Consider the following 51,369-nt stretch of genomic DNA (forward strand, 5'->3'; position numbering starts at 1 on the left):
GCTCAAGCTGCCTAGGAAGGCACTATTCAAGCTGGGAGTTCAGTTTGCCCTTCTGCTCGCACTCAGCTTTGTGGCAAAAACCGTAATGAAACATATTACAGAGGTTCCGCGCCCATACACCCATCAACTGCAATCCATGCATATCGTGGATAGCCCACAGGCCTTTTATGCTCTGAGCGATACAGAGAAAGATTCGGCGGTAAAGCAGGCAAGCAAAAGTGTCAGCCAGTGGCGTATTGCTCATTGGCAAGGTGAAACTAACTATTCGCTACCTTCCGGGCACACTATCTTTACCGCTGTATGTGTGGCTTTTTGGGGAGGTTTCTTTTTAAGACGCCGCCAAATTATTCCGGCCGGTATCATCATTATCTGGGCCGTAGGCGTTGGTATCAGCCGCATTTGGCTTGGTATGCACTGGCCGTCAGACCTACTGGCATCCATTTTTGGGGCCGCATGCTTGTACATGTGTATCCCTGAATGGGGGGTATCCCCGGCAGTCCAGCCTAATTCGAAAAAAATCCTGCAACGAAGATAGCGCTTCCCCCACCACCCGACTGACCTGTCCTCTCCCCAACAAAAACACCTCTGCGACTGGTTTTACTTGAAAACCAACCGCAGAGGTGTCAATAAACAGCCTAGTTAATATCAGCCGCTTTTAATGCACTTCAACACTGTGTACATATTCAACAACCAGTTGATTGCCACTGTATCGAACATTCTTAATATCGCCGTCAACAATAAAAGTGTTGGTTAGAGTGACGGAACTTGGCAGCTCGGCACCAACCTGATTACGAAGCGAAGGCAGTGTCAGCACAGGGTCGACGCCAATATAGCTACAGAACTGAGTGACAAACCGGTGCTCTAGCGGAACACTGCCACGAAGGATGTCAGAAAAAACCAACTGGCTGACCCCAAGACGCTTTGCCATCTCAATTTGAGTCACTCGCATTTTCGCCTTATAGCTCATCCAAGTATCATGAAGAACCTGACGGTCTTGTTCAGTATATTGCATCATAGTTTCCTTGCGCACTGTGCCACGCGCATTTGTATTTTTTCGTTGCACTTATTTAAGCCGATCGCACAATAGGTTTTGTCAGAGAAAAGTAAGGCTTCATCGCTTTCCAAGCCGCGTCACACAAGGGTTGAGCGCAAAAAATGGAAAAACAATGCCCGATCATGGACTTGTTACTTTTTGTCCAAAAACGAGCCCGGCTTGCTGTTGAGATTGCTCAATTTCGAAAATGCCGGATATAATGTGCTTGTCCGTTTGAATTGGGTTATCTATGCGCCTACAAAAGATGATTGCCAACATTGTCATCATCATGATGCTGTTTGTTTCAGTAGCATCACGTGCATCTGCGCCTCAATACCCCTCGATGGACGCCCATGGCTGTAGCGCAACTGCACTAATATCACCTTGTTGTACACCGAAAGCCAGCATCATCACTTTGGCTTCCAAACCCGGTGAACACTGCGATACCGCCGGCACTGCATCTTCAGATAAGTGCTGCCAAGACAACCAATGCCACTCAGGACAAGTTCCGCTGGCCATCCTCGCCGATGAGCTTACTGTCGCGCCTCTCGAAGGCCTGCACTATTACAAAGAATTTGAAGGCTCCAATCGTCTGTTCAAAAGAGCCATATTCCGCCCCCCTGTCACTGCTTAATTGTGGTTGGGCACATACCCAGCCTCTTACGCGCACACATGTTGTAAGCGCAGTAAAGCCTTCTCTTAAGCAAGTTAAAACACTTAAAATCAACAACTTATTGACAGGATATATTTATGAAAACGTCTTCGAAAGCCCTAATTGCAACTGCACTGATTACAACCAGTACCTTCTCATTTGCCCAAGTGATCAAAGGGACGAATTACCAGTCGCCATACTGCGGCTGCTGTAAAGAGTGGGTTAAGCACATGGAAGATAATGGCTTCGAGCTAGAAATGGTGTACAAAGAAAATATGACACCAACCAAAATTGATTTGGGTATCCGCCCTAATTATGCTTCTTGCCACACTGCAGAAATTGAGGGTTATTCCTTTGAAGGCCACGTGCCGGCTGAAGACATCCTTCGTTTTATCGAATCGAAGCCTGAACGTATGATCGGTCTGGCAGTTCCGGGAATGCCTATGGGCTCGCCAGGAATGGAGTACAACGATCAGAAAGATCCTTATGAAGTGCTGGCCTTCGATGAGAACGGCCGTACTATGGTATGGTCACGTTATAATCAATAATCGCTGACCATATATGACCAAAGGCGCCGTTTGGCGCCTTTGGTAGGGATTGACACAGTAGCTACAGCATATCAAACCACTGACGATTAGGATCTTGCTGCTCGGCCCAGTCCGGCTCAAGCTCTCGATGCTCCAGATAGACCTGCATGGCAGTAAAATAACTAAATGCGGTCAATTCTGAATCGGAACCAAAATGCTCAAAGAACGCATCTTCTTGCTCCGCTAACTGATTCAGGGTTTTGATACCTTGTCTGAGGACCCATTGCGTAGCATGCGTTGGAATGAGGGTTCGATGCAAAATCAACTCGGCAATATCGCCAACTTTCACATCAACCCCCTTACTTTTCTTCTGCTCTGGCAATGACATGGCTGCCTCTTCCGCAAGTAGGGCTTTCAGGCTATCGATACTGGCTTCGCGCTCAGCGGCCGAATATCCATAGGTAGTTTTGGCAAAACGGACAGCATAGGACAAACGGTCACGCCCAACGACTTCAACAACGTCTTCAAGATATTGCTGCGGAATATTATAAGCTTTTGCCAGTTGCTCCACAGCATGACTCAGGCTGGTATAGGTAATACCATCAAACTGAATATGAAAACCAGTACTCAATGCCGCAACCGGTAAGCCGTCAATAGTCAGGGGCCAGCCTTGGTAATTCACCCGAGCTTTGGCAATTTCAAACATGGCCCAAGCACTTTCACGAAAGCCTTCGAGAGCTTTTCCTTCAAACTCCGACTGCTCCAGTTCCTCCTTGGTCCAGTTCACCCCTATCTGCAAATGTTTTTGGTATTTGCGATGGAGCTGCTCTTTCACCTTATCGCGTAGCAATTCCAAATCACTGGCTTTTATACCTTTACACAGGCCGTAACATTCCTGGCAGCTAGGCAGAAGCACTGGCAAGGTTTGGTGATCATAATTAGGCGACGGCATGAAAGCGTACGATTCAAAATAGGGCTCACCGCAGAACCAACAGGTATGGCGATATTCAAAGGGTACGTCAACGGATTGGTAGGTCGCTGTCATAGCAAAGATACCTGAAGTGAAAACTGTGAATATTATGCGTTCCCGATAGCCAAGACTCAAGAAGGAGCGTCATCAACTGTTTGATATTAACCACCGAGCGCAACAGAATCAGCGCTCCCTGTTACTCAGTGCCAGCATCGCTGACGGAGTGTTTTACTGCTGAGAGAGGTATATATTTTTCCGGTAAAAACTGAATAAACTATCCGCGCAAGACAATTGTGCTGACTATGGGAACACGTTAAAATGTGTGCCCTTTTCAATCATGGTGCAATCGAATGTCTGAACAGAAGCGAAAGGCGCTCAAAAAAATTGCAAAATGCCTCGAGCTGGGTAACTCCGCCAATGTCAATGAAGCCGCACAAGCCATAAAAATGGCGCATCGCTTGATGCTGAAATACGGCCTTGAGCAAGATGACATCGAGTTTATCCAGATGGGCAAAACCAAGACGAAGACCCTGCTTCCGGCCGACATCAGCCAGCAGATATTGAAGATCATCCGTGGCATCAACCGCCGCTTTGGTGTTGAATGTGTGCTGACAAACCACAAAGGACTCAAGCAGGCCGAGTTCATTGGTGTCGCTGAGCGTGCGATCTTTGCTGCCTTTGCTTTTGACATCGTATATCGTGAAATGAACCAGCAAACAGGCCAATTCAGAAACAGCTTTCAGGGCACCGGAACCAGCAATGCTGAAGTGTCTCGCCGGGTATCCTCGTTTCTTGCCGGCTGGCTTGAAGGCGCCCTGGAGAAGCTCCCCGAGCTCAACACCGATGACGACCATGATAAGCGCATGACAAACTTCATCGACAAAGAGTTCAAGAATCTTGACCGAGAAACCTTCAAGAAGCAGCTTCAGGAGGCCATGAATGCCCTTACCGATGACTACGAAAAAGGAATGAAGAAAGGCCGTGCGATTTCAGTGAACCGCCCTGTTGCCGGTGAAAAAGCATTTCAACCTAAGCTGCTTTCGTAATAATCATGATACTCGAAGCAGCAATCTGTTGCCGTTGAGTATCATATGAAAGATCAGGTATAATCATCTTTTGCTTGCGAAGAAACAGCCCAAATCGTGGCTGTTTTTTGTTTGCAAAATAAGCATTTATAGATTAAAGATCGACACGCTGTTTTTTTCTGAATAAAAAACCAGCAACCAATCTAAAAATGTCTTGTTAGCGTCATGAATTGGGATATAAATCTCATTTTTATGATACAATGAAACAAAATTCCCTTTAACCGATAGCCTTCAAACATGAAATTCCCTGGTCAGCGTAAATCCAAGCATTACTTCCCAGTCAATGCCCGCGATCCATTAGTTGCTCAAATCCAGCAAGAAAATCCGCTATCTCGTACTCACCTTGTGGGTGTCGGCCAAACTATCGTGGATATCGAAGCACGAATCGACGATGAATTCCTGGCCCGCCACAACCTTAGTAAAGGTCATTCACTGGTTCTCGCTGAAGACAAAGCTGAATTACTTTACCAAGAGCTGAAAGAGCGCAACCTTATCAGCCATGAGTACCCAGGTGATACCATTGGTAACACCCTACACAACTACTCAGTTCTTGCGGATGACAAGTCAATTCTTCTTGGCGTAATGAGTCAAGACCTTAAGATTGGATCGTACGCTTACCGCTACCTATGCAATACCTCTAGCCGCATGGATCTAGACTTCTTGCAACCTGTTGATGGCCCAATTGGTCGCTGCTACACCCTTATCACCGAAGACGGTGAACGAACTTTTGCGATCAACGAAGGGGAGATGAATCAGCTTAAGCCTGAATTCGTACCAGAAAGTGCGTTTGAAAATGCGTCTGCACTTGTTCTTTCTTCCTACCTGGTTCGAGGCAAGCCGGGCGATCCAATGAAAGACTCGGCACTGAAAGCTATCGAATACGCCAAGAAACATAACGTACCTGTTGTCCTGACCCTAGGTACCAAGTATGTCATTGAAGGCATGCAAGATTGGTGGATCGACTTCCTCAAGGATCACGTTACCTGCGTGGCGATGAACGAAGAAGAGGCCGAGGCCCTAACCGGCGAAAAAGATCCGCTAATTGCAGCTGATAAGGCTCTTGAATGGGTCGACTTGGTTCTGTGTACAGCAGGTCCGGTGGGGCTTTACATGGCTGGTTACACCGATGATGAGCTCAAGCGCGAATCAACGTTACCTCTTTTGCCGGGCCGTATTGCTGATTTCAACAAATACGAATTCAGCCGCCCAATGAAGAAGAATACATGTAAGAACCCAATCCGCGTATACTCGCACATTGCCCCTTACCTTGGCGGCCCGGTGGAAATTAAGAACACCAATGGTGCCGGTGATGCTGCGCTGTCTGCCTTGCTGCACGACATGTCAGCTAACCGTTTCCACAAGGCAAATGTACCTAACTCGGGCAAACATATCGCTGAGTTCTTGAGCTACTCTTCTTTCTCTCAGATCTGCCAGTACTCAAACCGCGTCAGCTATGAAGTACTGACCCAGCACGCCCCTCGCCTTTCACGTGGCTTGCCAGAGCGCGAAGACTGTCTGGAAGAAGCCTACTGGGAACGTTAATCGATTCCATCAAGTTTGAAAAAACGGAGCAGGTGCTCCGTTTTTTTACCAAAAATTGCCTTTCCCCTGTCCTGCCAAATGTATCTACTCCATAGAAGCTGAAGAAATGCCATTTCAAGCCACATTAAAACTGTAAAATATCCTGACACTGCTATAGTGGTTTTAAATGGATCTTATTTGTAATGAAGTTAACTTTAAATTTGTGAAAAGTGCACTTTTGTGCTCAAAAGAACAAGGAATGTTCTCTTATGTGGCTTAAATCTATATTTTCTATCCTATTTATTTTCTGCTCTTTTTATACTAAAGCGACGCCTATTTCTTGTTTAGATATAGGCAGCGGCAACGGTTCAACTGATCTGTCTTGCGTTATAAACGGCGGTGATACTTTTACATGGAGCGTGGCTGATCACAGCAATTTGTCAGCAGAAACCTCATACACCCACACGATTGGCAATAGCGGCAACGACAAGATTGAAGACGTCGGCAGTGTGTTAGCTTTTCTATTTGATATTGGGATTTCTATCGGCAACAGTGAAATCAACGACCACCAATATTTTACGCTCTTTGATAGCCATACCAATGAGTCCAATTTAAGCTTTCTGGGTAAATATGAACCCAACTCGGTATCGGACAATAACTACGGCTTCCTTACTGATTCTGGCGGACTGAAAAGTGGTACTTTTCTCATCCCGGAACTCGCATCGATATCAACCGTCAAAGCCGCTAATTCTTTTGTTTTAAATATATTCAACACGCCACAAAGCCAAGGTGACTGGTCGACCGCAGGAATTATTAACAATGGAGGGAAACAGCCTGCCTTATCGCACATTTCTTATTGGGCATTCGATGATTTTGCAGAGATCCCTGAGCCGGCATCTTTCATGCTTTTTTTATCGGGCTTAGTGTGCTTCTTCATTTGGCGAAGAAGGCCGGTACTTACTAAAACGGAAAACTAGGAAAAAAAGAAGCCAAGCATAAAAAAGCCGGTCTTTAGGCTGACCGGCTAATTAATTACTTCACTTCGGTTATATCACTGGGCTTCCAACTGCCGTCATACCACGGCTCAAGGGGGCCGTATAAACGCAGAATTGCAAACCAACCCTTCTCTGGTACTGTTTGGATCCAGTTTGACTCTTTCCCTTTCGGCGCTGATGGACCAAAGTACAAGTCGACCGAACCATCTGGGTTCTCGACCATATTATCACGCTTGTCGTTTTTACTCGGGAACGGCTGGCTAGTTTGCAGCTCCGAGCGTGTCTGGGTATCGTAGACAACAACCGACCAGAAGTTTTTCGCGGGCACATCAGCCGGAATAGTCAACTTGTAATTCTTGCCACCATCAAAGAACTCCCCGTTATCCGTCTTATCAACAACCGCATATTGCGAGCCTTTACCCACCATCTTCAGCGCCATCGCCGGTGTGTTTACCGTTGCGATGTAGAAAAAGTATGTACGCGCATCAAGGTTGCGCCCACCATTGCCTTCATCAATCAACCATTGGTAATCATTGCCGATAAAGGCCGTTTTCCAATTACGATCATCCCAAATATACGCTTTTTCATTGCGCGGCTTGAACATCAGCGCCCGTGCAGTTGCATTAGCGATTGCCGCACCATCTTTGAGGATCATCTGCATGCGTTCATCGGGGGTAAACGGTTTGCCTTTTTCGATACCAATCGATGCAATCAAGCCTCGTAACTCTGGATCAATGAATTCTATCGGCTCTTTATCAATCACAGCTTTGATTTCGTCGTAAAAGTGTTCGTCATTGGCGTGAATGGTGTTGAAGGATTTCCCACTGCCGGAAATAAACTCCATCGCCGGTTGCGCATCTTTCTTCGATAACGGATATATTTTCAAGCCAGTACGGTAGGCGTTTACAGCCGCATCTGTTTTACCGTCTTTTAAGAAACCACGCGCGATAAACCAGTTCACGTAACTGGTTGATTGCGAAACATGATAGCCCTGTGGAACGTCACCTGCATAGTCAGGCGGTAGGATCAGGTATTTCCCCCCTTTCCCCCGGTCTGGGCCAACGGCCCCCATGTCGGTCACAAACCTGAAGAAGGCATCGTTCACGGTCGTTGGCCCCATACCCGGCGGAATTTCGACCACCGTCGGTCCGTCGCGCTCAAGATCCAAAAAGGCAGATGCATACACCGTGTCTGTATTACCCGTCAGAAAAAGCGGCTTAGAATCCATCAAGTTATCAAACAGCAGCACCTGATTGGATTGAGTCACGCCCATGTGTTCATGGCCGATCCTCAGCGCCTCTAACGAGGCCATAGGAATGGCATTCATAAAGACTTCAGTGGCACGAATAGTATCTAAATTCGTATAGAGCACATCGATAGTTTGCTCACTGGGTACCCCATCTTTGAAGGTTAGCGTACCGATGCTCGTTTCCACTTTATCAGGCGTCAGAATACTCGCTGGAATATCGGTATCATTGGTATTGGTTGCTGAATATACAACCGATGCCCCCAGTAAGCCTGCTATCATTGCAACACATTTCAGTGGCGTCTTTATCATAAGTGTTTCCTGCATGATCGGTGACGAGATAATCGACATATCTAAATGTAGATATCAATTTTGACTTTCGCGAAACTCAATAAGATCAATATCAAAAAACTCTTCATTTTTTATCAATCCTCGCCACAAATTTCTGTTCCTCATTTTGTTAGTACCAAATAAAAAACAGGCCAAGATTCTCTCCTGGCCTGCTTTCTAATGTTCACATTCATTGCGGTTACATGGTGATTGACCACAAATTATAAAAACTCACCCGCCCGACAAGCTCAGCAATTATCACCAAGCTGCAAACAGACAGCAGTATCGGTGGGGCCGATTTTTGTTTCATGAGGGCAAAGAAGGCCAGCGCACCGCCAATTAACAGCGCGATAGCTTGAGTAACCCAAAGACTGCTCTGCTGAGCGGCCAATACCGGCTCTACTCCCGTTACAAAGGTGATGTAGTCAAAACGCAGTGCCAATGTGACAAACACCGCAGCAATGGATACTGCAATGCCATGACGGAACGCGCCTAATACTGCCGCCAACGCCCCACCCGTAATAAAGACTGATACCAGCATCTGAATGGTGGTGTGCGGTGTATTCCATGCAGCCACCGTGCTCAATTGGTAAACCTTAGGAATGGTGGCGACAAAGGCAATAGCAAAAACCGCGGTTACCCAACGCAATGCTTTTCTTTGTGCCGCGGTTCCTTTGCCATAGAACCCGGCCAAACCGACCAAGACACCAAAGCTGGCAAAAGCCCCACCGAGCAAAATTTCATTGCTCATTGGCGAGCGGCCAATACCAGCCAGTAGGTTCAATGCGCGTACTGGCATACCAAGGTGGAACATACCAACGAGCATCCCTGCTGACAGCAAAGCCATGGACACCAGTATACCAATAGACAATTTGCGTTCACCCATGCCATTGACAGGCTGGCTCAACAGTAAAATTAAATAAGCTCCTGCTGCCGCTTGAGCCAATACGGTGAAAAACACCAAAGGTAATTCATGCATGGTTATACCTCCGCCTGGTTTTGAATCGCACCTGATTTATCTCCGCTTGGCCTTGCTTTCGAGTGCGGATGAATAACCAAGTTAGGTTTGGTCAGGCTCGCGTTAGGCAATGGTGCTATTTCGTTAAGCTGACCATACTTTTGTCTTAATTCAGAAATCGGCCCAAATTCAATCGCACGCTGCGGACACGCCTCGACACAGACGGGGGATTTACCCTGTTCCAGCAAATCGAAGCAACCGTCGCATTTGCTCATGACCTTCTTTTCGGCATCGAATTGTGGCGCGCCGTAAGGGCAACGCATTTCACAATACCGGCAGCCAACACACTGGTCTTGATCAACAACGACCAGTCCATCTTGCTCCCTTTTCGCCATTGCACCGGTCGGACAGCCTTGCACGCAGGCTGGCTCATCACAGTGGTTACAGCCAACCGACACATAATAGCTGTAAACATCTTGTTGCCAGAGCCCTTCTTTCTGTAGCCATGTGCCACCGCCGTATTCATATACGCGACGGAGCTTAGGGCCAACACCCAGATCTTTCTTGTCTTTGCAGCTCACCGAGCAGGTTTTACAGCCGGTGCACTTTGCAGAATTAATATAAAATCCATATTGCGCCATTTCTCACCCCCTAAGCCTTTCGGATTTCCACTAAGTTAGAATGCTGCGGATTACCTTTTGCCAAAGGAGAAGGCCGCTGTGTCGTCAGGGTGTTGATACATCCTCCGACATCGATTCCTTGCTTATTCGGTTGATACCAAGCCCCTTGCGGAACGGCGACAACCCCCGGAATGATCCGTGCAGTAACTTTCACTGGCATATGGATTTCACCGCGATCATTAAACACCAGCACACGATCGCCTTGGATCAATCCCCGTGACTCGGCATCTACTGGGTTCATCCATACTTCATCTCGAACCGCTTCGCGAAGTTGCGGCACATTATGGTAGGTAGAATGGGTTCTGCCTTTGGTATGGAAGCCAATCATCTGCAATGGGAACTGCTTCATGCGCTCAGGTTCACCCAAGCCTTCGAAACTCTCACAATACTCAGCAACAGCGGTGATCTTATCGCCCTCTGGCAACTCCCACGTATCGGCAATGTTTGCCAGGCGTTCAGAGTACATTTCAATTTTGCCTGACGGGGTCTTGAGTGGATTACCCTGCGGATCATCCCTGAAGGCTTTAAGCGCAATATGGTCTTCGGCCTTGGCCAGTTTGCGATCGATTACTCCCATGCCATCGGTTTTTGCAAACTCAGGTAGGTGCGGGTTACCCTTGCGCAGGTTGTGGTAACTGTGTGCAATCCATTCCTCGTAAGTCCGTCCTTCGGTAAAGGCGTCATAGGTCCCCATTTTCTTGGCAATATCGGCCAATACATCATAGGTCGGACGGTTGTCCCACAGTGGCTCTATCGCTGGCTGCAAGCGGGTCACATAATGATAGGCCCCCGTCGCATAGGAGTTATCGATAAGATCACTGGTTTCCAAAGTCGTGACATCAGGCAACAAAATGTCGGCATAGCGCGCCGACGGGGTCATATGGTGATCCCACACCATGATAAATTCACACATGGATTCATCCTGCAGTATTTCATGGGTTTTATTAAGATCCGAGTGCTGGTTCATGGTGACGTTGCTAGCAAAATGCCACAAGAACTTAATGTTGGTTTCCAGTTTGTCTTTGTTGCGAATAAAACTATTTTCTGCGGTCATTTCAGTCCCGCGGGTGATCGCATCTGTCCAGAGGAAGCAAGGGATCGATGTCTTCACCGGGTTGGCCGTGGCAAATCCGGGCACCGTATACTTAACACTACTGCCCCAGTTACCGGTATTGGTACCTAGCTTACCAAATTGCTTGGTCATGACAGGCAGCATCATGATTGCCCGTGCCGATTGTTCACCGTTGGCGGTACGCTGCAGGCCCCACCCTTGTGAAATCCACGCCGCATTAGCCCCAGCCATTTCCCTAGCCAATTGTTTTATCCTAATCGGTGAGATCCCGCATATCTGACTTGCCCACTCAGGCGTCTTTTCAATACCGTCCGGCCCATTACCCATGATGTAATCTTTGTAGGAGGCATTCTCTGGTGCGGAGGCCGGCAGGGTACTGGCATCCCAACCAACACAATAGCGATTGATAAACGCATCATCGGCTAATCCTTCAACAACCAAGGTATGGCCCAGCGCAGCAACCAGTGCCGCATCCGTACCCGGCTTGATTGGGATCCACTCGGCATCAAACGCGATGCTGCTGTCGGACATGCGGGGGTCAATAATGATGACCTTGGCATTGCTGCGCTTCAACGCTTCGAACGCTTCAGTAATCTGGCCCCCGCCAGACATACGGGTCTCTGCCAAGTTCTGGCAGAACATCACCACCAAATCTGAATGGGCAATATTGGAGATTAAACTGCCTTGGCCACTGCCATAAACATAAGGCTCGACCGTCGATATTTGCGCAGTCGAATAGGTACCGTGCTGCTCAAGGAATCCCCCCACCGTATTCAAGAAGCGTTTGTTGGCATTTCGACCAAGCAGGTTTGCCCCGGTAGAGCCCGAGCCATACTGGTAATAAATAGCTTCATTACCGTATTTCTCAATGGTGTACTTGAGCTTATCTGCAATAATCGTCGTTGCTTCATCCCAGCTGATACGCTGAAATTTCCCTTCACCACGCTTTCCGACCCGTTTCATCGGATACTTCAAGCGATCTGGGCTGTAGGTTTTCCATTTAACTGAGCGCCCTCGCAGACAAGGGCGGATCTGGTGCTGTCCCCATGCCGCATCATCAATCCCGCTCTCGGTCGAGATCTGGGTGACGACTCCATATTGGGTGTGCACTTTGAGCGGGCAGCGACTGCCGCAGTTTACCAAGCAAGCACTGTAGGTGATTTTTTCCGCTGACTCTTTCGCTGGAGCTTGCGCCTGCGCTGTACTAGAAAAAGGAAGTGGGACGCTCGCTGCAATTGCCGCCATCCCCCCAGCCTTGGCCGAATGCCCAAGAAATTGCCGACGAGACAATCCCTTCATGAAGGCCCTAAATTTATGACTATCCATTGCCACCGCCTTGATTAGATTAATATACCCAAGTGGCCTTAGCTGGCAAATTCTGCGCTGGCTACTTGGGTATATTTAAAATCAGAGTAAAGCGGTCTTGGTTATGAATATTGACTAATATCAATAGTTTTATCAGCACCCAAACACCTAACCATAAAGTGGTATTTCGATCACCAAGAGCAGCAGATATTCGCTCACAGAATATTTGATGTTAATCAGAAAAAATCGTAAACGAGAATGGTTAACCGTCTGATATATATAAAAAAGCAACCCAATGATAGGGTTGCTTTCTCAATTAAGAACGGCCGTTAATTGTATTCAATCAACAATCGTTAATCGCATTACGCACTCGTTTGTCCGATACCGGATAAGGCGTACCCAGCTGCTGGGCAAAGTAACTCACGCGAAGCTCTTCAATCATCCAACGGATCTCCTTCACCTTTTCCGGCACAGGTTGGCCCTTAGGGATCTTATTCAGCAGCTCCTTGTAATCCGAAACCACAGATTCGATCTTCATGATATGCATACGGTCTTTGTTCGGATCGATTGGCAGTTTCTCCATACGGCGCTCGATCGCACGCATGTAACGGAGAATATCTGGCAACTTCTTCCAACCGCACTCAGTGGCAAAACCCTTAAAAATCAAGCCTTCGATCTGTGCCTTGATATCCGATAGCGCGAAGGCCATTGTCAAATCAACACGCCCTTTCAGCTTCTTGTTGATATTGAACGCTGTTGTCAGGATTTCTTCGACCTGTTTTGCAATATCAACCACAGTATCACCCAGCTCGGCACGCACGTGCTCTTTGAGGGCTTCGAAAGCCTCAGGCTGCCATACCAAACCGCCCTTCTCTTCGATCAGCTTATCGACACCACAGGCAATACAGTCATCGATCAAATCCATCACCCGGCCATAAGGGTTGAAGTACAGGCCCAACTTCGACTTATTCGGCAAGTTGGCGTGCAGGTATTTGATCGGTGAAGGCACATTCAACAATACCAAGCGGCGCTGGCCCTGTTGCATGGCGGTACGCTGCTCTTCTTCAGTTTCAAACAACTTGATGCCGACTGAATCTTTGTTATCAACAATCGCGGGATAAGCTTTCACTTCGAAACCACCACGCTTCTGCTGGTAGCGCTCAGGCAGTTCGCCGAAGCTCCATGTCTTTAAGCCTTCCTGCTCGATATCATCATCCGCCACTTTGGACAGCGTTTCTTGCACCTTCTCTTTCAGGCCATCTTTCAGGCTGTAGAGATCTTTACTTTCGCGCAGCTTGCGGTTGCGATGGTCGACCACCCGATAAGTGATCTTCAAGTGATCCGGCACCTGTTCAAGGTTCCAGTCTTCTCGCAACACAGTGACACCCGAAATACGCTTGAGCTCTTTCTCCAGCGAGTCAAGCAGCGGCATTGCCATCGCCTCTGCACGGGCCAAGAAAGCATCCGCGTAGTTTGGCGCCGGGACAAAGTTGCGGCGAACAGGCTTCGGCAGCGATTTAATCAGAGCAACCACCAACTCTTGGCGCAAACCTGGGATCTGCCAGTCGAAACCATCTGGCTCAACCTGGTTGAGGATAGGCAGAGGAACATGCACGGTTACACCGTCACTATCTTCGCCCGGTTCGAACTGGTAGCTCAGCTTGAGCTTCAAGTTACCCTGGTGCCAGAAGTTTGGATAATCCAAATCGGTGACATGGCTAGCATCCCCCTTGAACAGCATTTCGCGTTCAAAATTCAGCAGCTCGGCATTTTCACGGGACGCCTTCTTCCACCACGTGTCGAAGTGACGGCCTGATACCACTGTGTGGTCAATGCGCTGATCATAGAAATTGAACAGCTCATCGTCATCAATCAGGATATCGCGACGGCGAGACTTATGCTCCAGCTCTTCAACTTCACGCAGCAGTTTACGGTTCTGCTGGTAGAATTTGTGCTTGGTGTCCCAGTCCCCTTCCACCAGCGCAGAGCGGATAAACAGCTCGCGTGAAATAACCGGGTCAATCTTGCCATAGTTGACCTTGCGCTTGGCAACAATCGGAATACCGTAAATCGTCACCTTCTCGAACGCGGCGACGGCGGCTTGTTTCTTCTCCCAATGCGGCTCGCTGTAACTACGCTTGAGTAGGTGCTCGGCTAAAGGCTCCACCCATTCCGGCTGGATCTTAGCGGCGATACGGCCCCACAAGCGTGATGTTTCCACCAGCTCGGCCACCATGACCCACTTAGGCTGTTTCTTGAAAATGCCGGAGCCAGGGAAGATGTTAAAGCGTGCGTTGCGGGCCCCCTGGTACTCATTCTTTTCCTGATCTTTAAGACCAATATGCGAAAGCATACCGGCTAAAATCGCAGTATGAATACCTTGGTAGCTCGCTTCCTGCTCGTTGATGCGGAACTCAAGCTCTTTAACAACCTGGCTCACCTGATAGTAGATATCCTGCCACTCACGGACACGTAGGTAGTTCAGGTAGTCTTTCTTACACTGGCGGCGGAACTGGTTGCCAGACAACGCTTTTTGCTGCTCCTGAATGTAGTCCCACAAGTTTACGAACGTCACAAAGTCCGATTCTTTATCGTAGAAACGACGGTGTTTTTCATCCGATGCTTGCTGCTTGTCAGAAGGACGCTCACGCGGGTCTTGAATAGACAATGCACACGCGATGATCATGACTTCACGCAGTGAGCCATGCTTAGGTGCTTCCAGCACCATGCGGGCCAGGCGCGGGTCAATTGGCAAACGGGCTAGCTGCCGGCCAATCGCAGACAGACGCTTGCGTGGATCTTTCGCCTTGGTGTTAATGGCTCCCAGCTCTTCGAGCAGGCGGATACCGTCTTGGATATTACGGTTATCCGGCGCTTCTACAAACGGGAAGGCTTGGATATCACCAAGGCCAATCGCCGTCATCTGCAGGATGACCGATGCTAGGTTGGTACGCAGGATCTCCGGATCGGTAAACTCTGGACGAGACAGGAAGTCTTCTTCCGAGTACAGGCGAATACAAATACCTTCCGCGACACGACCACATCGACCTTTACGCTGGTTGGCACTCGCCTGCGAGATACGCTCGATAGGAAGGCGCTGAACCTTTGTTCGGTAACTATAGCGACTGATCCGCGCAGTACCCGGGTCGATAACATACTTGATACCCGGCACTGTCAACGAGGTTTCGGCAACGTTGGTCGACAGGACAATACGGCGCCCCGCATGAGACTGGAAGACACGGTTCTGCTCACCTGCGGACAACCGGGCGTAGAGCGGCAGGATTTCAGTATCCCGCAGCTTTCGCTTCTCTAACGCATCGGCGGTGTCGCGAATTTCACGCTCACCATTCATGAAGATCAGGATATCCCCCAGACCTTCATCACACAGTTCGTCCACCGCGTCAAAAATGGCCTGAAGCTGGTCGCGGTCGCTGTCCTCGCTGTCTTCAGATACCGGACGGTAACGCACCTCAACCGGATAAGTCCGACCCGACACTTCGATGATCGGAGCATTATTGAAGTGTTTGGAGAATCGCTCTGGGTCGATCGTCGCCGAGGTAATGATAACCTTGAGATCAGGTCGCTTTGGCAGCAACTCGCGCAAGTAGCCCATGATAAAATCGATATTCAGGCTACGTTCGTGCGCCTCATCGATAATGATGGTGTCATACTGGTTCAAGAAGCGGTCATTCTGGATTTCCGCCAGCAAGATACCATCAGTCATCAGCTTGACCTGGCTGCGATCCGATACCTTGTCGTTGAATCGAACCTTATAGCCCACATACGAGCCCAGTTCGCACTCAAGCTCTTCGGCAATGCGGCTGGCCACAGAACGTGCCGCCAATCGACGTGGCTGGGTATGACCTATCATGCCCTTGGTACCAAGGCCAAGCTCCAAACATATTTTTGGCAGCTGGGTGGTCTTACCCGAACCGGTTTCACCAGCAACAATCACAACCTGGTTGTTCTTGATTGCTTCTGCGATATCGTCTTTTTTCTGGCTGACCGGCAAAAGTTCTGGGTAAGAAATGGTCGGACGCTGGGTGGTACGCATCTGAACGGTCTGCATCGATTTCGCGATATCTAGCGCGATTTCATCAAACACAGCATGCTTTGCTTGTTCATTCTTGATTCTTGCCGCACCTTGCACGCGTTTGTGCAAACGAAACTGATCGCGCATCATGCAATCTTTAATCGCGGCTTTAAGTGTTTTCTCGTTGTTTAAAACGTTAGCCTGAGGAGTATTCGACTGAGTCAATGGAATTCCTGATAATTCAGCTGGGTATTTCACAAAATTGCACGAATTCTACCACAACTCTGTGGTTTTGCGGCAAAAGAGAATATACCCCCCAAAACATGTAAGTTTTTTTAGCCATTGTTTGCAGCACTTTTATGTCTTCAGGTATTATTTTGTCGCAACTTCATACATAGAGTATAAAAAATGAAAAAAACACTAGTTAGCCTTGCGCTAGCAGCAGTGGTGGCGTCACCTGCTTTTGCTAACCAACCTGTTCAACTTTCAGTACCGGGCAACAACCTACCAGACGGTAATGTTCACGGTTTCCGCGCTTCCCTTCTATACGGGCAGACTCCATCTGTAACAGGTTTCCAGCTACCTATGCTTGGCCTTGCGGAATCTCAGACTTTCAAAGGTTTGAGCTTCGGTATCCTGTTTGGTGCCAACCGCGTTACTGGCGACTCTACCGGTGTTAAATTCGGTCTAGCGAACTGGAACGACAACACAGCGGCAGGTGCTGATATCGGTTTTGCCAACTACACTGGCAGCCAATTCACTGGTCTTCAGTTCGGTGCCCTGAACTACGCAGGTAGCCTAAACGGTCTTCAGCTTGGTTTCATCAACGCCACAGACCGCATCGAAAAAGGTGTTCAGATTGGTCTGATCAACTACGACAAATCTGGTACTTTCATCAGCAAAGACATCCCGGTATTCCCAATTATCAACGCCCGCTTCTAATCCAGAACACGGTTGGTTCGATATTTGTAGCCTGGGGCCCAGCTCCAGGCTGCTTTTCTTTTCCCCTGCGGCGCATCAGGCTATATGTAGTCCAAGCCCTAAGATTTCCCCTCGTCACTCCTGAGCTTTTTTATTAATCGTTGCTGACTAAACATCCAATTAAACTGTGACCAAGGAACTCCCAGCCCTTCGGAGGAGTCTTATACTTAATAAAAGTGAAATTTGAGGCACAGCATGTTCAAACAATTACGTACTATTTTCCGCCAAGTCATGAATGAAGGAACGGGTGGCGGCGCTGTCGATACCCCGACCCTCCACCTCTCAATGGCATGTTTGCTGTGCGAAGTCTCTAACGCCGATCACAGTGACGATCCCAGAGAGCTGCAGGCCAAACGCCACCAACTCGTTAACCTGCTCGATATCAGCGAAGAAAACGCCGATGCGCTTATCGAAAAAGCGCTTATGCAGAGCAAATCGTCGGTTTCCCTGTACGACTTTACCAGCAAACTACGCTCGCTCGAGCCAGAACAGCGCTTCGAACTCATCGAAGCCATGTGGCAAGTCGCATACGCCGATGATGTGTTGGACCCGATGGAAGAAGCAGTGATTCGCCAAGTGGCCGAACTGATCTATGTCGACCACTCCGAGTTTATCCGGGCGAAGATAGCGGTGCAAAATAGCTTTATGGAAAATTAATCTTCCCCTTCAGAAGAGAAAAATAAAAAGCCAGACATCAGTCTGGCTTTTTTGGCTATTGGTCAATGTTCAAGCATCATAGCAAACTATTGCGAATAAACTCACTCAATTCGCCATAATGCTCATTCGACTCCGGTGTGCCCAATGCGACAATATAATCCGCGTGTGACTGCCCTTCATAAACATTCAGCTCCGCATCAGCCCCTGCTCGCTTGAGCTCTCTGTGAAGTCGGACCGTGTCACTCAACAACAAGTCTCGTGTCCCGGTGATCAGATATACCGCAGGAAAGTTATCAAAACTGCCATAAATTGGTGAGACAACAGGATCATTCAGTTCGAGCTCGCCCACGTAAGCATCGACCATTGCCGAAGACATTCCGCGCCAACTGCCGAGAATATGATCGAGGCCTTCATTAATGAATCGGCTATCACCTGTCATGGTCATATCGACACCTGGCGTCCCCACATACAGCGCAGACGGTGTGGCTATACGCTGCGAGTTCATCTCCTGCGTAGCAAGTACGCTTAATGAACCACCCGCAGATGTACCTCCCATGACCATAGTGTCAGCATTACGTGTTTTTAGCAGCTCCTTCCAGACATTGATGATGTCGTTGCGAGCAGCCGGGGCTGGGAATTCAGGCGCTTTTCTGTAATCAATTGCCAGCGCAGGAATTTGTGTCTGGGTAGCAATGAGCATTGCTTCCGTTGCTGATGCCAGACCACTGTTCAGCATATATGCCCCGCCCTGGACGGCAACAAATAGCTTATCTTCCAACTCTGGGGCAACTGTTTTAGGGGTGATCCAGTAGACACCAACTCCAGCGACCGTGCCTTTTTCGATCTTCACTTCCAAATCATTCGCGAGTTTAGCCGCTCTTTCAATTGCAACCTGGTCTCGAGCCTCAATCATTTTGCGCCACTCAGCATTGGTTGCTGGAATATTCTTCTCCAGCGCAGTCAAATCTGGCGCCGGAATAGTCTTAGAAAATTCGTAGAACTCTGAACTCACTGCTGTCGAAAGTGGCACTGGGTTAGTCGAAAGAGATAAATTATTCTTATCCTCATTTGCCATCACGCCCGAGGCCAGAACACTTGATGCTAACAGTGACAGAACAATGCTACGTATCTTCATTTTTTACACCTATGCAAATAGTAATAAAGGCATTCCTTAATGCGATGGGTGTAATCTACGTAAGTTCATGAATAGATAATATGAATTAGAGAAATTCAGTTCTGATCAAATCCATTCAACTTACTGAATTTCTCATATGGCACTCAGAGCAACATCATCGGAGCTTGTGGTTTCATTAAACAACCGCTCTAGCGTACATCTACCGTACGACTGGCTTTGCGGTACTGTACTTTCCACCCCTGCCAATTCGGCAGCTCCCAACGTTTCGGATCAGCTTTACGGTTTCCGCTTTCATGAACCGCCAAAACCAGCTTACGGCCGATATGGTATTCAATTCGCATAGTGAGATCAGTCAATATCACTTGGTAGGGATAAGCCTGATCAAAATCGGCTCTCTCCCATTCCGGGATCCCATCAAAGACAAAGTCATCACAGGTAAACAGCTCGAAGTCGTCGGCTGATTCAACCCCCAGCGCTGCTATCTGCTCGCCAAGCCACTTCTGCACTGCAACCGGCTCTGGTAAACGGTTACAAACATCGGCTTGATATTTGCCCAGAGCCAAATACAGGTTCCATTGATGAATATCCACTGAAATTTTCTCGCCCAAGCCAGGCAAGATTGAACCATCAAGGATCATCTCGACAAAGGTATCATGGGCAGAAGCACCTTCCGGGGCAACCCAATCAGTCTGGATCACCCGTCCGGCATAAACCCGTTGCTTTTCGACCAAACACCCCTCATCCGTCACACGTGTTTCGCCAAAAACATCTTCCCCCATCCCCTGCTGGTTCATGAGTTCCAAAGCAATCGGCGCCATGCAGGTGGCCAATACCAAATTCTGCTTCACCCCCTTACCGGGCAGCGCAAACTGATCAAACACAATCGCTGCTTCAGCGTTGTCAGGAAAGCGGCTATCACGGCCAGTGTTCACCTCGCTGTAGCCATTGCCCAATGCCTGGCGTCTTTTCTGGCGCCGGACAAATACCAACTCAGGTGCGGCCTTCATCACCGCCATCAGCCATGCATCCCTTTTTACGGATGTGGCCACCTCGAGGGCTGGTAACTCCAGTGCTTCACGCATTTGCTCTGATAGCATTCTCGCTTCCGCCAAGACATCCTTATCAAAGGATAACCACTCCGGCTCACTTCCGCGCAACAGCTTGATAAGTGCCATCGCATCGCAGTGCTTAGGTTCCCATTGGGCCAATTTTTCACGAGCTTCTTCACCGGACGGCATTTGCCAAATCCGCTGGTAGACACTTAGCGACGCAGCCAAGTCCACCATGGATTCGCGGCTAGATCTATCGGGCATGGCGGTGATCAGGTGGGCAAACAGGGTATCAATGGGTAACGGATACAAGATTTGGCCGTGCTCAGTCGCCAGCCCGCCATCGTCAATGGCCTGCATCTGGAGAAGCTTTTCTCTGGCAAGCAGCAACGACTTTTCCGGAACGGCATCAACAAAGGAGAGCTTATCGAGCGGGTAACCACAGCAGGCTGCGGCCAGCATGGGCTCAACCAGCTCTTCACGGTGCATTTCGGGCGGCGTGATCAACTCCAGCGGTGCCGCCTTGCCAAATAACCTGACACAGGTACCGTCAGTCACACGCCCTGCTCGCCCTTTGCGCTGCTCTGCGCTGGCCTTGGAAATGGCATGCAGGCCTAGCACGGTGCGCCCGTTCCGTTGGTGAGTCCTGCGCTCGAGACCTGTATCAATGATTAAGGTCACGCCGGGGATCGTCAGAGAGGTTTCCGCCACATTGGTCGCCAGAATAATTCGCTGCTTATCACTTGAAGTCAAGGCGCGATGTCGCTCATTGTCGCTGACTGACGCATGCAGCGGAATGATATCAAGTGTCCCCAAGTCGATTTGATCTCGAAACGCCTGTTTCAACGATGACAGGCATTGCGCTATCTCTTTGCGCCCCGGCAAGAACACCAAAATATCCTGATGCGCTTCATAGCGAGTGACGATTGCCTCTCTGACCTTGTTTTCAATATGGCGGATATCCGGCATATTGCGGCTGTCAGAGGCAATATGCTCTACAGCAACGTTGAAAGTGCGTCCCTTCGCCCCTAGGCACTCCCCCTGCAGGTACGTCGCCAACCGTTCACTGTCTAATGTAGCCGATGTCACGACCAATCTGTGGCTATCTTTCTGCCTGAGCATAGCTAGCAGCAAGTCGGTATCCCATCGTCTCTCGTGAAATTCATCAATGATAACCGTGGCAAAACTGGCCAGACCGTCTTCACTTAGCCAACGCAGCGCCACACCGGGAGTGACAAAAACGACTTGCGTATCATCAGAGAACATATTCTCGAATCGGATGGCATATCCGACCGTCTGGCCGACGTCCTCACGCCTTTCACTGGCAACAAACTCAGCCAGCGAGCGGCAAGCAACCCGCCGAGGTTCAACCACCAAGACCCGACCTCGCTCTGCGGCCCAAACAGGTAACCGGGTTGATTTACCCGAACCAGTTTCGGCAGAAACGACAAGGTGTGACAGGCTGAGGCGCTCAAGAAAATCCGCTTTAAGCGAATCGATAGGTAGAGAGATAGACATAGCAGCGGTTTTGCATCAACAACATAACCGCTATTGTGGCAAGTTTTGGCAGGGATGTCATGGCTAACTTAGTGACAAGTAGCTTGTGGTTGCGGCAAGCCCTGCCCTGGCAGTTCACAGCGAACTAGCTAAGCTTGTCTGCCAACTCCAGGCAGAGTTTTCGCAGCATCTCAACATCTTCTGGCTGCATGCTTGATTTCGCTTCCAATTGCGATTTCAGATCTTTCGCCTTATCACGCAACAGTAATCCCTTATCGGTAAGAGAAATGACTTTCTTTCTCTCATCTTGGGCAGACACCTTTCGAGTCAACAAGGCTTTCGCCTCTAGGCGCTTAACAATGGGCGTGAGTGTCCCCGAGTCCAATTGCGTACTGTTGGAGACTTCTTTTAGGCTAACCCCATCGCTATACCAAAGCGACTGCATCACAATGTACTGCGGGTAGGTCAAATCAAATTCGTCAAGCAAAGGACGATAGGCCCTTACCAGCGCATTCGACGCGGTATACAAGGCAAAACACACATTGTCAGAAAGCTTCTGGGCCATACTAAAATCCGAGTCTATTCATCTGCATTTATCATTTCAGTTGCGATAATAGCAGAATCAACGAAGAACAAAATACATTGCGCGCAAATTATTTTTTCGCAAACCTATTGCAAGTTCAGAAATCTACCATTAAGTTATTAGGCAAATAGTTTGCGCGCTAACATTTATCGCAATAAGTATTTCGACAGTAATCATATTCCGGCAGTAAACAGTATCAAAACGAACTGATAAGGATTGAAAATGAACAGCCAGCAGATCCACCTTGCCTCCCGTCCAGCAGGCACACCGACAGCAGACAACTTTACCCTACAAACCATTCCCCTTCCTGAGCTTAAAGAGGGTGAGATCCTGGTAAAAAACACTTGGATGTCGGTCGACCCTTACATGCGAGGCCGCATGATCGACCGCAAAAGCTACGTGCCGCCTTTCCAGATCGGCGAAGCTCTAGAAGGCGGAGCGATTGGTGAGGTTATCCAGTCTAACCACCCGGATTTTCCCGTTGGCAGCAAGGTTAGCAGCATGCTGGGCTGGCGTACCCATTACATCGGCGACGGCACTGGCTTGACCCGGTTGCCTGAAACCACCCTGCCAGATCAGAGCTTTCTCGGCATCATGGGGATGCCGGGTATGACGGCCTGGACCGGGTTGTTCCGTATTGCCGACTTGCAGCCGTCTGACACCGTATTTATCTCTGCAGCATCGGGGGCTGTGGGCAGCATCGCCTGCCAAATTGCCAAAATGCATGGCTGTACCGTGATTGGCTCTGTTGGTTCACAGGAGAAAGCCGAGTATCTGCGTTCACTGGGCGTCGATGCGGTCATCAACTACAAAGAGGCAACCAACCTGACTGAAGCCCTCGCTGAAGCCGCTCCTCAGGGGATTGATGTTTACTTTGAGAATGTCGGTGGCGAGCACCTAGAAGCAGCCCTTAACAATATGAACGATTATGGCCGCATTGCTGTGTGTGGTCTGATTTCCCAATACAATGCTACCGAGCCACAGCCCGGACCGAGTAATCTGTCAATGCTGATCATCAAGAAGCTCAAGATGCAGGGCTTCATCGTGTTTGATCACTGGGCGCACTACGGCGAGTATGCCAACCAAATGGGCCAGTGGATCGCCGAAGGTAAAGTCAAATGGGAAGAGACCGTGTTCGAGGGTATCGAACAGGCACCGCGTGCTTTCATCGGTCTGTTCGAAGGCAAAAACAAAGGCAAGATGCTCGTTAAGTTATAATTCTTGTCGCTTTAAATAATTGGCTAAGCCACCAACCGTACCCGTATTGTTGGTGGCTAGCGGGCCAGTAAGAAGCAAATCCACACACAGTTGCTGGATAAATACCCCACCTCACCCAAAACCCTCGCCTTCTAGTCACAATCTTTCATAAACCATTGACATTTGGCTGTAACTCCCTAGCCTTACATCATCGTTTCCAATGAGGCAATCGTCATCATGACTCGCAAAGAGATTTTTAATCCAGAACTTTGGGAAGAAGTTCCAGGGTTCGATTTTGAAGATATCACTTATCACCGTGCAAAAGACCAAGGTACTGTCCGTGTTGCTTTCAACCGTCCAGACTGCCTAAACGCCTTCCGACCTAAAACCGTAGACGAGCTATACACGGCACTTGACCATGCTCGCCAATGGTCTGATGTAGGCTGTGTCTTCATCACCGGTAACGGTCCTTCTGAAAAAGGCCAATGGTCATTTTCTTCGGGCGGTGATCAGCGCATCCGCGGCAAAGACGGTTACAAATACGAAGGCGAAGAAGCCGGCAAGGCTGATGTAGCCCGCATGGGTCGCCTGCACATTCTTGAAGTCCAGCGCCTGATCCGCTTTATGCCAAAAGTGGTTATTGCTGTCGTGCCGGGCTGGGCCGTCGGTGGTGGCCATAGCCTGCATGTGGTTTGTGATCTGACCCTGGCGTCGAAAGAGCACGCTATTTTCAAGCAAACTGACCCAGATGTTGCTTCATTCGATTCTGGCTACGGCTCTGCCTACCTGGCTAAAATGATCGGCCAGAAACGCGCCCGTGAAATCTTCTTCTGTGGTTTTAACTACAGCGCTCAAGAAGCTTATGAAATGGGCATGGTGAACAAAGTCGTTGACCACTTTGAGCTGGAAGAAGAAGCTCTACGCTGGGCGAAAGAGATCAACAGCAAGTCGCCTACCGCAATGCGCATGCTGAAATACGGCTTCAACCTACCAGATGATGGTTTGGTCGGCCAACAGCTATTCGCTGGTGAAGCGACCCGCCTGGCATACGGCACCGATGAAGCACAGGAAGGCCGAGATGCATTCTTGGAAAAACGTGACCAAGACTTCAGCAAGTTCCCTTGGCATTACTGATGCAAATCGATTTGTAGCCGTTATCGTTAATAAGAATAAAACGCCCTGATTGTTCAGGGCTTTTTATTAACCAATCACTTTGTTATCGACTCGATGTAATACCCATCCCGCCCACGGGACTTCACTTTATACATACAGTTATCTGCGATATCGAGATAAGCCTTAACTGGCTCGGTGGGTACCTCTATGTATACACCCCCTGTACTGATACTCAATGTCGCTTGGCGAGGATGCTGCAAACCTAATTGTCTCACAGCCTCACAAGCTTGGCTGGCTAAGATGTCCAGCCCCGACTCCATCGGACCTGTCAAAAGCACAACGATTTCTTCACCACCATAGCGGGCAATCACATCCGTCTGCCGTTTGAAGACAGTCCGTAGGGCCTGAGATACTTGCTTCAGGTAGGTATCCCCGATGGCATGGCCATAAACATCATTAACCTGTTTGAAATGGTCAATATCGATAAGTAATACACCAAGCTGGCATGATTGGCGGTCTTGGTTTAGCAAGGTCATTCTCTCTTGCAGATACCTTCTGTTGTATAAGCCGGTTACCTCGTCAATATAAGCATGGTAATTGAGCATGATATTTTTAGCTTCTATTTCCCTATTTAAAAGTACTGCTCTTGCCATCAATGTTTTTTTCTTCTGTTCATACAAATAGTCATTAACAAAGCACTTATAATTATTGATAGATAAATAGTTTAGCCAGAGGTACGTTGCAGACAATGAAAAATAATAGTTAGAATATAAAACAATATCAGAATGAAAAACAACAACCATTATATTAGCTTGTAAAACATAATTTGCATAAACCAACAATGAAAAAGCCGGTGAAAAAATCAATAATTTTGCTACCAAGGTTATCAGTATCAAACTAATTATTGAAATATCTGAAAACATGGATATGGATAAAGTGTGTATGGTAGCAACAATACTCACAATGACCAAGATCGCCATTTTCTGATAGATAGCAGCCTTTCCAAAAAATCGGCCAGCAACAAGCAAACCGATACCAACAAACGGAATAGCCAAAAGAAGTAACTGTTTTACATGCTCTTTTTCAATTTCGTTATCAATAATAATACTCTCATCCAACCAGAGCTCAGTCACTTGTGACAAAATCACTGATATAGATATGACAGCAATAATGACCTGAAAGATTGACTTTCCATTATGTTTCTTTATATGTTGTTCTAGCTTCATATTTTCCGTAAAACATAAATAAAAAAAGCCTTTACATCATAAACATAAAGGCAAATCCCTAGCATATTGGTTCTTATTTGCTGTCACTCAGAGCTCTATCTCGAGATAGAAAAGACAGTCTCTCTTTTGCGAATGACGGCGTGATTATAACTTACTCATAATTATATTTGGAATTACCGTTATTCCAACCAAGCTGTACATCAATCTTCTTTCATTTCACCAAATATTGGTAGATAATTCATTTATGGAATAATAGATATTATTGGATTATGAATGATTTAAATACGCTCCATGTGTTTCTTGCGCTAATGCAGACTTGCTCTACGACCCGGGCCGCTCAAAAGTTGGGGCGCTCTCAGTCTTATGTGTCCAAAGTGCTTGCTCAGTTACGTGAAGAATTGGATGACCCGCTTTTTGTTCGAAGTGCGGAAGGGTTGACCCCGACTTCCTATGCAGTAAGTGTTGAGCCGAAGCTTCGTGCTGCTTTAGAGCAAGTCAACCAAGCCCTTGAGCCTGAGGAGTTTAACCCCAAATTTATCGATAAAATTACTTTACATATTGTCGAACCCTACCTCATTACCATTGGTAAAGATATCATTGATGCCATTCGCAAAGAATGTGATGCAGTCATTGATATTCGCCAGTGGAATGCACTTAGCGAAACAATGATACAACAAGAAGTTGTAGACATCGGGATACATCTCTTAAGTAATAAAGCACAAACACTACATCAAAAACCACTTTTCAGAGGCTGTGCTTATTTTGAAGGAAACAAGAATGGAGATTACATAAAATATGTTATTTCAGGCGTCAATGAGTTTGTTAACCGCTATGAGATGATAGACCCAGCCATTGAGCCGAAAATATACACTGACAACCATATTCTTACTACTCAACTGATGGATCAGCACTATACTCTGCGCTATGCCCCAGACAGAAAGCAAAGCTTTGAGCATGACTTAGATCTTACCGTCGCAATCATTACCAAAGCCTCTCGCCGTCAATCTGAGAAGATTCAATGGCTTACAAAACTGCTAGTGCCCATTATTGAAACCTTCGAAGGCTACTAACTAAATAGACTATTCTTATGGGAATTTCGGATATCATCAATTCCACAATAATCACTTATATAATCCTTTTAAATTTTCAACCTTTTAGATAAGTGATGAACGATTCCCAACGAGTTAAGTTTTTAGTGCAACAGCACCTAAAAAGTGTCAGAAGCAAAGCATTAGCGCGTAATGCAAAAAAAAACAAAGCCAAATCATAAAGATTTGGCTTTTTTAATACGTTAATTCACGTCATTTAATACGTGAAGCTAACCCCCAAAAAGTGAATACGGCCATCAAACGTACCCGTTATGTCATTAAGCACGGGGTTTTGGAACTGTCGGTCGATGTCAACGTCACCTAAGTCAGCGTACTCGTAGAACATATCAATAGTGACATCGTTCCACTTGGTCGCTGCACCGATCGAATAACGGTATTGCTCGCCGACCGGAACATCTACCCACTGCTTGGTTGGCTCATCTTGCGGTGATGTCTCGTAGGAGAAGCCCGCTTTAAGTCGCCACTGGCTATTTAGCTGATAATCGGCCCCCAGTGCAAATTTCCACACATCATCCCAATCGCGATCAATTGTTACTGTTTTCGTTCTGTCTGTGACGAAGCCAAACTCCATCACCGTATTATCCCACTCACTCCACTGATGCCACTGCACCGACGCCAGTAGATCTAACTTCGGGTTAACCGCATAACTGGCACTGATATCGGCAATGGCCGGCACGGTAATATCCGTACGCAGGCTGCTGATAACTGGGCCATTTAAGGGCCCCGATACGCGGGTACCAAATTCATGTTCCAATTTAGTTCGGTAACTCGCGCCGATTGCCAAGCGCTCATCATGCTGGTACATCACACCAAAATTAGCCCCGAACGCCCAGTCGGTATCTTTATCAATATCGAGCAAGCTTGTTGACTGCTCTAGCGAGGCCCAACTTAGCTGCACGCCCGCCCCAACCGACCATTGCGGGTTGATTTGATAGCTAATTGCCGGGTTGATTTGCATTGCGGTCAAGGTAATTTCATCCAACGCTGCCGCACCCGCCCACTCCGTCCCATAAGACAGGCTAGAACCGCCAACCGCACCAAGGGCAATACCGATATGAATATCATCTGTTAGCTGACGGGCATGAAATGCACCAGCAGATGGCAGTACCGAGTGCGCTTTGCCATCACCATTATCACCGCTGTCGCGATATTTCATTTCGAGATCAAAACCGAGCAGATTGAATGTAGTTAAACTTTCCCCCATCCCGCTCATTGTCGCAGGGTTTACCCACATCGCCGCCGCCGATCCGGTATAGACACCATCTCCCGCTCCCGCTGTTCCCGCATTCGCTGTAACTGCTTCTTGAAGGAAAATACCACTCGCATGAACAGGTAAAGACAATACCGACATCACTGCCAGTGCTGATTTTAATGGTCGCATTTGCTCCCTCTTTATTATTTTTAATTGTCAATAGGGCTTATTAGCCCCGTTTAGATTTTAGTTCGTCTATAACAAAAGCGGGGGCAACTTCACCCAGAGAGTCCAGGCATGCATCAGCATTGAGATGGTTATACCGCACGTAAATATCACACACGGCATACAATTGCTCGGGCGCCCCTGAGATTTCATAGGCTTTTTCAAATGATGCTGTTGCCTCATCGACATTGACTGCTTCTTGCAGTACACCATTTAAGTACCAAAAGTAACTATTCTCCGGCGCAAGCTCCGTTGCTTTCTTCATTGCCTCAGCCGCCTGTGCCTTTTTATTAAGCCTCACCAAGGTCAATGCCTGTGAATAGAACAGGTTCGCTTCGTCCGGAAATACTTGCTGCGCCTTTTTTAGAACCTTATTAGCTCGTTGGTCATCCCCTTGGGCTCGGAAGTTATCCGCCAACCCCAGCCATATTTGCGCGGTTTGCTGTTCGCTTTTTTGCAGCGCAGAGTAGATTTGATGCGCTTCATCAAATTGCTGATGCCAGCGATATATATCGGCCAATAGCAACTGGGTCGGTTGATCGGGTGTCTGCCTGAGGTAATTGATTAACTCGGCGGCGGCTGGGTCCATCAGCGCTTGCTGCTCAGCGTTCATCTCCCCATAACTGCGAATGAGGTTGGTGGTCGCGGTCAAGCGTACCTGCTGATCAACATCTTGGAGCAATGGCGAAAGCATGCGCCAACGGTGAGCAAACTGATACGGCTCAGCCCCAATTACCGCAGCTTCGCGCACCCGTGGGTTTGCATCTTGGAGGCCTCGCGCTACTGCAACCAGGCTGTTTTGGTTAGGGAATCGGGCCAACTGCCTCAATGCATCGGCTCGCTGTCCATCATCTTGACGATGATCTTGCGCGATCATCACCCACTGTTGAATCTGTGTTGCTTGCTGTTGTTGGCTAGATAACTGGTTAGCCATGCCAGTATCACGACTCAATTGAGGAGTGCTCTGCAAGGCTGCTGCTCCGGTAAACGACGGCAAGGCTAATGACGTCCCCAAAAGCATAGCAATCACTGTGTTTTTCATCGTCTTTACCTCACACTAGAATCGGGTTGGAAAAAACAGCTGACGTAACGCCGTTTTAGGCATGGCGTTTTTCATCACAGCATCCGAAAATTTACCGTGGGCAACAGGGTTACCCGTTGCACGCAACACCAAGGCCAGCGCCTTGTCCGCATGCGAGAAAAACTTTTTCCAACCTGCACACAGATAGTTCAGCCCCGGCTCTCCGTCTTTGGTACGGATAAACCGGTTTTTTGGACATTCGCCATAACACGCAAACTGATAGTCACACTGCTGGCACTGACTGGTCAGGGTGCGTGATTTAGCAAAGCCAAACTTCTGCTGCGCTTCGGAGTACGCCATCTCATCTAGTTTCTGATGATGAATATTGCCGACCCGGTAATCAGGGTACACATAATGGTCACAGGTAAAGACATCGCCGTTTGGCTCCATCGCCAACCCTTTACCGCAGATCTCCCCCAGGGTACAAAGTGGATTTTTCCGCCCCATCCAGGTTTCAACACTGGCTTCAAAATACTGCACAAAGACGTTGCCAATGTCGTGCTGCACCCATTCGTCAAACACAGCGATAAGAAAATCACCCCACCCTTCGGCCGATACACACCATGGCTCCACGACAGCGTTTTTGTGCCATGGATGTAATCTTTTATCTCCCTGGCGAAGCTGCTCTTGCGGTTTCCATTTCTGGGGCGCAGTGGTTCGGAACGTCTTCTGTTCAACAATAGGGATAAATTGGATCTGGGGTGAACGTACTTCGTCTCGCAAAAAACGATACACCTCAAGCGGATTCTTGCTGGTCAGATTGTTAATACAGGTCAGCGTGGCAAATTTCACCCTGTGCTTATGAAGCAGCTCTACCGCCGCCATTACCTGCTTGAAGGTTCCGCGTCCAGCCCGGTTAGTACGGTAGGCATTATGAAGCATTTCTGGGCCATCAATACTCAGCCCTACCAAAAAATTGTTCTGTGCCAGAAACTCACACCACTCATCATTGAGTAAGGTGCCATTGGTTTGCAGATCATTGGAGATAACGATGCCTTGTGGCTGATATTTTTTTTGCAACTCGACAATCTTTCGAAAATAGTCGACACCGAGCATCGTCGGCTCACCGCCCTGCCATGAGAAAATGATCTCAGGTGTATTCTGGCCTTCTATGTATTGCCGTATGTAGGTTTCCAAGGTGTCCTCATCCATTTGCGGTGAGCACCCCTTCTTATATTCAAGTAAGTCCTGCTTACTCAGGTAATAGCAATAGGTGCAATCAATATTGCACGCGGCACCAATGGGTTTTGCCATCACGTGCAATCGCTTCGATGCCTTGCCGTTGTATTGCGGGCCCTGAGTAATCAGCATATTCCACCTACTTATGAACAATTCAGTAAGCTAATCATAAAACGTGCCACACACAGACGCTTGTTATACCGCTTATAACCTATTGGCATGACTATTTTGCTTACAATAGACCTCTAAATTCAATGATCTGCTTGTTGATTCACGGAGGCCTCTTATGCCATCAGCAACATTTAAGCGAGTTGCATGTTTCACCCTATCCGGACTCATCTTGATAGCTGCTACGTCTTGGGTCAACAATGAACTGTTTGCCTCTCCGCCCCACCCTGTGATGCAGCAAATAGAAGCGGACATGGTGTTGGTCGAGGGCGGGACATTCAAAATGGGGTCGAACTTACCAGAAGCTAGCAGGGCCGAAACGCCGGCAAGAACCGTTTCGGTCGATAGCTTCTACATCTCAAAGTTCGAAGTCACGCAGTCGTTATTTGAAAGTGTAATGGGCTCTTCGATGAGTTATTTCAGCGATCCCGACGTGCCGGTCAACAATCTAAGCTGGCAGCAAGCCAATTACTTTATCGAACAGCTAAATAGCCTGACCGGAGCCAACTACCGCCTGCCAACTGAAGCCGAATGGGAGTACGCCGCAAAAGGTGGAAACAAGAGTCAAGGTTTTATTTACAGCGGCTCTGACAATATTGATGACGTTGCTTGGTATTCCGAAAATGCCAGCAACCGCGCCCACCCGGTCGGCCAGAAAAAACCTAACGAACTTGGCCTCTATGATATGACAGGTAACGTTGGGGAGTTTGTCATCGATGCCTACGACGAAGGCTTCTATCGCTACGGCCCAACCGATAACCCGAATAATGCACAAGACTCCAAAATAGGTCTTGCGCACAAGTCTGTTCGCGGTGGCAGCTTTGCCTATGACGAAACCCTGTCTGAAAGTTACCGGCGTGATTTTGCCAGCCAAAACATCATTATGGCCGACATGGGGTTGCGGCTAGTGCGCGACACCAAATAGCCCCCTAAATTAATGGCCCTGGATGTCAGGTACATTGTTTTCTCTTCTACACTTCAAGTGTTCGATTTCACCGGAATGGAGCTTCTATCAATGAAGATAGCAACAGTACCTCGCCTGTTATGTCTTAGCTTAAGTTTAATCAGCGTAAATGCCGTCGCAGCACCTCCGCCAGCGCCAAAACTGGTACTTCAGATCACTGTCGATGGCCTACGCGGTGATTTGCTGGATCGCTATAAACACAACTTTGGCGATAAGGGCTTTCGTTATCTCATGGATGAAGGCACCTATTACACCAATGCTCATTACCAGCATGGCAACACTGAAACCATTGTTGGCCATGTGTCACTGGCTACCGGAGCACCGCCTAGTGTACACGGCATGGTGGGTAACGTTTGGTACGATCGCCAAAAAGAGCGTTTGGTTTACAACGTTGAAGACGGCGACTACACCATGTTGACACAGGGTGCAGGGGTTAACCAATCCACAGAGATCGACCCCACTCAAAAAACCGCGAAACTTGATGGCCGATCACCTGTCCCTATCCTATCAACTACCTTCAGCGATGAGCTGGCGGTTGCCAGCAACGGTGAATCGAAAATCTTCTCGGTCTCCGTTAAAGACCGCGGTGCCATATCGCTGGCAGGCCACTCAGGCAAAGCCTTCTGGTTCTCTAAGGCTCAATCCGAGTTTGTCACCAGTAATTATTATTTTGATAAATACCCTGAATGGGTGACAGCTTGGAATGCCGAAGGCTATCCTGCCCGCTATAGCAAGCAAACATGGGAGCTCAGCCTTGAAAGGGATAAGTACACCCTTAAGGAAGGCCCTCAAGAGCACAAGGTTGACCTTGCTGGCTTTAAACGTACTTTCCCCCATCCTTACGGCCCTTCGAGCTTCCAGTATTACAGCACCATGCTGACCTTAAGCCCGGCAGGTGATGAGCTTACTGCTGATTTTGCCGCAGCCCTTATGGAGCAAGAGAAACTTGGCCAAGGTGACTTTACCGACTACCTCGCCGTGAGCTTTTCCTCCAATGATTATGTCATTCATATGTACGGGCCATCGAGCCTGGAAACGGAGGATAACTTAATCCGCCTAGACCGCACGCTTGCAAACTTGCTGGCCGATGTCGAAAAGCAAGTCGGGCTGGATAATACCTTAATCGTCCTGTCCGCCGATCATGGAGTGCCGGAAGCTGCACCGACGGTAAATGCGCTAGGTTACAAAACAGCTAAGTACTTCAACCAGGATACCTTAATCAACGAGCAGCTTGTCAGCCGATTAAACAAGGAGTTTGGCCTGGATGAAAACGCGGTGCGCTTGTACTCACAGCCTTATGTTTACCTCAACCATGAGGTTATTAAGGCCAAGGGCGCTTCTCTTGAAGCTGTCCAGAGGGTAGTTGCTGAGGAAATAACAAAGATCAAAGGAATAGAGCAAGCAGTTACAAGTACAGACGTCATGCAAAATAACCTACCCAATACTCGCTTGATGCAACTGGTAAAAAACAACTTTCACCCACAGCGCTCCGGTGATATTTACCTGGTATTTACCCCACGTACCTATATCAATGATATGGACGGATTGACCATTGCTTCAACTCACGGCTCACCTTGGCGATACGATACCCATGTACCGGTCATTTTTGCCGGTTACCAGGTAGACGCCCAAAAGGTGTCTCGTGAAATAACCCCTTATGATATTGCCCCAACTCTGTCGAATGTGCTGGGCATTACCCAGCCAAGCGGGGCTACGGGTAAAGTCTTGAAGGAAATCAATTCTAACCACTGATCAGGCTGCAGCGCATACATAAAGAGCCTACTAAAACAGTAGGCTCTTTGAGTTTCAGGCAAAACATTTATGGATTACTGGACCACACCTAACTTAACCAATATCCGAAGGAAGCAGGCTACGGTCATATCGATAAGCTAGAGGAAATTTTCTTTTACTACTTTAAACAACAGCTGCCTCAACCAGCGGTGACTGGTTTCTGTCGTACGACTTGGGTGCCATATCGCACAAAGATCATAAAGATCCTGGCCAAACGGCATCGGCAAAGCCTTGATCGCATAAAACTCCGAAAAAGATTCAATAGTGGATTTTGGCAACATACCAATGATGTCTGAACCGGCAATAATTGGCAGCATTTCCACCGCTCCCGGTGCTCGAACAACAATATTACGCTGATCAAGCTCCGGAATATCTTCGGCATTTAATAAGCTGCCACGGGCATGCCATCGGGCAACGACGACGTGATCCTCGGCAAGGAACTGCTCAATGGTGACCGAGTCCGTCAAACGAGGGTGATGTTTGCAACACACCACACTCAATTCTTCCGAATACAAAACCTGCGATTTGAGCAGGCTGCGACCTCGTGGTGGTAAATCAATCACCAAGTCATAACGTTGCAAACGTAGGTCTGCCTCCATATCCTCGGTAAACAAGGGATGAATTTCCAGTGCGATGTTCGGTGCTTCCAGGCGAATTTGCTCGACCAAAACGGGGATAATACTGAAGCTAGCGACCGATACACAGGCAATCGAAAATATCCGCCTTGATGTTTTTGGATCAAACTCCCTTGAAGCTGATAACGTAGAACTGAAATTCTTCAGAGATGCCGCCAATGCCGGATAAATATCACTGGCAAAAGCGGTTGGTTCCACGCCATTAGCATTGCGATGAAACAGGGGATCATCATAAATCTCCCGCAGACGCTTTAACCCCTTACTCACAGCAGGCTGGCTAACATCCATACGAACCGCCGCCTTTGACAGACTCTGCTCTTCATATACAGCGACAAATATGGGGATGAGGTTAAGATCAGTACTTTTCATCTCTTTTGCCATTTTAATATTTCAATACCCTTACAATGATAGACATTAATTATCAGTAACTTGAAGTACTAATATCGCGCCTTGTGAACCTCATCTAGCTTAGGTAACGCTTTTGGCAGCTTAAACCTTCCACCAGATTGCCGCTGGGCACGGATCAACCGCCACATTTTCTTAAACACGTGCGCTTTCTCATCGCCAGCCTGGAGCTGACCACTTGTTATCAACCAGTCGCTAGTATCCTTTGCTTTATTCATTTCAAGCTGATTGGTTAAAAGGCGCAATTGCCGATAAAGTTTCGTCCTGGCCTGAGCCCACTTTCCTCCCCTGACATCAAGCCAGAACAGAAGCCATGGTGGTCTGGGGTGAGTGCGATAATAACGTCGGCCAAGCGAGAAAGCGGTTAGCACGATGCCCATTGTGGTCACGGCAGCAATCAGGATACGCAGGTTCGCTTTCACAAATGAGGCTGGCGTATGGCGGGCGTGGAATTGTTTACCCTCAACGGTAACGGTTTCCAGTTGATTAATTTTGGCATTCCACCACTGAAATTGCTGCTCTGGGAAACTAAAGTCCCCACCCTGCTGGATCACATACACGGTTTCCTCAACCCTGGAAGACTGATAGTTTCCTCGGGTTTGTGAGTCTTCCAAATGATGAGGCTGGGGATAAGCTTGAAAGTAATCTGACGCTTCCCTTGTGAGCAGGTTTGGCAGCAGGACGGAAAGCGTGTCCTGGGCCTGAATCGTCACTTTGCGGGTAATTGCATCGCCGACTTTCAGCTCTTCGCTCGATTGCTGCCACTCCTGTTTGACTTGCACATTTGTGGCAGTAAACCAAGGCGTTTGATCACTGAGCAACCCTGACGGCAGGTTGACATCAAAAGCCAAAGGCTGGGTATACATGGTACCCGATACATTGGAACCATCAGGTGCTGACACTTGTACATTCACCGCCAGCGAAGGTACTGAATAGGAACCGGACTTTATCGGGTACAAGGTGATTTCCCACCGTTGCCGTGACCATGTTAACCCCCCTTTTCGCTCGGTATAATTGGTCGCGAGCTGATTGCGCTGCTTGGCTATTACATTGGGGATCTCCACTGGCTCTATCTGCGTTCCGCCGGTAAACCATCGAGGAGTCGCAACTTCAATGTATAAAATCACCTGTTCATTTACACTAAAGGAAGGCACTTTCTTACCGGACTCATCGGTACTGTTTACTGCCAGCCATGCCTTAATCTCGACATCATTGCTACGCTGTAAATCCGGAATCGTGACAGCGTAACTCGAGCTACTGGCAAGAGAGGCAAAAAAGACAAAAATAATGGCGGCTACAGAGGTTAAATATTTCTGCCAATGTGGTAACCACGTTGCTGGAAATAGCGATGTCATTGCTGCAATTCTCCGCCTTCCTTTGATTGATTTGATTGATTACGTTGGATCTGGAATTTTGCCCGCAAGAAATACTTTGGATCGGCCTCGACCCGCTTCAACCACTTGTCAGCGAGCTCATTGCTCCCCAAAATCTCATTAGCATTCAGTGTTTCTTTAATCATTAATTCAGCTGCAGTCTGCTCATCGGCACCTTCCGCTGTGCGAGGTTTGTCATCACTTAGTTCGAAGGACTCTTCCGGCCCATCTGTGGTCCCGGCCTGGCTCTCACTGGTACGGTTGATTTCATCGACAATACCGCTAATGACTTTTAGGTTATGCTCAACACTTGGTCGCAGTTCAGCCGACAAGGCATCCTTCTCTGCCAAGGACCGTAATAAATCTCTTGCCGCTAGATACTCGCGTTCTCGAGCCAACGCACTGGCGGCATTGTATAAGCCAAAGTCGGTATCCATTTGCAAAAAAACACGGTGGGCTTGCTTATACTCACTGGCGTAATAGTAGGCGGTTCCCTTCCTCAGTGGGTCAACAAAATGTTTTGCCGCTTCAAGATATTGTCCTTGGTTGAACAGGCGCTGGCCTTGCTGATCGGGAGTTAGCCACAAATCCCACCACCATTGAACCGTTTTGTCCCAAATTGTCACTTGTTCAACGGGTTCCGCAGTTTGCGCCTTGGATGCAATAATGGTTTCAGCATTAACCGCAGGCGCCGCCAATAGCGTTCCGGTCAGTGACAGTACGACGCACCATTGCACCAACCAGCCTTTTCGAAACCAAAGCAGCATCGCCAAAGCAATCGGTAACAACAGCTGATAGCCCATATCTTGCCAGGGCATAGAAGACTCGCCATTTAGCTGCATATTTCGCTCGACTGTGCGGTTGAGCCTTTCAACATCGCTATTGTCTACCGTGATTTCGATGAAACGCCCCCCAACTTCGCTTGCCAACTGGCGTAGGGAAGCAAAGTCAGCTGGGGCACTACTGACAACATCCCTATTGCCCGCGCCCAGAATCATTAACTGGTAAGGCTTGTCGCTGAAAAATACGTTAAAAGCAGCAATGGTATTAGGATTTGCACCATCAGATACCAACAATACCGTCGAACCGGGTCTTCCCTGCAGCAACTGCTCGATAAGCGGTAAGGTTTTTTCGGCAAATTTACCCTCCTCCGGCATGATATCAGGAGAAATTGCAGCCAAAATCGGCTCGAACACCTTGGTATCCTGAGTCATCGGCATCGCGACATGGGCAGATCCGGCGTACACAACCAACCCCGTGCTCCCTCCCTGTCGTAACTCAAGTAGATCCCGCACCTTCTGCTTGCCACGCTCCAGTCGACTTGGCGGCAGGTCTTGCTGCAACATTGACTCACTGCTGTCGAGCAACACCAGCAATGACGCTTTGTCTTCACCAAACGGAGAGGCTTGGCGTTGCCAGGTCGGCCCGGCACAGATCAGGATGGCGATCGCAATAATCACCATCAGCAATTTAAGGGGGAGTTGCTTGCTCCAACCTTTTTCCCCAATGGTTAATACCTGACGGAGGTGCTTTGGCAATACTTCTTGCCAGCCCGGTTGGTTGGCTTCACGCCAGCGGAGCCAGAACAACAGTCCCATCGGTACAAGCACCAACAGCCACAACGGCCTGATGAAATGAAATTGGCTGATCGCCTGCTGCAGGCTGAGACTATCAAACATTGTTTTTCTCCATGCCCTGACCAAACCTTCTACCACGGTTCAGCGTCGCCATGGTAAATGCAATAAGGTAAATCACCACGACTATTGCAATCAGGTAGTAGTGAATACTTTGTTTAGGGCGGTAGGTCGAACTCTCATAGAGCTGAGGTTCTAGCTTGCCGATTTCTTGATACGCCCCCAGCAGCGATTCACGGTCGAGCGCAACAAATGCCTGCCCGCCAGATTCATTGGCAACACGATTGATTGTTGCCATATCCAATGCAGCCTCGCCTACCGTTTGCGGATCCCCCATCGCTATCATATGGATCCTGACACCCTTAGCTTTACCGACTTTGGCTGCTTCTATCGGCTCAACAAAACTTCCAGTGTCATTACCGTCGGTCAGCACAATCGCCACCTTTTCCCGGTCTTCGTCCCCTTTTTCTTGATGGCTTTGATCAAACACCTTTATTGCCAGTCCCATGGCATCACCGAGATGGGTACTCTGACCGGCCATCGCTACTTCTGTTTGATTAAGCAGCGCAAGCCATACGTCTTGATCGGCGGTAAACGGGGTCTGCAAAAAAGCGGCATCACCAAACAAAATGAGCCCCAAGCGGTCACCCTGTCGTGTTTTGGCAAAGTCGGCCAGTACTTCCTTGGCGGCATCCAGGCGAGAGACATTGTTTCCAGTTGAAGAGGAGAAATCCCGCTCGGCCATCGAACCAGACAGATCAACCAACACCATCACGTCCCTACCGAAGCTCTCCCGGATCTGTGGCGCTCCCAGTATTGTCGGTTTGGCCAAAGCGGTAATCACCAATATCCAAGAAATCACCAGAGTCATTCGCTGCCACCAGGATGGTGACAGCTGGCTTGCCCCCGTTGACGGCACTTCGCCCAGGGCTTCTATAAGCTGACTGAAAAAAGGCACTTTTATTGCGCTTTGCTTGGTGCGGTATGCCGGCACGAAATAGAAGATAATCAAGGGGAATGGCAACGCCAAAAACCACCATGGGTAAACGAACTCCAGATCGAACAATGAGAAATTAAACATGGTGGCCTTCCCCTTGTTTTTTATTTCCATTGAGCAGCTTGGCCAAAGCCGCTCTGAGCGAGACATGTTTCGTTATTGACCGGCCTTCGTGCTCCCGAATCCAGCACAAAGCTTTCTCTCGTAGCAGCGCTTGTTCTTCCCTACCAAGGGTGATTGAAGGATCAACCAATGACTGAACCCACCGGGTACCAAGCTCATCCTTGAAGGTCACTCTGCCATTGCCTAGCTCATCAAGCTTTTGCAAAAAGGCGTGACCAAATAGCTTAGCGTTGGCAGGCTCCAAATAAACCAGAACAATTTTCAGTATTGAAAATAAAGCACCGTCGAAAGCGCCACTATCTGCACTGCCTTCAAGGCCTCGATGCATAGGCAAGCGAGTAATAGCTGTCCGCGCCTCAGCTCGATAACGGTTATGCCACCAGCGTACTAGCCGGCGATAGCAAAGGTAGCCGGCAATAACGCACAACAAGACAAGCAGGACTTTCCAGCCTATCGTCTGTGGCATCCAACTGACACTTTCAGGTACGGTAACATCATGCAATTCACGCAGAATGTAGGTGCTAGGAGGCGAATGTTCGATGCTCATGGCTACTGCCTCCCAACAAGCCGCTGGAACTGGGCGATATGTGATCCCGAGGTATCCAGCTCAATAAACGGTAATTGCTTCAACGCCATCAGGCGGGTCAGAGACTGGCGAGTAAGCACACTGCGCTCGCTCAAAGTCGCACTGGCCTGAGCGACTTTTTCCTTGCTATCAAGAGTCAGCTGATACTGGCCATCCCCCACAACCCAGTTCGACTTGGTCAGCTCTCCCGGCAGGGTTTGCTCAAGCGGATCGTTAACCAGCACGGCCAACACATCATTATGGATTTGCAGCTGCTTGAGCTGCTCGAGATGATGCTCGTCGCAATCACGCCAATCGGTAATAAAAACAAGGGTTGATTGGGCTAAATTCATCCGCTTAAGCTGTTCCAGCCAAAGTGAAAAGCTCACCCTTTCACTATTGGTGGTATCAACACTTAACTGCTGGTTAGCTTTCGCCAATAATTTGAGCTGCGCCATGAACGCATGCTGCGAGCGCTGGGACTTACAGTGATAGATTTTCTCTGCGGAAGCGACAACCACACCGACACGATCGCCATCTTTCAAAACCCGCCAGCCACACATGGCGGCGATTTCCGCTGCAATGACCGACTTCATCACCTGGGTTGACGAAAAAAACATTTGGCTACGCTGATCGACACAGATGATCACATTGCGGTCTTTTTCTTCGGTATAGCTACGTACATGCGGTTTGCCGGTACGCAATGTGACTTTCCAGTCCAGGTTTCGAATATCGTCACCCAGTTGGTAATGGCGAAGTTCTTCGAAGTTCAAACCTCGGCCGCGAAACAAAGAATTGTGCCTGCCCGATAGTACACTGCCGGCTTTCAAGTGCGGAAGTAGACTAAAGGTTCCGACTTGGGACTGCAGACGCACCAAGCGCGAATAATCACAATAAATCCGACCATCGAGCCCTTTTGATTGAGGAGCAATGTTTGGCTTTGCCATAGTGCCCCCCGATTATCCGATCTCTACATGGTCAAGCAGCTCTTCGACAATCCTCAGATGATTAATTCCGTCAGCCAGTGCGTCGTAGGTCTGTGTAAAACGGTGCCCCAGTACCATGGGTGCCATGGCACGTACATCATCAGGCAAAACATGATCACGCCCCTGTAGCCATGCATAAGCACGGGCACATTTATCCAAGGCAATGGAGGCTCGAGGGCTCGAGCCGACCTCAATCCATTTGACCAAATTGGAGTCGGGGTAACGTTCTGGTTTACGGGTCGCCATAACCAAAGCGACAATATAACGCTCAACCAGATCAGAAACGGCAATGTGGGGAAGTTGGCGGCGGGCTTCGAGTACCACATCAGCGTCGATATTTCCCAGCGCTTCATCTTGCGCTCGGGCAGCCTCGGTACCTAACTCTTCTCCTCGGACTAAACGGATAATGTCACGCTCTGCATCATCCTCAGGGTATTCGACGGTAACCTTCATCATAAAGCGGTCCATCTGTGCTTCCGGCAACGGATATGTCCCTTCTTGCTCTACAGGGTTCTGGGTTGCCAGCACCATAAAAAGTTCAGGCAGTTGATGAGTCGTATCGCCTACGGTAATTGTTCCCTCAGCCATAGCTTCGAGCAAAGCCGCCTGGACTTTTGCCGGTGCACGGTTGACCTCATCGGCCAGGACAATGCTATTGAAGATTGGCCCTGGTTGAAAATGCAGCTGAGGTTTACCGTCGAGATCCTGATAGATCTCTGTTCCTGTCACATCCGATGGCAAGAGATCTGGAGTAAACTGAATTCGTCCGAAATCAGTGTTGAGCAAATTTGCCAATGATTTTACCGACCGTGTTTTAGCCGTACCGGGTAGCCCCTCTAGCAAGATATGACCGTTTGCCACTAACCCAATAACCAAAGCTTCAACAACATGGCGTTGACCAATCACACTTTTTTCTGTTTGCTCAATGAGCTGCTTGATAGCCTGTTGTGCTTGGTTCATGACTTACCCTCACCTATGTTACGTAATTACGCCATTGTTCAATTGCCACTATCGTACCTGCAAGACCGATAACTATTGGTTATAATAGCCATTACAGCCAAGCTAATTTCCAGCCCGTACTTTCAACTGTTTAACAACCTCCGGCGCAACGATTTGGCCAAGTTGTTGAGTGCAGCTTTCAAATTCCGCAGCCACTTCACCCAACTGGTAATTTCGTGCCAATACTTCACACTGAGCATATAGGTGTTGCGGGTTGCCACTAATATCAAACGCAGAAGACAATGCCCGGCTTGAGGCCAGCACATCACTTTTTTCCAACGCCAAACCATAGACATACCAGTAATGCGCATTTCCAACGGCCTTTTCAGCAGCTCGTTTCAAATACTGGTTCGCTTTTTCCGCCTTACCCGTCCGCAGCAGTGCTAAACCTGCACTGTAAGGGAGCGCACTGTCATTCGGCTGGGCTTCCATCCCCTGCTGCAAAACTTGCAAGGCAAGCTCGTCGTTATTCTGGCTTCGGTACAGATCCGCCAGATTGACGTAACTATTAGCAAAGTAAGGCTCAACCTCGATAGCCCCCTGATACCATAAAACCGCTTTGTCCATCTCCCCCATCGCACGATACACATTGGCCAAATTGGTCCGGCCAAAGCCTCTATCGGCGTTAAATTTCTGGATCTCGATATACTCTTGCAGCGGCCCGTTGAGACGGTCTCTTTGCTGCAGCAGCATCTGCTGCCAAAACTCGACCAAAGCCCCGGCCGTTTCTGTCCTTACTGCCAGTACCGGGTCTGTTAACAAGGGCGATAGGATCTGCCATCGCTCCGGCCAGCCGTATCCCGACGCACCCTCAATCGCACCCAACCGGATCAGCTCACTGTCATGCTTTACCGCTCGCGCCAACGCTACCAGGGTATTTTGTCCGGTATTACCAGCCATTCGGGACAGTGCCGAGCCGCGAATAATGTCGCTCAGGCTTGAGTCTTGTGCGGTATAAGAAAGCGCGTCAGGAGCGGCTTGGTGATTGATGCTGTCGGCATAGAACGCGACACCGAAATGCTGCTGATGGCGGTAGGCCGAGTTGGGGAAACGCTTGCCTAACTCTTTGTCCGCCCACTGGTTGGTTTTATCTTGATGGCAACCGGTACACACATTGGGCGTCTTTATATGCTGGCTCAAATCAGGTCGAGGAACATGCCAGCTGTGATCCCGCCTCGGGTCAATTTGCATATACGTCGTCTCTGGCATGTGGCAGGTCGTACACTTGGCCGCTTCGGTTCCCGGCTGGTGCAAGGTGTGCTCACTTGACGCATATTCGGGTGATACATGGCACTGGCTGCATACCGCTTCCTCAGCAACGGTTAGTTTTGCCGTATGGGGATCATGGCAGTTGGTGCAGGTCACCCCTTTTTGGGCCATCCGTGATTGCAGAAACGAGCCATACACATAGTCCTCGTCATAAATTTGGCCATCGTGATAATAAAGCTCCGGGGTGATCAAACTGAGACGATATTTATCCAAAAAAGCCCCATTCACGTGATCCGCCGTCTCGTTGAGCTGGGTTCGCCGGCTATGGCATTGAGCACAGGTCTGCGTTTGTTCTGTCGGTTCTATTAATTGGGGCTGTAATGTTTTTTCGCCCTCCCTTGCAACCCATTGTTTGACCTGTACGCCAAGATCTCGGGTGAGCCCCACTTGTCGTGCATCCATTAGGCCTTCTGATTCTGACGTAGACTGTTCACCCTTGCCCCTTGTAATGTAATCAATATGACCACTCGCCGGGCCATGACAAGCTTCACAGCCAACATTGATGTCAGACCACGTCGTATCGTATGAATTGGACCCTTCATTGTAGTTTTTCTTGATGTTGGTTGAGTGGCAATCCGCACACATAAAATTCCAATTTTGCCCCGCATTGGTCCAGTAGAACTCATCCACTGGTGTCAGCTCTGGGTATAAATGAAACCAACGCTGCCCCCCTTTCTCCGGCGCGCGGGAATCCCATGCAAAGGGAATTAGCTGAATCCGGCCATCGGGAAACTCAACCATATATTGCTGTAGAGGGTAGACACCAAAGGTATAGCTAATTTTGAAATCAGCAAACTTTTGATCAGCCCCCGCAATATTGACCCAATATTCCCCGTTTTTGCTGAAAAAGCGGTTTGTTTTGCCATCGTGCTGCAAACTCTGATCGGAAAAATTGCCCAACACCGATGTGGCAGTGGCATGCTTCATTGCCATCTCGTGGTGCGAACCTCGCCACGCCTCTACTTGTCGGTTATGACAATCGATACAGGCTTCACTGCCCACATAATTCACTGACTGTGCTGTTGCCGGCTGCGTCATGACGAAAACCATCAACCAGCACAGCGGCAATGCCATCAACGTTCCGATTTGCGCTTTTATCATCCTTGAGTGGGCTTCCATGAAAGTTTGTAGTGCCATTGATTAAAGATAGAGCATAGTGATAAAAAAGGGCTCCGAAGAGCCCTAAATTCAACATCTTATTTATTTGGCGGCTGCTGGAGTTTTTCCATCACCTGATCGAGAGAGAAACTTGCCGCTTTTTGCCTTGGCGGAAACGCCTTGAATGTTTCAAGGAACTTAGCCACGTAGGCTTGTGCTGGTACCAGCATAAAGGCACGGTCTAGCATCCAGTCGTAATAAGAATTGGAGGTTATATCGGCCACCTCGTAAGGATCCATCCTCAAGTTGAAAATCTTAGGCACACGAAGCGGGGTAAAAGGTTCAGCCCAAATCTGCAATGTTCCTTTGGCACGCTGCTCCAAGAAAACAATTTTCCAGTTGTTGTAGCGCAGTGAACTCAGATCGCCGTCATCGGTAAAATAGAAGATCTCTTCTCGTGGACCAGTATCGACTTCCCCGGTTAAATAAGGCAAGAAATTGTAACCATCAAGATGGACTTTAAAATTCTTGTCGCCCGCCTGATAACCTTCTATCAATTTCTCTTTGATCTGATCATCACCGGCGGCGGCGAGGAAAGTTGGCATCCAGTCCATATGGTGCATGATTTCGTTGGAGACACTACCCGGCTTGATCTTACCCGGCCAGCGCACCATGGCAGGCACTCGGTATGCCCCTTCCCAGTTGGTATTTTTCTCACCACGGAATGGTGTTAAACCGGCATCAGGCCACGAGTTCATGTGTGGGCCGTTATCGGTCGAATAGAAAACAATTGTATTGTCCTTGATACCGAGATCATCGACTTTCTTCAGCAGCACACCGACATGGTTGTCATGCTCAACCATACCGTCGGCATAGAAGCTAATACCCGTCTTACCCGAATTCTCTTCTTTTACATGGGTCCGGAAATGCATACGGGTCGCATTCCACCATACAAAAAAAGGCTTCTCGGCTTTAACTGCACGATCCATAAAGTCCAATGCCGCTTCAAGGGTTTCATCATCGACAGTTTCCATCCGTTTACGGGTCAACGGGCCGGTATCTTCGATTTTGCCATCAGCGTAGGAACGAATCACACCACGTGGCCCGAATTTCTTGCGAAACTCAGGGTTTTTAGGGTAATCGACATTTTCGGGTTCTTCTTCTGCGTTGAGGTGATAGAGATTGCCGAAGAACTCATCGAAACCGTGGTTGGTCGGCAGGTGTTCATCTTTATCGCCAAGGTGGTTCTTGCCAAACTGCCCTGTCATATAACCCAGGGGTTTCAATAGCTCAGCGATAGTGGCATCTTCCGCCTGCAAGCCGAGATCTGCACCAGGCAGGCCCACTTTACTTAGACCAGTTCGCAATACCGTTTGCCCGGTGATAAAGGTTGAACGACCGGCGGTACAAGACTGTTCACCGTAGTAATCGGTAAACATCATCCCTTCTTTGGCAATGCTATCGATGTTCGGCGTGTTATAACCAACCAACCCAAAGGTGTAGGCACTAAGATTGGTCTGCCCGATGTCATCCCCCCAAATAACCAAAATATTGGGTTTCTCTGCTGCGATACTACTGCTTGCGGCACTGACCAACAGGGTCGCAAGTATCATTATTCGGCTTTTGAAGCCTTTTCTCGCTGTCATATAAACCTCAGTCACTAAGTTAAAATGGTGCCGTGCAACAAAAATTAATAGCTCACAATGAGTCGTTCCGCGACTTACATCGGTAAAATTAATGGCGTTTATTTACCGGGAAATACACCGCGCTAAAAAAGCAACGCAGAAATATGACGTGACAAACATCACAAACGGGATTTTGCTCACCTTGCCTCTTACATCAAATAAAACCATATAAAACAGAGCATTACACCAACCACTTAACTAAAGGTTATAACTGCTATAAAGCGACAGAGACCCTTAGTTGCCAGTAACTTAGCCCCAACAACAAATCAACTCTCTAAATTTGCATGGAGTTACTATGGCAAACCAAGTAAGTAAACTGGCCGTCGGTTTCGGGGTGCTTGCAACCTCCGGTGCTGCCGTTGCGGCAGACCAACCAAATATCCTGGCGATTTTCGGTGATGATGTCGGTTACTGGAACATCAGTGCCTACAACCAGGGTATGATGGGTTACGAAACCCCTAATATCGACCGTATCGCTAATGAAGGTGCACTGTTTACCGATCACTACGGACAGCAATCTTGTACTGCAGGTCGTGCGTCATTTATTACCGGGCAGGAACCATTTAGAACCGGACTATTGACTGTTGGTATGCCAGGCTCCACTCACGGTATTCCTGATTGGGCACCAACACTTGCTGACTTACTCAAGGAGCAAGGCTACATGACCGCGCAGTTTGGTAAGAACCACCTTGGCGATCAAGACCAACACTTACCGACTGCCCACGGTTTCGATGAGTTCTTCGGCAACCTCTACCACCTCAATGCAGAAGAAGAGCCTGAAACCTACTACTACCCGAAAGATCCTGAATTCCGCAAGAACTATGGTCCACGCGGTGTGATCAAGTCTTACGCTGACGGCAAGATTGAAGACACCGGCCCGATGACTCGCAAGCGTATGGAACATGCGGATGAGGAATTCCTGGAAGCATCACTTGCCTTTATGGAAAAAGCGGTAAAAGCCGACAAGCCTTTCTTCATTTGGCACAACACTACCCGTATGCACGTTTGGACACGCCTACAAGAGAAATATCAAGGCAAATCGGGGATCAGTATTTACGCCGATGGCATGCTAGAGCATGATGATCATGTTGGTATCTTGCTTGACAAGCTAGACGAGCTAAAAATTGCCGATAACACCATCGTTATTTACTCAACGGATAATGGTGCTGAAACCGCAACATGGCCTGATGGCGGTGCAACGCCATTCCATGGTGAAAAAGGCACAACCTGGGAAGGCGGTATGCGCGTCCCTCAGCTTGTACGCTGGCCGGGTGTTATTGAACCAGGCTCACGCTTCAATGACATGATGGCTCACCAAGACTGGCTACCGACACTAATGGCTGCCGCAGGCGTACCTAATGTGAAAGAAAAACTGGCTGACGGCTATAAAGCTAACGGTAAGGAATGGCGAGTTCACATTGATGGCTATAACTTCAAACCTTACTTTGAGGGCAAAGAAGAAAAAGGCCCACGTGAATCTTTACTTTACTTCTCAGCCAACGGCGAACTGAATGCAGTACGTTGGAATGATTGGAAGCTGAACTTCGCGGTGATGGAAGGCAACATTTCTGATGCCGTCCGCTTCGAGCAAAATTGGCCGCAAATCATCCACCTTCGCGCTGACCCATTCGAGAAAGCACCTCATGAGTCTGGTATGTACCTACGCTGGATGGCGGACAACATGTGGCTATTCATTCCTATCCAGGATGTCATCGGTGATTTCTTCAAAACACTGCCGGAATATCCAATGCAGCAAGGCCTTATCATGAACCCTGCCTCAATCAACTACCAGTCACTGGGGCTGCAAGGCAAGATGCAACAGCTGGATGCTCTACAGCAGAAAGTTGAAACCATGAAGTAATTGTCCTTCCTGTTTGATAATCACTAAAACGCCCGCTCTATGAATGCGGGCGTTTTGTTTTACTTTCAGGAACAGCATGATATTTATCAATAAATCTAGCCTTTACATTACGCAGGTGATTGGCGCTTTTCCTCTGCACAAGGTTTCGAGTCCGTTCTTTGTCCAAGCTCAAAGCCTGAACTCCCTATAACAGCAGTTACACCGATAAACCTGCTTATAAAAAAACCTTTGCCACCATCTTCTCTTAACTCTTACCACAACTTTATGCTTACAGTATTCTGCCATTACTTTTCAACTACTACCGACCAACACTGACCGTCATGACAATGTCATGAAGCCGGCGAGAGTATAAGCAGTTGCCAGTTACCAATAAACCAGCCCAAATGGAACGCTTCGTTCTAAGATACAGAACGATAATTGAATTGTTGTTTGATAAACTAGAACCGAGTACAACAAACTGAAGCCATGTATTGAATGAAAACCGAAGACATTAAACTGTTTCACAAAGTGGCAGAATTTGGCTCACTAACAGAAACCGCCAAATGGCTAGACTTGCCTAAATCCAATATCAGCCGGCGGATTAAACAGTTGGAAAGCGACATACAGATCAAGCTCTTTCACCGTCATAGCCGCCACATAACACTTACCGCCGCTGGGACTGAGTTTTATAACTCAACCATTAGCCTGATCAATAATTTGGATAAAACAATCAACAATCTCCAACGCCCGGAAAAAGAACTCAATGGCCGGCTTAAAATCATGATTTCACCAGTTATGATGAATATTGGGAAATTGGTATTGGAGTTTATGCAGTTGCACCCAGCTATTAATGTTGAAATCATTAGCTCCAACGATGAGTTGGATCTGATTAAGAATGAGATTGATGTTGCTTTCCGGGTTGTGAATGCCCCAACAGAAGAAAACCTGATTGCCCACAAAATACGTGAAGAGCCCTATGGGTTATACGCTTCACCTCAGTACCTGTCAGAGCACGGAACGCCAGACAGCTTAGAACAACTACTAGGGCACAATTTCATTGCCTATCGTTTCAGTAATGGTGAGCTGCTTAACAAACTATCTCTGGACAGCGGCCAATCAATTCAACTATCTAGCAATTTGACAGTTAACAGTGTCCCTCTGCTGGTCGAAAGCGCGATCCAAGGCCATGGTCTAATATTGCTTTCCCAAAGGGTTGGCAACTTATTCGCCCAAAAGAATCTTCTCGAACAAGTCATCCATAGTTATTCGCCCAACTATAACTTCGGTTGGATTGTGCATCCCCCGCGACAATACTTGTCTTTGCTCACTCAAGAGTTTCTTAACTTTGTTTTGCTTCGGATAAAACGATTAGGTTATGACGATAAGGACGCTATGAACGTATTTAGACTGGCTTTTCCATCGCTAACCAGCTAAAACAAACTAAACACAAACAACCACAACTAAATAAACATAACAACAACAAAATAAACAAAATACACACAAATATAACACTACACCAACGCAACATTGTATGCAGATGTAACAACGAGAAAACACACCATTTTGCGCAACATTAGAACAAACAAAATCAAAACATGACAAACACTAGCAAAACAAAAATGTCTTTTGCATTACAAAATAAATTTATACCGTGTTAATGACGATAAAAACCCATCCAAAACTTGATCTAGGCCTCGAAATTTCTGCGCTTTCCCTTTGAATAATCAGCACGGTAGATCTACGATTAGCGCCTAAATGGAAAAGCTTACGGCAGCCCATTTCTTTACTACCAACGAAACAGAGTCTATTGCATGAATAACGATAAACGCCCACTCTATATCCCTTACGCTGGCCCTGCGTTACTAGAAACTCCCCTACTTAACAAAGGTAGTGCATTCTCTGTCGAAGAGCGCATGTTCTTCAACTTGGAAGGCTTGCTTCCAGAAGCAATCGAAACCATTGAAGAACAAACTGAGCGTGCTTATCAGCAGTTTTTGAAATTCGAAAACGACATGGACAAGCACATTTACCTGCGTAATATCCAAGATACCAATGAGACCCTATTCTACCGTTTGGTTGAAAACCACATCACAGAGATGATGCCAATCATCTACACCCCAACTGTTGGTGCGGCATGTGAAGATTTCTCCAACATCTACCGTCGTGGCCGTGGCCTATTCATCTCTTACCCTAACCGTGACCGCATTGAAGACATGCTAAACAATGCATCGCGCCACAACGTAAAGGTAATTGTTGTGACTGACGGTGAGCGTATTCTTGGTTTGGGCGACCAGGGTATCGGTGGTATGGGTATTCCAATCGGTAAGCTTTCTCTTTATACCGCGTGTGGTGGTATCAGTCCGGCATACACACTACCTGTTGTGCTGGATGTAGGTACAAACAACCCTCAGCGTCTGTCTGACCCTATGTACATGGGCTGGCGTCATCCTCGTATTTCTGGACAGGAATACGACAACTTCGTTGACGAATTCATCCAGGCAGTCAAGCAACGTTGGCCTGATGCACTAATCCAGTTCGAAGACTTTGCTCAGAAAAACGCAATGCCACTGCTTGAGCGTTACAAGGACAAGGTTTGCTGCTTTAACGATGACATCCAAGGTACAGCCGCCGTTACTGTTGGCTCGCTCCTAGCGGCTTGTAAAGCAGCGGGTAGCAAACTATCTCAGCAGCGTGTGACATTCCTAGGTGCTGGCTCTGCCGGTTGTGGTATTGCTGAAGCCATCATTGCACAAATGGTATCTGAGGGTATTTCTGAACAGCAAGCCCGCAGCCAGGTTTACATGGTTGATCGCTGGGGTCTGCTGGTTGATGACATGCCGAACCTGATCAACTTCCAGAAGAAGCTGGTACAGCCTCGTGCAATCATCAACGAGTGGGATACAGAAGACAACAACATCTCACTACTGGATGTCATGCGTAATGCCAAGCCAACTGTACTGATCGGCGTGTCTGGCGTACCGGGCCTATTTAGCGAAGAAGTGATCCGCGAAATGCACCAGCACTGCGAGCGACCAATCATCTTCCCACTATCAAACCCAACCAGCCGTGTTGAAGCCACACCGGCTGATCTTATCCGCTGGACTGATGGTCATGCACTTGTTGCTACCGGCTCCCCATTCGAGCCTGTGGTCCACAACGGTAAGACTTACCCGATTGCTCAATGTAACAACAGCTACATCTTCCCAGGTATCGGCCTAGGTGTTCTGGCTGTCGGTGCACGACGTGTTACAGACGAAATGTTGATGGAAAGTAGCCGTGCGCTGGCTGAGTGCTCGCCACTAGCGATTAACGGTAAAGGTGCCCTACTTCCACCACTGGAAGAGATCCAGAACGTTTCTCGCCACATTGCGTTTGCTGTCGCTAAGAAAGCGGTTGAGCAGCGTAAAGCGCCGAAGAATACTGATGAGCGTATCAAAGAGAAGATCAACGATAACTTCTGGGATGCTGAGTACCGCCGTTACAAGCGTACTTCATTCTAATATTCGATTGCATTAGGCAAGCGATTACAGAGTAGGATCTGCCATAAGGCTATTTCTTATAACCAAATCCCCAAGCTTATCGCTCGGGGATTTTTTTTCACTCTTCGAGCCAATTTCAAAAACAGCAATTCTATACTTCAGTTGGATACAGTGGTCACTTTCTCCATCAACTGAGTCCCCTATAAAATAAGTCTGCTTTTATGTTCTTGGCAAAAGGATGTACAAGTTGAGGTTTAGGGTTGCTCCCTCCGGATCGTACTCTGCCGATTCAGCCCAATATTTCACCCCTCCCCCAAGCAACATAGGTATATTTTCTAGCTCGAAATACTGAGAAGCCGTTAACGTGACCGGCACTGACCACTGATCACTATTCCACTCATAGGCGGTTTCTGATGTCAGCTCAAAAGTGGTGCCCCACTCTGTCGTATAATCAATAAAGGGCTGCACAAATGTTGTGCTATATGTATCGCCAATACTCTCCTCAACCGAGTAGGTATGGCTTGCCAAAAAACCCACCGTCCAAGGGCCCTGTACGGTAAGGCCGACATAAGATAACCCGATACCCGTTTCATTTGTGCCGTGAGCTTACGAGAAGGTAGCGTGCAGGGGAGGTCCCGGCCACAGCCAGAACCTGTTTTGATTAGATATCGGACTGGTAATTCCAGGGTAAGAACTGTTCCGGATTGGCCATAACCTCGCTTTGCCG

40 protein-coding genes (1 of these 40 only partly in view) are annotated in these 51,369 nt (G+C 48.3%); 16 read left to right on the plus strand and 24 right to left on the minus strand.

From position 1 onward, the window contains the following. Positions 1–535: the 3' portion of a phosphatase PAP2 family protein gene (locus C9J03_RS12455; protein WP_052829778.1), read on the plus strand. Its footprint begins 218 nt before the window's first position; only the last 535 of its 753 coding nucleotides appear in the window; its start codon lies off the left edge, out of view; its stop codon occupies positions 533–535. A gap of 120 nt (positions 536–655) precedes the next feature. Here the strand turns inward: C9J03_RS12455 and C9J03_RS12460 are convergent, their stop codons facing one another. Further along, positions 656–1,012: a helix-turn-helix domain-containing protein gene (locus tag C9J03_RS12460; RefSeq protein WP_039461314.1), complete on the minus strand. Its 357-nt coding sequence runs from the start codon at positions 1,010–1,012 to the stop codon at positions 656–658. 271 nt (positions 1,013–1,283) lie between these two features. On the opposite strand from C9J03_RS12460, the gene C9J03_RS12465 reads away from it, so the two are divergent. Beyond that, positions 1,284–1,667 (plus strand): hypothetical protein, encoded by a 384-nt coding sequence (locus C9J03_RS12465; protein WP_044623405.1) that lies wholly within the window; start codon positions 1,284–1,286, stop codon positions 1,665–1,667. 116 nt (positions 1,668–1,783) lie between these two features. Further along, positions 1,784–2,233 carry a DUF411 domain-containing protein gene (locus C9J03_RS12470; RefSeq protein WP_044623406.1) on the plus strand — a complete coding sequence of 150 codons (450 nt, stop codon included), beginning with the start codon at positions 1,784–1,786 and terminating at the stop codon, positions 2,231–2,233. A 61-nt stretch (positions 2,234–2,294) separates the two neighbouring features. Here C9J03_RS12470 and C9J03_RS12475 read toward each other — a convergent pair whose 3' ends face one another. After that, entirely contained in the window at positions 2,295–3,257 is a 963-nt protein-coding gene (locus tag C9J03_RS12475; protein WP_044623407.1) for a hypothetical protein, read from the minus strand. 275 nt (positions 3,258–3,532) lie between these two features. On the opposite strand from C9J03_RS12475, the gene C9J03_RS12480 reads away from it, so the two are divergent. The 3 genes from C9J03_RS12480 to C9J03_RS12490 all read left to right on the plus strand — a co-directional run bounded on the left by C9J03_RS12480 (position 3,533) and on the right by C9J03_RS12490 (position 6,765). Beyond that, positions 3,533–4,228 (plus strand): DUF2786 domain-containing protein, encoded by a 696-nt coding sequence (locus C9J03_RS12480; RefSeq protein ID WP_039461320.1) that lies wholly within the window; start codon positions 3,533–3,535, stop codon positions 4,226–4,228. Between the two features lie 276 nt (positions 4,229–4,504). Next, on the plus strand, positions 4,505–5,809 hold the full coding sequence (locus C9J03_RS12485; protein ID WP_044623408.1) for an inosine/guanosine kinase: 1,305 nt from the start codon (positions 4,505–4,507) through the stop codon (positions 5,807–5,809). Between the two features lie 248 nt (positions 5,810–6,057). After that, a complete protein-coding gene (locus tag C9J03_RS12490) occupies positions 6,058–6,765 on the plus strand; it encodes a PEP-CTERM sorting domain-containing protein (protein WP_044623409.1) in 708 nt (235 codons plus the stop codon). A 55-nt stretch (positions 6,766–6,820) separates the two neighbouring features. Here C9J03_RS12490 and C9J03_RS12495 read toward each other — a convergent pair whose 3' ends face one another. The 5 genes from C9J03_RS12495 to hrpA all read right to left on the minus strand — a co-directional run bounded on the left by C9J03_RS12495 (position 6,821) and on the right by hrpA (position 16,632). Next, the gene (locus C9J03_RS12495) at positions 6,821–8,341 is read right to left on the minus strand and encodes a DUF1254 domain-containing protein (protein WP_044623410.1); all 1,521 of its coding nucleotides are present in this window, start codon (positions 8,339–8,341) and stop codon (positions 6,821–6,823) included. 217 nt (positions 8,342–8,558) lie between these two features. Next, the gene (locus tag C9J03_RS12500) at positions 8,559–9,338 is read right to left on the minus strand and encodes a dimethyl sulfoxide reductase anchor subunit family protein (RefSeq protein ID WP_044623411.1); all 780 of its coding nucleotides are present in this window, start codon (positions 9,336–9,338) and stop codon (positions 8,559–8,561) included. 2 nt (positions 9,339–9,340) lie between these two features. Beyond that, positions 9,341–9,958: a DMSO/selenate family reductase complex B subunit gene (locus C9J03_RS12505; protein WP_044623412.1), complete on the minus strand. Its 618-nt coding sequence runs from the start codon at positions 9,956–9,958 to the stop codon at positions 9,341–9,343. Positions 9,959–9,968: 10 nt separating this feature from the next. Next, positions 9,969–12,395: a DMSO/selenate family reductase complex A subunit gene (locus C9J03_RS12510; protein ID WP_044623413.1), complete on the minus strand. Its 2,427-nt coding sequence runs from the start codon at positions 12,393–12,395 to the stop codon at positions 9,969–9,971. A 322-nt stretch (positions 12,396–12,717) separates the two neighbouring features. Beyond that, positions 12,718–16,632, minus strand: a complete 3,915-nt coding sequence (gene hrpA / locus C9J03_RS12515) for an ATP-dependent RNA helicase HrpA (protein ID WP_082060621.1) — start codon at positions 16,630–16,632, stop codon at positions 12,718–12,720. A 183-nt stretch (positions 16,633–16,815) separates the two neighbouring features. Between hrpA and C9J03_RS12520 the strand changes: the two genes are divergently transcribed. Together C9J03_RS12520 and C9J03_RS12525 are read left to right on the plus strand one after the other, a co-directional pair. Beyond that, the gene (locus C9J03_RS12520; protein ID WP_039464119.1) at positions 16,816–17,349 is read left to right on the plus strand and encodes an LA_2272 family surface repeat-containing protein; all 534 of its coding nucleotides are present in this window, start codon (positions 16,816–16,818) and stop codon (positions 17,347–17,349) included. A gap of 234 nt (positions 17,350–17,583) precedes the next feature. After that, the gene (locus C9J03_RS12525) at positions 17,584–18,045 is read left to right on the plus strand and encodes a tellurite resistance TerB family protein (protein WP_044623414.1); all 462 of its coding nucleotides are present in this window, start codon (positions 17,584–17,586) and stop codon (positions 18,043–18,045) included. A 76-nt stretch (positions 18,046–18,121) separates the two neighbouring features. Here C9J03_RS12525 and C9J03_RS12530 read toward each other — a convergent pair whose 3' ends face one another. The 3 genes from C9J03_RS12530 to C9J03_RS12540 form a co-directional block, all read right to left on the minus strand. Beyond that, on the minus strand, positions 18,122–19,180 hold the full coding sequence (locus C9J03_RS12530; RefSeq protein WP_052829779.1) for an alpha/beta hydrolase fold domain-containing protein: 1,059 nt from the start codon (positions 19,178–19,180) through the stop codon (positions 18,122–18,124). 188 nt (positions 19,181–19,368) lie between these two features. Then, positions 19,369–21,747 (minus strand): helicase-related protein, encoded by a 2,379-nt coding sequence (locus tag C9J03_RS12535; protein WP_044623415.1) that lies wholly within the window; start codon positions 21,745–21,747, stop codon positions 19,369–19,371. 124 nt (positions 21,748–21,871) lie between these two features. Beyond that, a complete protein-coding gene (locus tag C9J03_RS12540) occupies positions 21,872–22,291 on the minus strand; it encodes a MarR family winged helix-turn-helix transcriptional regulator (RefSeq protein WP_044623416.1) in 420 nt (139 codons plus the stop codon). Between the two features lie 240 nt (positions 22,292–22,531). On the opposite strand from C9J03_RS12540, the gene C9J03_RS12545 reads away from it, so the two are divergent. After that, positions 22,532–23,527 carry an NADP-dependent oxidoreductase gene (locus C9J03_RS12545; RefSeq protein ID WP_044623417.1) on the plus strand — a complete coding sequence of 332 codons (996 nt, stop codon included), beginning with the start codon at positions 22,532–22,534 and terminating at the stop codon, positions 23,525–23,527. Between the two features lie 216 nt (positions 23,528–23,743). After that, positions 23,744–24,640, plus strand: a complete 897-nt coding sequence (locus C9J03_RS12550; protein WP_039464104.1) for a 1,4-dihydroxy-2-naphthoyl-CoA synthase — start codon at positions 23,744–23,746, stop codon at positions 24,638–24,640. 74 nt (positions 24,641–24,714) lie between these two features. Here C9J03_RS12550 and C9J03_RS12555 read toward each other — a convergent pair whose 3' ends face one another. Beyond that, on the minus strand, positions 24,715–25,845 hold the full coding sequence (locus C9J03_RS12555; RefSeq protein WP_044623418.1) for a GGDEF domain-containing protein: 1,131 nt from the start codon (positions 25,843–25,845) through the stop codon (positions 24,715–24,717). Positions 25,846–26,114: 269 nt separating this feature from the next. On the opposite strand from C9J03_RS12555, the gene C9J03_RS12560 reads away from it, so the two are divergent. Then, positions 26,115–26,915, plus strand: coding sequence for a LysR family transcriptional regulator (locus tag C9J03_RS12560; protein ID WP_044623419.1), 801 nt, complete (start codon positions 26,115–26,117; stop codon positions 26,913–26,915). 235 nt (positions 26,916–27,150) lie between these two features. On the opposite strand, the gene C9J03_RS12565 is transcribed toward C9J03_RS12560, so the two are convergent. Genes C9J03_RS12565 through C9J03_RS12575 form a run of 3 tightly spaced genes read right to left on the minus strand, consistent with a single transcriptional unit; the run spans position 27,151 to position 30,763 of the window. Continuing rightward, complete coding sequence (locus C9J03_RS12565) at positions 27,151–28,335, minus strand: OmpP1/FadL family transporter (protein WP_044623420.1); 1,185 nt, start codon at positions 28,333–28,335, stop codon at positions 27,151–27,153. Positions 28,336–28,375: 40 nt separating this feature from the next. Further along, on the minus strand, positions 28,376–29,413 hold the full coding sequence (locus C9J03_RS12570; RefSeq protein ID WP_044623421.1) for a tetratricopeptide repeat protein: 1,038 nt from the start codon (positions 29,411–29,413) through the stop codon (positions 28,376–28,378). 15 nt (positions 29,414–29,428) lie between these two features. Next, entirely contained in the window at positions 29,429–30,763 is a 1,335-nt protein-coding gene (locus C9J03_RS12575; protein ID WP_044623422.1) for an anaerobic sulfatase maturase, read from the minus strand. Between the two features lie 268 nt (positions 30,764–31,031). Between C9J03_RS12575 and C9J03_RS12580 the strand changes: the two genes are divergently transcribed. Both C9J03_RS12580 and C9J03_RS12585 read left to right on the plus strand, forming a co-directional pair. Further along, a complete protein-coding gene (locus C9J03_RS12580) occupies positions 31,032–31,724 on the plus strand; it encodes a formylglycine-generating enzyme family protein (protein WP_420813004.1) in 693 nt (230 codons plus the stop codon). Between the two features lie 90 nt (positions 31,725–31,814). Continuing rightward, positions 31,815–33,515 carry an alkaline phosphatase family protein gene (locus C9J03_RS12585; protein WP_044623423.1) on the plus strand — a complete coding sequence of 567 codons (1,701 nt, stop codon included), beginning with the start codon at positions 31,815–31,817 and terminating at the stop codon, positions 33,513–33,515. Between the two features lie 137 nt (positions 33,516–33,652). Here C9J03_RS12585 and C9J03_RS12590 read toward each other — a convergent pair whose 3' ends face one another. The 9 genes from C9J03_RS12590 to C9J03_RS12630 all read right to left on the minus strand — a co-directional run bounded on the left by C9J03_RS12590 (position 33,653) and on the right by C9J03_RS12630 (position 45,284). Then, on the minus strand, positions 33,653–34,558 hold the full coding sequence (locus tag C9J03_RS12590; protein ID WP_044624504.1) for a LysR family transcriptional regulator: 906 nt from the start codon (positions 34,556–34,558) through the stop codon (positions 33,653–33,655). 68 nt (positions 34,559–34,626) lie between these two features. Further along, entirely contained in the window at positions 34,627–35,949 is a 1,323-nt protein-coding gene (locus C9J03_RS12595) for a BatD family protein (RefSeq protein WP_044623424.1), read from the minus strand. Next, positions 35,946–37,646, minus strand: a complete 1,701-nt coding sequence (locus C9J03_RS12600) for a vWA domain-containing protein (protein ID WP_044623425.1) — start codon at positions 37,644–37,646, stop codon at positions 35,946–35,948. Before C9J03_RS12600 ends, C9J03_RS12595 begins: the two co-directional genes overlap by 4 nt. Next, a complete protein-coding gene (locus C9J03_RS12605) occupies positions 37,639–38,682 on the minus strand; it encodes a vWA domain-containing protein (RefSeq protein WP_044623426.1) in 1,044 nt (347 codons plus the stop codon). The genes C9J03_RS12600 and C9J03_RS12605 overlap by 8 nt, the downstream gene beginning before the upstream one ends. Continuing rightward, a complete protein-coding gene (locus tag C9J03_RS12610; RefSeq protein WP_044623427.1) occupies positions 38,675–39,268 on the minus strand; it encodes a DUF4381 domain-containing protein in 594 nt (197 codons plus the stop codon). Before C9J03_RS12610 ends, C9J03_RS12605 begins: the two co-directional genes overlap by 8 nt. A 2-nt stretch (positions 39,269–39,270) precedes the next feature. Then, entirely contained in the window at positions 39,271–40,233 is a 963-nt protein-coding gene (locus C9J03_RS12615; protein WP_044623428.1) for a DUF58 domain-containing protein, read from the minus strand. 12 nt (positions 40,234–40,245) lie between these two features. After that, on the minus strand, positions 40,246–41,232 hold the full coding sequence (locus tag C9J03_RS12620; protein ID WP_044623429.1) for an AAA family ATPase: 987 nt from the start codon (positions 41,230–41,232) through the stop codon (positions 40,246–40,248). A 102-nt stretch (positions 41,233–41,334) separates the two neighbouring features. Continuing rightward, positions 41,335–43,590, minus strand: coding sequence for a multiheme c-type cytochrome (locus C9J03_RS12625; RefSeq protein ID WP_231580735.1), 2,256 nt, complete (start codon positions 43,588–43,590; stop codon positions 41,335–41,337). 146 nt (positions 43,591–43,736) lie between these two features. Beyond that, on the minus strand, positions 43,737–45,284 hold the full coding sequence (locus C9J03_RS12630) for an arylsulfatase (RefSeq protein ID WP_039464180.1): 1,548 nt from the start codon (positions 45,282–45,284) through the stop codon (positions 43,737–43,739). A 334-nt stretch (positions 45,285–45,618) separates the two neighbouring features. On the opposite strand from C9J03_RS12630, the gene C9J03_RS12635 reads away from it, so the two are divergent. From C9J03_RS12635 to C9J03_RS12645, 3 genes are all read left to right on the plus strand, one after another. After that, complete coding sequence (locus tag C9J03_RS12635; protein ID WP_044623430.1) at positions 45,619–47,184, plus strand: arylsulfatase; 1,566 nt, start codon at positions 45,619–45,621, stop codon at positions 47,182–47,184. Positions 47,185–47,658: 474 nt separating this feature from the next. Beyond that, entirely contained in the window at positions 47,659–48,597 is a 939-nt protein-coding gene (locus C9J03_RS12640) for a LysR family transcriptional regulator (protein ID WP_044623431.1), read from the plus strand. Between the two features lie 377 nt (positions 48,598–48,974). Continuing rightward, positions 48,975–50,663 (plus strand): NAD-dependent malic enzyme, encoded by a 1,689-nt coding sequence (locus C9J03_RS12645; RefSeq protein WP_044623432.1) that lies wholly within the window; start codon positions 48,975–48,977, stop codon positions 50,661–50,663. A gap of 198 nt (positions 50,664–50,861) precedes the next feature. Here C9J03_RS12645 and C9J03_RS12650 read toward each other — a convergent pair whose 3' ends face one another. Next, the gene (locus tag C9J03_RS12650; protein WP_052829781.1) at positions 50,862–51,170 is read right to left on the minus strand and encodes a hypothetical protein; all 309 of its coding nucleotides are present in this window, start codon (positions 51,168–51,170) and stop codon (positions 50,862–50,864) included. Positions 51,171–51,369: the final 199 nt, after the last annotated feature.

The sequence above is a fragment of the Photobacterium gaetbulicola genome (assembly GCF_003025515.1).
Classification (GTDB): Bacteria; Pseudomonadota; Gammaproteobacteria; order Enterobacterales; family Vibrionaceae; genus Photobacterium; species Photobacterium gaetbulicola.

What these genes read in the sequence shown, in the direction of transcription:
- C9J03_RS12460 (WP_039461314.1), bottom strand. Translation starts at nt 1,012, where the DNA reads ATGCAATATACTGAACAAGACCGTCAGGTTCTTCATGATACTTGGATG.
- C9J03_RS12465 (WP_044623405.1), top strand. Translation starts at nt 1,284, where the DNA reads ATGCGCCTACAAAAGATGATTGCCAACATTGTCATCATCATGATGCTG.
- C9J03_RS12470 (WP_044623406.1), top strand. Translation starts at nt 1,784, where the DNA reads ATGAAAACGTCTTCGAAAGCCCTAATTGCAACTGCACTGATTACAACC.
- C9J03_RS12475 (WP_044623407.1), bottom strand. Translation starts at nt 3,257, where the DNA reads ATGACAGCGACCTACCAATCCGTTGACGTACCCTTTGAATATCGCCAT.
- C9J03_RS12480 (WP_039461320.1), top strand. Translation starts at nt 3,533, where the DNA reads ATGTCTGAACAGAAGCGAAAGGCGCTCAAAAAAATTGCAAAATGCCTC.
- C9J03_RS12485 (WP_044623408.1), top strand. Translation starts at nt 4,505, where the DNA reads ATGAAATTCCCTGGTCAGCGTAAATCCAAGCATTACTTCCCAGTCAAT.
- C9J03_RS12490 (WP_044623409.1), top strand. Translation starts at nt 6,058, where the DNA reads ATGTGGCTTAAATCTATATTTTCTATCCTATTTATTTTCTGCTCTTTT.
- C9J03_RS12495 (WP_044623410.1), bottom strand. Translation starts at nt 8,341, where the DNA reads ATGATAAAGACGCCACTGAAATGTGTTGCAATGATAGCAGGCTTACTG.
- C9J03_RS12500 (WP_044623411.1), bottom strand. Translation starts at nt 9,338, where the DNA reads ATGCATGAATTACCTTTGGTGTTTTTCACCGTATTGGCTCAAGCGGCA.
- C9J03_RS12505 (WP_044623412.1), bottom strand. Translation starts at nt 9,958, where the DNA reads ATGGCGCAATATGGATTTTATATTAATTCTGCAAAGTGCACCGGCTGT.
- C9J03_RS12510 (WP_044623413.1), bottom strand. Translation starts at nt 12,395, where the DNA reads ATGGATAGTCATAAATTTAGGGCCTTCATGAAGGGATTGTCTCGTCGG.
- C9J03_RS12520 (WP_039464119.1), top strand. Translation starts at nt 16,816, where the DNA reads ATGAAAAAAACACTAGTTAGCCTTGCGCTAGCAGCAGTGGTGGCGTCA.
- C9J03_RS12525 (WP_044623414.1), top strand. Translation starts at nt 17,584, where the DNA reads ATGTTCAAACAATTACGTACTATTTTCCGCCAAGTCATGAATGAAGGA.
- C9J03_RS12530 (WP_052829779.1), bottom strand. Translation starts at nt 19,180, where the DNA reads ATGAAGATACGTAGCATTGTTCTGTCACTGTTAGCATCAAGTGTTCTG.
- C9J03_RS12535 (WP_044623415.1), bottom strand. Translation starts at nt 21,747, where the DNA reads ATGTCTATCTCTCTACCTATCGATTCGCTTAAAGCGGATTTTCTTGAG.
- C9J03_RS12540 (WP_044623416.1), bottom strand. Translation starts at nt 22,291, where the DNA reads ATGGCCCAGAAGCTTTCTGACAATGTGTGTTTTGCCTTGTATACCGCG.
- C9J03_RS12545 (WP_044623417.1), top strand. Translation starts at nt 22,532, where the DNA reads ATGAACAGCCAGCAGATCCACCTTGCCTCCCGTCCAGCAGGCACACCG.
- C9J03_RS12550 (WP_039464104.1), top strand. Translation starts at nt 23,744, where the DNA reads ATGACTCGCAAAGAGATTTTTAATCCAGAACTTTGGGAAGAAGTTCCA.
- C9J03_RS12555 (WP_044623418.1), bottom strand. Translation starts at nt 25,845, where the DNA reads ATGAAGCTAGAACAACATATAAAGAAACATAATGGAAAGTCAATCTTT.
- C9J03_RS12560 (WP_044623419.1), top strand. Translation starts at nt 26,115, where the DNA reads ATGAATGATTTAAATACGCTCCATGTGTTTCTTGCGCTAATGCAGACT.
- C9J03_RS12565 (WP_044623420.1), bottom strand. Translation starts at nt 28,335, where the DNA reads ATGCGACCATTAAAATCAGCACTGGCAGTGATGTCGGTATTGTCTTTA.
- C9J03_RS12570 (WP_044623421.1), bottom strand. Translation starts at nt 29,413, where the DNA reads ATGAAAAACACAGTGATTGCTATGCTTTTGGGGACGTCATTAGCCTTG.
- C9J03_RS12575 (WP_044623422.1), bottom strand. Translation starts at nt 30,763, where the DNA reads ATGCTGATTACTCAGGGCCCGCAATACAACGGCAAGGCATCGAAGCGA.
- C9J03_RS12580 (WP_420813004.1), top strand. Translation starts at nt 31,032, where the DNA reads ATGCAGCAAATAGAAGCGGACATGGTGTTGGTCGAGGGCGGGACATTC.
- C9J03_RS12585 (WP_044623423.1), top strand. Translation starts at nt 31,815, where the DNA reads ATGAAGATAGCAACAGTACCTCGCCTGTTATGTCTTAGCTTAAGTTTA.
- C9J03_RS12590 (WP_044624504.1), bottom strand. Translation starts at nt 34,558, where the DNA reads ATGAAAAGTACTGATCTTAACCTCATCCCCATATTTGTCGCTGTATAT.
- C9J03_RS12595 (WP_044623424.1), bottom strand. Translation starts at nt 35,949, where the DNA reads ATGACATCGCTATTTCCAGCAACGTGGTTACCACATTGGCAGAAATAT.
- C9J03_RS12600 (WP_044623425.1), bottom strand. Translation starts at nt 37,646, where the DNA reads ATGTTTGATAGTCTCAGCCTGCAGCAGGCGATCAGCCAATTTCATTTC.
- C9J03_RS12605 (WP_044623426.1), bottom strand. Translation starts at nt 38,682, where the DNA reads ATGTTTAATTTCTCATTGTTCGATCTGGAGTTCGTTTACCCATGGTGG.
- C9J03_RS12610 (WP_044623427.1), bottom strand. Translation starts at nt 39,268, where the DNA reads ATGAGCATCGAACATTCGCCTCCTAGCACCTACATTCTGCGTGAATTG.
- C9J03_RS12615 (WP_044623428.1), bottom strand. Translation starts at nt 40,233, where the DNA reads ATGGCAAAGCCAAACATTGCTCCTCAATCAAAAGGGCTCGATGGTCGG.
- C9J03_RS12620 (WP_044623429.1), bottom strand. Translation starts at nt 41,232, where the DNA reads ATGAACCAAGCACAACAGGCTATCAAGCAGCTCATTGAGCAAACAGAA.
- C9J03_RS12625 (WP_231580735.1), bottom strand. Translation starts at nt 43,590, where the DNA reads ATGGTTTTCGTCATGACGCAGCCGGCAACAGCACAGTCAGTGAATTAT.
- C9J03_RS12630 (WP_039464180.1), bottom strand. Translation starts at nt 45,284, where the DNA reads ATGACAGCGAGAAAAGGCTTCAAAAGCCGAATAATGATACTTGCGACC.
- C9J03_RS12635 (WP_044623430.1), top strand. Translation starts at nt 45,619, where the DNA reads ATGGCAAACCAAGTAAGTAAACTGGCCGTCGGTTTCGGGGTGCTTGCA.
- C9J03_RS12640 (WP_044623431.1), top strand. Translation starts at nt 47,659, where the DNA reads ATGAAAACCGAAGACATTAAACTGTTTCACAAAGTGGCAGAATTTGGC.
- C9J03_RS12645 (WP_044623432.1), top strand. Translation starts at nt 48,975, where the DNA reads ATGAATAACGATAAACGCCCACTCTATATCCCTTACGCTGGCCCTGCG.